Below are 57,671 nucleotides of genomic sequence, written 5' to 3'. Positions count from 1 at the left end.
TCCTAGACTAGCAAGTGTTCCAGAGTTTACAGGTGCGAACTCTTCTAATGCTTTGCCTTCTAGTGCTGCGTATAAGTTGTATCCAATTAACTCACCCATTTGCCAAGCAATTTGTGCAGTTGGTGGGTATGGACGTCCGTCTGGAGCGAAGACAACAGCGCTGTCTCCAGCAACGAATACGTCTTTGTGAGAAGTAGATTGTAGGTATGCATCAACTGTTGCACGTCCACGGTTAACTTCAAGACCTGATTCACCGATTAATGGGTTACCTTGTACGCCGCCCGTCCAAACGAATGTGTTAGCAACAAGTTTTTGACCGTCTTTTAAGTCGATTTCGTTGCCAGCAACGTTTGTTACAGGAAGACCAGTTAAGAATGTAACGCCGCGCGCTTCTAGGCTAGTAGTTGCACGTTCGATTAAGTGGTCTGGTAATACTGGAAGGATTTTTGGACCTGCTTCAACAAGAAGAAGTTTCACTTCTTTTGGATTTACGCCGTGGCTTTTTGCAAGTTTAGGCATAATGTCAGCAAGCTCACCAACTAGCTCAACGCCAGTTAATCCGCCACCACCGATTACGATTGTAGCATCAGCTTCGTTTTTCGTTTTCGCGTATTCACGAATACGGTCTTCAACGTGTTTGTAGATTTTATTTGCATCAGCAGCAGATTTTAATACCATGCTGTTTTCTTCTAGTCCTGGAATACCGAAGTAAGCAGTTTTACTTCCTAAAGCAACTACAAGTGCATCGTAAGATAAAGTAGTGCCGCCAGCTAATTTGATTTCTTTGCTATCAACTGAGAATGACTCAACTGTTGCAATTTTAAGGTCGATGTCTTGTCCTTTGAAAAGCTTTGTAAGTGGCATTGCAACTGCTTGCTCAGACACGTTACCAGCTGCAAGGCGGTGTAGTTCAGTGATGATTTGGTGTGTTGGGTATTGGTTAATCACTGTAACTTGTGCTTCTGATTTGCTGTAATATTTACGTACGTTTAAAGCGGCAAGAAGACCGCCATAACCAGCGCCTAAGATGACAATTTGTTTTGACATAGTATGATATCCCCCGTCTTTACTAATTGTTGTTATAAGTTAAATTATTTATTGTTACGTTCTGCACTAATTTGAAGATATGCGTTCACAAAGCGGAACATTTTTTGTGCTTGTGGATCTTTTAATAATTTTAAAAGACCGAATAGGCCGATAACTTCGTTGCTTTCGTCAGCACGATCTTTCGCTTCGATTGCAGTTGCAGCCATGCTTTTCACTGTATCTTTTACAGGTTCTACAAGCTCTGTAATTGCACCAACAGTGTCGCTTTTTAATACTTCATCAGTAGCAACAGTTTGAGCGAAGTCATAAGACTTAGTTAAAATGTTAACAAGCTCAGTTAATTTTGGAAGCTGTTCTACTAGTGTTGTTAATGATTCTTGTACCTCAGGTTTTAATAACTGATCAAGTACATCAAGTTGTCCTTGGCTAGCAGAAATTTGTACAGTTTCTTGTTCTGGCTTTGTTTGAGTCATAGTTTCTGGCATCTCCAATTCTCCTTTACGATAGCAATACTCTTATTTTTGATAAGTAAGATAGTAAACGGTTACGAAACTTTATACAAAGTTTCACAAAACACAATAAAATGCCTTTAAATTTATGACAGCAAGTAAGCTGCAAACATAAATCTAAAACCATAACGTCTTACTTATTATTTATGAACTGTCCGATACATGGCTTGTCCGCATAATGGAAAAGCTCCGTTACCGGAAAGTGTATATAATATATATCCTATATTATATACTATATACACCTATGTTAACATAAAAATGATTCCTAATTATTTGATATTGAGTGTATAACGTAGTGCTGACAAGGTATGAAAGCGTATAAAATATTTTGTTTCAGTTAGAAATGTACATATATATATAGAAAAAAAGGAAGAAACGAACAAATTCATGTTCGTTTTTTCCTTTTTCCTATTATTCACCTTCCGCAATTAGCATCGATGTGTTACCTTCTTTTTCAAGATGGCATTCGCCCCAAGAACAAAGAGAATCAAGAATGGATTCTAAAGACCAACCGTAATCAGTAAGAGAATATTCTACTTTTGGCGGGACTTGATTGTATACTTTTCTTTGAATAACGCCGTCGTCTTCTAATTCACGTAATTGCTGTGTTAACATTTTTTGTGTAATACCAGGCATGGAACGTTTTAATTCACTGGTTCTCTTTGTACCTTTCGTTAAGTGACAAAGAATAACAACTTTCCATTTGCCGCCGATAACTTCTAAAGTCGCCTCTACAGGAATATTGTATTTCTTCATATGAAATCCTCCCTTTGTGAGTAAAATAAGTTAAATCATACAAATGTTACTTTTTAGTACCTATAGCACTTTAAAGTACGTACTTTTTATCATGTTAAATATGTTTCATAATAGCACATGTAAGAGGCAAATGAGTAGTACGGTACCAAAAAGTGACTATGTTACTTTTTAGTGCCTATAGTACTTTAAAGTGCGTTCTTCAAAAAAAGAATGAAACCATTCATAATAGCATTTGTAGAGATTAAATATATTTTTTAGAAGATAAAAGGGCCTTTTTATCACACTATTATGATTGGATTTCTTGTAATAAGGAGGAATTCAATTGAGTTCATATACAGTACCATCTTCGGAAGTTCAGACAAATCGAAGAAGTATGTTTGCTTTATTAGCACTAGCAATTAGTGCGTTTGGGATTGGTACAACCGAGTTTATTAGTGTCGGTTTATTACCATCGATTTCAAAAGATTTAAATGTTTCTGTTACAACAGCTGGTTTAACTGTTTCCTTATATGCGTTAGGGGCGGCAGTAGGAGCTCCTGTCTTAACAGCGTTAACGGCTAGTATGTCGAGAAAGACATTATTAATGTGGATTATGGTTATTTTCATTATTGGTAATGGTATTGCGGCATTAGCAACAAGCTTCACTGTATTAATTATCGCAAGGATTGTAGCTGCGTTTGCACATGGTGTGTTTATGTCGATAGGATCTACAATTGCGGCTGCGATCGTACCAGAGAATAAACGCGCTAGCGCCATTGCGATTATGTTTACTGGATTAACAGTTGCGACTATTACAGGTGTGCCAATTGGAACGTTTATCGGTCAACAATTTGGCTGGAGAGCGTCATTTATGGCGATTGTCGTAATTGGAATTATTGCTTTTATCGCAAACAGCATACTAGTCCCATCTAATTTAAAAAATGGTGTACCTGTATCGTTTCGTGATCAATTCAAACTAATTAAAAATGGAAGACTATTACTTGTTTTCATTATTACTGCACTTGGATACGGCGGTACATTCGTAACATTTACGTATTTATCACCGCTATTACAAGAAGTAACAGGGTTTGAAGCGAGCACTGTCACTATCATTTTATTAGTGTATGGAATCGCCATTGCGATAGGGAATATGGTCGGCGGAAAATTATCGAATCATAATCCGATTCGAGCGCTATTTTACATGTTCCTTATTCAAGCAATTATATTATTTGTTTTAACATTTACAGCGCCATTTAAAGTAGCTGGATTAATCACAATTATTTTCATGGGACTATTCGCATTTATGAATGTTCCGGGGCTACAAGTATATGTAGTTATATTGGCAGAGCGCTTTGTTCCGAGTGCGGTTGATGTTGCTTCAGCAATTAATATTGCCGCATTTAACGGAGGAATCGCTTTAGGTTCTTATATAGGTGGCCTTGTAACGAATTCGTTAGGATTAATCCATACTGCTTGGGTAGGCGGTCTTATGGTAGTAGCCGCTGTTATTTTAACAGCGTGGAGCATGACATTAGAAAAAAGAGATCAAGTAAAATAAAAGGAGAGAAAATAAAATGAAAAACTTACAAAGTAAAACAGTATTAAGTAATGGTGTAGAAATGCCTTGGTTCGGTTTAGGTGTATTTAAAGTAGAAGAAGGACCAGAACTTGTAGAAGCAATTAAATCAGCAATTAAAGCAGGATACCGCAGCATCGATACAGCTGCAATTTACGGAAATGAAAAAGCTGTAGGTGAAGGAATTCGTGCAGGTATTGAAGCGACTGGTATTGCAAGAGAAGAATTATTTATTACTTCAAAAGTATGGAACGCAGATCAAGGGTATGAAACAACAATCGCTGCATACGAAGAGAGTCTAAAAAAATTAGGACTAGATTATTTAGATTTATATCTTGTTCACTGGCCTTCAGAAGGAAAATATAAAGATACATGGAGAGCGCTAGAAACACTTTATAAAGAAAAGCGCGTACGTGCAATTGGTGTAAGTAACTTCCAAATCCATCACTTACAAGATGTAATGAAAGATGCAGAAATTAAACCAATGATTAACCAAGTAGAATACCACCCTCGTTTAACACAAAAAGAACTACAAGCTTTCTGTAAAGAACAAGGTATTCAAATGGAAGCATGGTCACCACTAATGCAAGGTCAATTATTAGATAACGAAACATTACAAGAGATTGCTGAGAAACACGGTAAAACAACAGCTCAAGTTATTTTACGTTGGGATCTTCAAAATGGAGTAATCACAATTCCAAAATCAACGAAAGAACACCGTATTATTGCAAACGCTGATGTATTTAACTTCGAATTAACGAAAGAAGATATGGAAAAAATCGATGCGTTAAATCAAAATCACCGCGTTGGCCCAGATCCTGATAACTTCGATTTCTAAGATTACAGTAAGAAAAAAAGAGTGCTTTTCTGCACTCTTTTTTTGTGTATAAAAATAGTTTCTAAATAAATACTACTTAGTATTAAGTTTGTTATTAAGGGGCTGTAAACATGAATATAAAGCAATCGTTCAAACTTTTAGCTATGTTTTTAAGTGTTTTATTTGTGTTATTCCCACTTCAAAAAGCATTCGCAGAAGTGATGGACCATACAAAGTATCAAATGGATTGGAGTTATAGTAAGTCCAAGAAGAAGCCAATTCGAACAGAGCTTATTAAAACGGCAGATGGCAAAATTGCTTTTTGCTTAAATGTAGATTTGAAATCTCCAAGCGGTCAAGATTTACCGGAAATGGGGAAAGTGGATATTAATGTGTACCGTGTACTATTGAATGGATATCCACAAAAGAGTCCACAAGAATTAGGGGTATCTGATTGGAGAGAGGCGCATTACGCAACGCAGCTTGCAGTGTGGAATGCGTTAAAACAAATCGATATTAATGATTTAGATTTCCGTAATAAAAATGTAGAAAAGGTAACGAAAGATATCGTTGCAAAAGCAAATGCTAGTGAAGAGTTACAAGAAATTACGATGAGTGTAACTCCTACAGAAGAACAAGAAGCAGTATTAAAAAATGATTTCTTTGAAACAGGCTTATATACAGTAGAAACAAATGCAAAAAGCGGAACGTATAAAGTGCAAGCAACAGGTGCACCAGCGGGAGCGAAATTTGTAAATGAAAAAGGCGAAACAAAAACAGAATTTAATGTAGGGGAAAAGTTCCGCATTTTAATTCCGAAACAAACACCAGCTGGTGGATTTAGCTTTAAAGTATCAGGAAATTTAACGAAATTACAAGGGATTGCGCATAAAGGTACACCGACTATTCAAAATGCAGTAGTATTACTTGAGCGTAGTGAAGAAAAAACAAGTCCAGAGTTAGCGGTAAGTTGGAAGAAACCAGAAGGGCCACAGACGCCAAATAAACCGTATACTCCAAATGAGCCACATAAACCGAATCAAAAAAGATAATGAAAAAGCATTGGCGTGTGCCAATGCTTTTTCTATATGGATTCTTTAAAGATATACCAAGATAATAATCAATCAAGTGAAACACTATTCCAACGTTTTAAAAAGTATTTTAAAATAATAAGATATAACAAAATCTAAACGTTACAATCAACGGATTTTATTCACAAAATTGTAACATTATTCTAATTGGAGAGGCTATCAAACAAAGTGTAAAGCGTGTACAATTCAGTTGGAAAAACTACCTATAGATGGTCATATATGAAGAAAATGTAAGATTCTATTACTATTTTTATTTTTAGATGTATAGATGACAATACTAAAGTGTATCTTTTACTATTCTCTTTTTATGTACGAAGAGAACTCATCACAAATAGAGAGAAGTGAGGAGGGCATATTACATAAAAATTTTACAATGTAAGAAAGCGAATACATAGGGAGGAATGCGGTAGTAATTGATACAGGTGCGCGAGGTGTTAGTCTATTCATTAAATGTTTTTATAAAAATAATAGGATTTCTTATTAAATGGATATATAGAATAGTTTCTCTAAATAAAGGAACAGGGGACACAGATTATGTCGAAGAAAAAGACGAGTAGGGTATTAGTAGCTGGTGTTTGTTTAGCTACGTTATTAACGCCATATGGACTTGAATTACCTAAGGTGTATGCAGAGATGACGATTGAAGATAAAGAGAAACAGCAAGAAGAGCGAGTGTATCAATTACTGCCAAAAGGTGATGTAGAAGGGATGCGTGAGTTGCATCAGCGTCGAATGAGTTTTTCTCCTTATGAGCCAACGGGCATTTATGTAAAGTCAGGTGAAGAAGTAGTTATTCAAGTAGAAGGGACTCAACAGATTAAAGCTTATATTGGTACATATTCTTATGAAAAAGAAGAACCTAAACAATTCAATTTAAATCCTGGTGAGAATAAAATTTCTTCTTCAAATGGGGGACTATTATACTTTTACAATTATCACAACACAGCAGAAGTAGTCGCTAAAGTGAAAAAAGGTGGTACACCAAACCCTTTATTTATTTTAGGAAAGCATACGACAAAAGATTGGAAGCGTATGTTGGCAGAAAACCCTGATCCATATGCAATAGAAATGAAGGGAGAAAATAGTTTATTAACTATGCATCCTGAAACTGTGGCGGAACATTTGAAGCAAGAAGATCCAGCTGCGCTATTAAAGAAGCACGATGAAATAATTAATATAGAACATAAGATATCAGGTTTATCAAAAGATGGTGCGGGTGTTGCGAATCAAGGTAAACATTCCATTCATTTTGTTGAAGACTGGTATACAGACGATTATATGTATGCGACTTATTATCGAACAGCTTATAGTAAAGGCAATTTAGAGTCAGTACTAAATCTAGAAGAGTTAACCAATGATGGATGGGGGCCTTGGCATGAAGTTGGACATCAACATCAACAAGACACTTGGTTATGGGATGGACTTGGAGAAGTAACCGTTAATATTTATTCTTTGGCAGTTCAAACTACATTCGGGCATAAAACAAGGTTAGAGCAAGAGGGGCGCTATGAAGCTGCATTTGCTTATTTAGGTAAACCGGATGCACAAGAAAAGATGAATGAATTTGAGAAATTAGTTATGTTTTGGCAGTTGCATTTAGCCTATGGGGATCAATTCTATCCAAATTTACATCAAATGTATCGTTTGTTACATGATACAGAACTGCCTAAATCTGATGAAGAGAAAAAGCAGATGTTTATTTATATGACGTCAAAAGTGGCAGGACAAAATTTAATTCCTTTCTTTGATAAATGGGGATTAATTGCAAATGATGCTACAAGAGAAAAGATTGAAAAATTAGATTTACCAAAATTAGAAAAAGAAATATGGTTATCTACAGATAGCAATCCAATTCGTGAAAAACAAACTGAGTTATATGAAGTTCCATATGGCGAGCCAAATAATGAAAAAATACAAAATGTGGTAATCGGTACTACATATGATGAGGAAAAAGCAAAGGAACTTGTACAGAATTTAGGAGAAGGTGTAAAGACAACAGGTGTGATTATGCAAGATAAGCCTGAAGTTGGAGAAAAAACTGTAAAAGTAGAAATTATAGATGAAAAAGGAAATAGGAATTTAATTCCGGTTGTAGTGAATGTTGGATATGGGGATAGCCTACTTGTATATGGATTGAACTATACTAGGGAGGGAGACTTGAAGTCAACCGTAACTCTACATCATGGTACGAAAAAATTTAGTGCAACAAATACAAAAAATTTAATTCACGATTACTTTAAAGATGAAAAGTATTTTGAGTTCACACTGTACGATACAGAAGGAAGAGAGAAGAAAAATGTAGCGGTAAAAGGCTTGGAGAATACAGAAGTTCTTGCCAAGGAATTAAATGGATTAGCATTTGAATATGGAGATGTGGTGAAAGTATACCATGCAGAGTCTTCACGTTTACATTGGTATCAAAAAGGTTTATATGTGGGAGAAGGAAAAAATAAAGAAATAAAAGAATTATTCTTCAAAATTACTGAAAATGGATTTGAAAGAGTAAAATCATTTCAAGAAGTAGCAGCAAAGCCACAAACAGTAGTAGTCGGAACAGAAGTAGAAAAGCTAGAAGCGAAAAACTTTGTTGAAGTGAAAGAAGGAGAAGTAATTGGCTTTGTAGAAAAACCAACTACATCAAAAGTCGGAAAACAAACAGCAAAAGTAGAAACGAAAGATTGTTTTGGAAATAAGCAAGTAACGGAAGTGCCATTAGAAGTGGTTTATGGAGATAGTATTGCATATGTAGGATATGGCGATGATATTGCTTCAATTGTAACTTTAAAGCACGAAGAGAAGAGATTCCATGCAACTGATATGGATAGAGAAATTCATGAGTATTTTAATAAAGAGCTATACATGGGGATCACGTTATACGATGGAGAAGGAAAAGAGAAAAAACATGTAACAGCAGAGGGACAAGAAACTTCAAAGAACTTTGCGAAGCAAGTAAATGGTATGCAGTTCGAGTATGGGGATGTAGTGAAAGTATTCCATACAGAACCAAATCGCTTGAAATGGTATCAAAATAATAACTTTACTGGCCAAGGTGAAAAAAAAGGGACAAAAGAACTATTCTTCAAAGTGACAGATAAAGGTTTCGAGAGAATGGATATGTTGCAAGAAGTAACGCCAGTACCGCAAAAAGTAGTAATCGGGACAGATGCTGAAAAATTAAATGCAAAAGACTTTGTTCAAATGAAAGATGGAGAAGTAGTAGGTTTTGTAGAAAAAACGAATACAACGAAAATCGGTGAACAAAAAGTAAAAGTAGAAACGAAAGATCGCTTTGGTAATAAAAAAGTGACAGAAGTTCCTGTAGAAGTAATTTACGGAGATAGCATTATGTTCTTCGGTACATGGCACGGCGGAACGAATATTAAATCGATTGTTACATTAAATCATGAAGAAAAGAAATTTAGTATAACAGATTCAGAAGGTCCAATGCATACTTCATTTGCAGATGAGAAGTATATGGGGATGACTGTATATGATAAAGATGGAAAAGAGAAGAAAGCTTTATCGGTAAGAGCATCGGAGAATACGAAAGTATTTGCAGAACAATTTAATGGAATGGCCTTTGAATACGGCGATGTAGTAAAAGTATACCAAAGAGAATTTGATAGATTTAAAGTGTACAAAAAGAACGAACTGGTGGATACGGAGTATGGTGTTCATGATGTAGTCTTTAAAGTTACGGAGCAAGGTTTCGAGAGAATGGAAGCTATGCAAGAAGTAACGGCAGTACCACAAAAGGTGATAATTGGAACGAATGTTGAACAATTACAGGCAAAAGATTTTGTTCAATTAAAAGAGGGAGAAGTAATCGGGTTTGTAGAAAAACCGATTACAACAAAAATTGGTGAACAAAAAGTAAAAGTAGAAACAAGAGATCGTTTTGGAAATAAGCAAGTCACGGAAGTTCCCCTAGAAGTTACATATGGAGATAGCTTACTTGTATATGGGTTAAGCTATGGTGGTGACGATATGAAATCAATTGTAACGTTACATCATGATGCGAAAAAAATGAGTGCGACAGATACAAGTAATTTGATTCATGATTACTTTGAAGATGAAAAGTATTTTGAATTCACCCTGTACAACAGAGAGGGAAAAGAGAAGGAAAATATAGAGGTAAAAGGTCTGGAGAGTACAGAAGCTTTTGCTAAGGAAATAAACGGACTAGCGTTTGAATATGGAGATGTGGTGAAAGTGTATCATGCTGAATCTTCACGCTTACACTGGTACAAAAAAGGTGTATATGCGGGAGAAGGAAAGAATAAAGAGATAAAGGAACTAGTCTTCAAAATTACTGAAAACGGCTTTGAAAGAATGGAAGCTAAGCAAGAAATAACAACTGTACCGCAAAAAGTAGTAATCGGAACAAGCGCTGAAAAATTAGATGCAAAAAACTTTGTTCAAGTAAAAGACGGAGAAGTAATTGGATTTGTAGAAAAACCAAATACAACAAAAATTGGCGAACAAAAGGTAAAAGTAGAAACGAAGGATCGCTTTGGGAATAAGAAAGTGACAGAAGTACGAGTAGAAGTAACATATGGAGATAGCATTGTATATCAAGGGCTTAGTAATGTTGTTTGTTCTATTGTAACGTTAAATCATGATAATAAGAAACTACATGTAACGTCTACAAATGAACAAATTCATAGTTACTTTAACAATGAATTATATATGGGAATTACGTTATATGATCAAAACGGAACTGAGAAAAAGCATGTAACAGCAGAAGGGCAAGAGACTTCAAAGAATTTTGCAGAACAAGTAAATGGTATGATGTTCGAGTATGGTGATGTAGTAAAAGTGTATCATGCTGAATCAGATCGTTTAAGCTGGTACAAAAATAGTGAGTTCGTTGGAAAAGGAGATAAGAAAAAGTTTAAAGAAATTTCCTTTAAGGTTACTCCAAATGGTTTAGAACAAGTGTAATAATAAAAAAATCTCGTAAAACATAATGTTTTACGAGATTTTTTATTATTCAGCTTCAGAAACTACTGTGAAGCGTTCGTTTACGTGTTTTGGATTTTCGATTTCATCAAGTGCTGCAACTGCGAAGTCTTCGTAACTTACGTAGCTATCACCTTTTGCGTTCACAAGAAGATTGTCTTTGCCAGCTTTGTAAGAACCAGTACGTTTTCCTAATGCAAATAGTGCAGAAGGGCTGATGAATGTCCAAGTGATGTCATTTGTTTGTTGCAGAATTTCTAAGTTTTTACCTTGGTTTTGAGCTGTTGCAAGGTATTCTTTCGGGAAACCTGGTGTCTCAAATACACGTGTTGTTTTCTCTTCGTCTACAAATAAGCTTCCAGCGCCTCCAACTACAAGTAATTTTGTATTTGGTGCACCTTTCATCGCTTCAATAAGTACGTTTCCTGCATCTACGTGAAGGTGTTCTTGTCCTGCTGGAGCACCGAATGCATTTACAACTACGTCAAATGCCTGCAGGTCGTTAGATGTAAGAGAGAATACATCTTTCTCTAAAACTTTTACATTGTCTTCTGTAATTTTTGCAGCGTTTCTTACGATTGCAGTTACTTCATGTCCGCGATCCAATGCTTCTTTTAAAATACGACTTCCTGCTTTACCAGTTGCTCCGATAATTCCGATTTTCATAATAAATCCCTCCAAAGTGTTTTGTTAAAGTGTATATCTGAAAGTAAATGAATTTGTTGTAATTGGGTTTGTTACAACCTGTTGTAATCATTATAGTTACAGGTTGGTATTTTTGTCAATAGGGTTGTTTGTGAATTTATTTTTTGTTTTAGTATGCACAGTTAGAGGGAGGGTAGTCAGTCATAAAGATATTGTTACTGTGAACCTGGCTAATATTTGGAAATTGCAAATTGTCGAAAAATGTTGATTTTTGAATGTTTTTTAAATATAATTCGTTTTATGGAGAAAAGGAGGGGTTAATTGTATGAATATTTTAGAGCAATTTATTTCATCAACAAATACAATTCTTTGGTCATATATTCTTATTGCAATGTTAATTGGTTTAGGTCTTTATTTTTCTATTAAATTGAAATTCGTACAAATTACTCATTTAGGGGAAATGGTTCGACTAATGAGTGATGGATTAACTGGAAAGACGCGTAAAAAAGGTAGTGTATCTTCTTTCCAAGCGTTTTGTATGAGTTCAGCAGCTCGTATTGGTATCGGTAACTTAGCTGGTGTAGCATTAGCTATATCTATGGGAGGACCTGGAGCTGTATTTTGGATGTGGGTTATTGCGATTATCGGGGCTTCTTCAAGTTTCGTAGAAAGTACGCTTGCCCAAATTTATAAAGTAAAAGATGGCAGTGGCTTCCGTGGTGGTCCTGCTTATTATATGGAAAAAGGTTTAAATAAACGTTGGATGGGAATTTGGTTTTCTATCCTTATTACAGTTAGTTACGGTTTAATTTTTAACTCAGTACAAGCGAATACAGTAACATTAGCGTTTGAAAATGCATTTGGTTTAGAGCGTTATATTGTTGGTATTGTATTAGCTGCATTAGTTGCGGTTATTATTTTTGGTGGTGTAAAAAGTATTGCACGTATGTCGGAAATGATTGTTCCGCCAATGGCGCTTGTTTATATTGCGGTAGCTATTTTTGTTGTCATTAAAAACTTCTATTTAATACCAGATGTGTTTACGGAAATCTTTAAAGGTGCATTCGGTTTAGATTCAGCTGTAGGTGGCGGTATCGGTGCTGCGATGAAATATGGTATTCAGCGCGGATTATTTGCGAACGAAGCAGGTATGGGTAGTGCGCCGAACGCGGCAGCAACAGCTGATGTAACGCATCCAGCAAAACAAGGTTTTATTCAAACGATCGGCGTTTTAGTAGATACATTCTTAGTATGTACATCAACAGCATTTATCGTACTATGTTCTGGTGCATATAAAGCAACGAATTTAGAAGGTATTGAATTAACGCAAAATGCATTAAGCTCACAAATCGGCCCGTGGGCAAGTAGCTTCTTAGCGATTATTATTTTCTTATTTGCATTTAGTTCTCTTTTAGGAAACTACTATTATGGTGAAACAAATATTGAATTCATTAAACAAAGCAAAGCGTGGTTAACAATTTACCGTATTGCGGTAGTTGGAATGGTATTATTCGGTTCTGTTGCGACGCTTCAAGTTGTATGGAATATGGCAGACTTATTTATGGGTCTAATGGTAATCACGAACTTAATTGCGATTACACTTCTTGGCCGATTTGCGTACGCGGCATTAACAGACTATGTAAGGCAAAAGAAACAAGGGAAAGATCCAGTCTTCAGTGCAGATTCTATTCCTGGTTTAACGAATACAGAGTGCTGGGATAAGCCAGTGGTAACAGATAAAGAAAAAGCAGTGTAATTGAAAAGGCGAGCATCGAGGTAAATTCGATGCTCGCCTTTTTTGTTGTAGTAAATGATGAAAAGGGTGAGAGGTAATTATTAATATAACTTTTTTTGTTTGTTTCTCTCGTTATTTGTGGGGAACGTACTGTTTTAAAAGTATGGCTGGTCGAAGAGGATAAGTGATTGAGTATTGGATAAATGCATGTAATAGCTATATTTTTATGTAAAAAAACACGTGTGTTAAAAGAGTTAACGTACTCATGTCATGAAACCTCACATAAAGTTCTTGATTACTTAAAGTTTTTAGAATATAATTTTCTTATTGTTAGGAAGAGGGGGCAATGCAAATATGGATTTTTTAGCTAGGGTAATTGGGGATGTAAATAATATCCTTTGGTCATATGTCATTATTGCGATGTTAATTGGGTTAGGGCTCTATTTTTCATTTCGTGTGAAATTTGTCCAAGTTCGTTACTTCGGTGAAATGATTCGTTTGCTTGGGGATGGAGCAAGCTCGAAAACGAGGAAAGCGCAAAAAGAGAAGAGCGGTGTATCATCATTTCAAGCATTTTGTATGAGTACAGCTTCTCGTGTAGGTACTGGTAACTTAGCTGGTGTAGCTATTGCGATCTCAGCAGGTGGTCCAGGAGCAGTATTTTGGATGTGGTTAATCGCGGTAATTGGGGGTGCTTCTGCATTTGTAGAGAGCACATTAGCGCAAATTTATAAAGTAAAAGATGGGAATGCATTCCGTGGGGGCCCAGCGTATTATATGGAAAAGGGTTTAAAGAAACGCTGGTTAGGTGTTGTGTTCTCTGTTCTAATAACAGTAAGTTTCGGATTGATTTTTAACGCTGTACAGTCTAATACTGTAGCGGCTGCCTTTGATGGGGCGTTCAAAACAGATAGTAGATTAGTAGGTCTTGTTATGGCTGGTTTACTTGCAGTTATTATTTTCGGTGGAGTAAAACGAATTGCTCGCGCGGTTGAAATGATTGTTCCAGTAATGGCAATTATTTATGTAGCAGTGGCATTATTCGTTGTTGTAACAAACATTACGGCAATTCCATATGTATTTAAAGAAATTTTCTTACATGCTTTCGGAATTAAAGAAGTAGTAGGCGGAGGATTAGGAGCTGCGATTTTATTAGGGGTAAAACGTGGGTTATTCTCAAATGAAGCAGGTATGGGTAGTGCGCCGAACGCAGCAGCGACTGCAAACGTAACGCACCCAGTTAAACAAGGTTTCATTCAAACTTTAGGGGTATTTACTGATACATTATTAATTTGTAGTTGTACAGCATTTATTATTCTTTTATCAGATGTGCATAATGCAGCTGATTTAAATGGAATTCAATTAACGCAGCAGGCGTTAAGTCAACATATCGGTCCATGGGCTTCTATATTTGTAGCGGTTGCGATCTTCTTGTTTGCATTTAGTTCATTAGTAGGTAACTACTACTATGGTGAAACAAATATTGAGTTCTTAAATGGAAGTAAAGTGTTATTAAATGCATACCGCATTGCTGTACTTGGTATGGTTATGCTAGGATCTGTAGCGACAATTCAAATCGTTTGGGATTTAGCAGATTTATTTATGGGAATTATGGCTGTTATTAACTTAGTAGCAATTGTATTCCTTTCTAAGTATGCTTTCGCAGCGTTATCAGATTATATTAAGCAAAAGAAACAAGGGAAAGATCCAGTCTTTTATGCGGAGTCTATTCCAGGTTTGAACAATACAGAGTGTTGGGATGAGCCAGCAGTAGCTGATAAAGAAAAAGCGGTATAATGAAAAAGGCATCAAGTGAAACTTGATGCTCTTTTTTTGTTTTATTCAACTATTTGCAGATAGTAAAAGACGAACATTCATAGACGTTTTATAATAAAATGTAATTTTTTTAAGAAAAGTGCGGATATGATTTGTGATTTGTGTTAGAATGGAAAATGCCTTTGAAACAAGAGGTTTTATGATTTTTCCTATCCGATTGAAGATTTTGGAGGGGGAATGGAAAGTTCGGATTATTTCTTGTTTTGAGTAGTCAGACGTTCAACGTTAATGAAGAGTTAAATGGAGGATTTTATTAATGAAGTTTGTTATGTTTCTTGTAGGATTACTCGTTGTATTTGTACTCGGTTTTCTTATAAGTGCCGATCGAAAGAAGATTAAGTATAAACCAATCGCAATTATGCTTATTATTCAGCTAGCATTATCTTATTTCTTATTAAATACACAAGTTGGTTATATTTTAGTAAAAGGAATTTCAGATGGATTTGGTGCACTTCTTGGATATGCGGAAGCTGGAATCGTTTTCGTATTTGGTGGTCTTGTTAATAAAGGAGAGGTTTCATTCTTCTTAACAGCGTTATTACCAATCGTATTCTTTGCCGTTTTAATCGGAATTCTGCAACACTTTAAAATTTTACCAATATTTATTCGTGCTATTGGTACTTTGTTAAGTAAAGTAAATGGTTTAGGGAAATTAGAATCATATAACGCAGTAGCAGCTGCTATTGTTGGACAAGCAGAAGTATTTATTACAGTAAAAGATCAATTAAGTAAAATCCCAAAACATCGTTTATATACATTATGTGCATCTTCCATGTCGACAGTATCGATGTCAATTGTCGGTTCTTACATGAAAATGATCGAACCAAAATATGTAGTAACAGCACTTGTATTAAATTTATTTAGTGGTTTCATTATTATTCATATTATTAACCCGTACGATATTACAGAAGAAGAAGATACACTGAAATTAGAAAATAAGAAAAAACAATCATTCTTTGAAATGTTAAGTGAATATATTATGCTTGGTTTCACAATCGCGATAACAGTAGCAGCGATGTTACTTGGTTTCGTAGCATTAATTACAGCAATTAATAGCTTGTTTGATTCCATGTTCGGTATTACATTCCAAGCTATTTTAGGATATATTTTCTCACCATTAGCATTCGTAATGGGTATCCCGCAAGCTGAGATGGTAACAGCGGGACAAATTATGGCAACAAAATTAGTATCAAACGAGTTTGTTGCGATGCTTGATCTTGGAAAAGTAGCTGGTGATTTATCGGCTCGTACAGTTGGTATTCTTTCTGTATTCCTTGTATCATTTGCGAACTTCTCATCTATCGGAATTATCGCAGGTGCAACGAAAGGTATCGATGAAAATCAATCAAATGTTGTATCATCATTCGGTCTACGCCTTGTGTACGGTGCGACATTAGTAAGTATTCTATCAGCGATTATCGTTGGTGTTATGTTATAAAGTGAAACTTTAATCAGTGGGGGCTTTATTCCCGCTCATTATTAGCCCTCACCAATCGGGGTAAAAAGGATGGTCCTAGCTCATAGCTAGGGCTATTTTTATGGTAAATTTACATGAAAAAACCAATTAATTAGGAATATATTAACATATAAAAATCTTTTAAAATTTATATTGCATTTCATCTAGATAACGCTTACAATTTGATTTGTAGGTGGTATCAATTTCAGACTTTCAAGTATGGTAGGAGAGAAGAAGCTACCTTTTATAAATTGCAATTTATGTAAACGCTTACTGATTTTAGATGACAGTTGAATAGTTTTAGGGGTTTTAAATTTTTTAACAACAATGGTCAGACGTCATTCGTTATACGTTATACGACCAATAACTCGTGGGAGAAGTGGAGGATTCACATATGAAGTTCGTAATGTTTCTAGTCGGTTTACTTGTAGTGTTTGTACTAGGTTTCCTTATCAGTTCAGATCGTAAGAAAATTAAATATAAACCAATTGCACTTATGCTTGTCATTCAATTGGTACTTGCGTATTTCTTACTAAATACAAAGATCGGATTCGTATTAGTAAAAGGGATCGCAGATGGATTTGGCGCTATTTTAAAATTTGCGGAAGCTGGGGTTAATTTCGTATTTGGTGGTCTAGCAAACGATGGACAAGCACCATTCTTCTTAACAGTATTATTACCGATTATTTTCTTAGCAGTATTAATCGGGATCCTGCAACATATTAAAGTTTTACCGATTATCATTCGTGCAGTCGGTTTCCTATTAAGTAAAGTTAACGGTTTAGGAAAACTAGAATCATATAATGCGGTAGCAGCTGCAATCGTTGGTCAAGGGGAAGTATTCATTACAGTAAAAGATCAACTAAGCAAATTACCGAAAAATCGTTTATACACACTTTGTGCATCTTCAATGTCTACAGTATCGATGTCAATCGTCGGTTCTTATATGAAAATGATTGATCCAAAATATGTAGTAACAGCACTTGTATTAAACTTATTCAGTGGATTCATCATCGTTCATATCATTAATCCATATGAAGTAAAAGAAGAAGACGATATTTTAGAATTACAAGAAGACAAGAAACAAACATTCTTTGAAATGTTAGGCGAATATATTATGCTTGGTTTCTCAATCGCTGTAACAGTAGCGGCGATGTTAATCGGTTTCGTAGCATTAATTACAGCAATTAACGGTGTATTTGATTCAATTTTCGGAATCACATTCCAAAGCATTTTAGGATACATCTTCTCACCATTAGCATTTGTAATGGGTATTCCAACATCAGAGATGCTACAAGCAGGACAAATTATGGCAACAAAATTAGTAACGAACGAATTCGTTGCAATGCTTGATCTTGGTAAAGTAGCTGGTGATTTATCAGCTCGTACAGTAGGTATTTTATCTATCTTCCTTGTATCATTTGCGAACTTCTCATCTATCGGAATTATCGCAGGTGCAACGAAGAGTATCGATGGCAAACAAGCAAACGTTGTATCATCATTCGGTTTAAAACTTGTATACGGTGCAACGTTAGTAAGTATATTATCAGCGATTATCGTTGGGGTTATGCTTTAATAAATAATAAAGAAGTCGTTTATCTCTCGCTTAGAGGGATGAACGACTTTTTTGTTTTTGTATGATAAATAATATAGAGAGGAGGAATTAGGTTGAAAGAACAGGGTATTTTAAAGGAACTTGATGAGGTTATAGATAACATTAATCATTTAACTGGAGAAGATGCTAGAGCATTTTTGAAATTTACACATGGGTACTTAAACATAGTAGAAGAGGGAGAGGGTACTTTTACTCATAGTGATTTTGTTGAAAAGGTTGCAGGGCTTTATAAGAAGGATATGGCTAAGGTTATTGAGCTTAGAAAAGAACAAATTAAAAAATCACCTTAATCCATTCATTAAGGTGATTAAAAGTATTATTCAGCTGGAGGCGTAAATGTACGTTTCTCTAATTCAGCATCTAGCATAAACAGTGCGTTTGAATCGCTTGTAATACGTTTTAATTTTTGAATGATGCTATCGAATGAAGCTTCTTCTTCAACTTGTTCGTCAACGAACCATTTTAAGAATGTAATTGTTGCATGTTCACGCTCGTCCCAAGCGATATCAGATAAGTTATAAATACGTTTCGTTACTTCACGCTCGTGCTCAAGTGCGACTTCAAAAGCGTTTAATACAGATTCGTATTCGTTATTCGGATTATCAAATCCAGTAATAATAGCGCGCTCTCCGCGGTCATTAATATAGTTGTAAAGCTTCATTGCGTGGAAACGTTCTTCTTCAGCTTGTACAAGGAAAAAGTTAGCGAATCCATCATAGCTCTCAGCTGTACAGTAAGCAGCCATTGCCATATAAGCATGGGCAGAATAAAATTCAAAGTTCATTTGTTCATTTAATGCGTCGTGCAATTTTTTTGATAACATAAAATCCCCCTTAGTATTGTGACAAGAATATTATACCATAATTGATAATGTTCTCATTTAGATACTTCGAACCTTTTCGAAAGCTTTGTGACGTGTGCGTCCATAATGTCTTGTAAGTCTAAATCATATTTTTGCGAAAGAATAATAAGGTTAGATAGTACATCGCCAAGTTCTTCTTTTAGTTCTTGTTTTAGCTCTTCTTCTGTTTTCGCCTCTTCATCAGGGCGATCGCGGCCAATTTCAATAGCACGAACGACTCGTGAAACTTCCCCAACTTCCTCGGTTAAGAAATTTAAGCGAATAAAGGCATTATACTGTGACCAGCTTCGTTTTTCGTAAAATTCCTCAACCCATCTTTGAAATGCAACGATATCCATTTCTTCCTCATCTCCTCAATATGTTGTACAATGTTCATTGTATCATAACAATATATAGTATCGGGGTGTAGGAATGAGAAAGATTTGTGTGTTTGCAGGTTCTAATTTAGGGGAGAGACCAGAATTCAAAGAGCAGGCAATTCAGTTAGGTAAAATGTTTGTTGAGAACGACTATGAGCTCGTATACGGTGGTTCATGTGTCGGATTAATGGGAGAAGTAGCAAACGAAGTTCTTCGTTTAGGTGGACGTGTAACAGGTGTTATGCCGCGCGGTCTATTTCGAGGAGAAATTGTACATACAGGATTAACAGAATTAATTGAAGTAGAAACAATGCACGAACGTAAAGCGAAAATGGCAGAGCTTGCGGATGCTTTTATCGCGCTTCCAGGCGGATACGGAACGTTTGAAGAACTATTTGAAGTTGTATGTTGGTCACAAATTGGTATACATAATAAGCCGGTTGGTTTATTAAACATAAAAGGTTTTTACGGACCAATTTTGCAAATGGTTGAACGTGCAGCGGAAGAAGGATTTATGAATCCATCGAATAAAGAATTGATCGTTTCAGCTGAGACAGCAGATAAACTAATTCATGCAATCCAAAATTATGAGCGTCCTGTTTTGGGAACGAAGTGGAAGCAACTATCATAGCAAATACGGAAACACATGTCGTTTTAATGTAAGACGGCATGTGTTTTTAATTTGGTTAAATATGTTAATGTTTAGATGTAATGTTTTTGGGAAAGGAGAAATAGATGGAGGAATTCGTATATTTACGTCCGGTTTTTAAAAGTATTTTAGCAGCATCTATTCTTGTTATGCTAATTGTTTTGAGACAGAAGAAAGAGTTGATTAATGAATTTTCGCTTTGGTTTATCTCGGTATTGTGTATCGGTGTTTCCGGGATAACGTTGTTTATGTCCGGATTTATCGTTGATGATTATAATCTAGGTGGAGATCCACAATCGTTTTGTATGTTTATTGCGATTGGTTGTATTAGCGGTCTGAATTTCATTATTTATTACAGAAGGCAATAAAAGAGGCATTCCATATTACTTTGGAATGCCTTTATCATTTTGATTGCTTTGTTTTTTATACAGGTACCAGCCACCCCAGCCGCCACCAATTGCTGCGACAACGAGGAAAGCATAGTCCTTAACCTCGACACGTATATTGAAAATATTAGCTATAAGTAAGAGAATCCCAACTGTTATTAACGCAAAAAATGCTCTAATTAAGTAGTCTTTCAACTGAACCACTCCCGTCATTTAAGTAGTAAATGATGAATTTGGAAAAGCTAAAGGGTGTTTCCTATATTTTAACATAGATGAGATTGTAATATATTGATAAAAGTAGGGGAGAGGGGCGCTGATATTGTCGTGATTTGTCGGCAAATCGATATCCTTTGTCAAATCGTTGATATATTGCGGGTAATGATCGATATAATGAAAAAATCGTTGATATATTGCGAGTTATGATCGATATATTTGAAAAATCGTTGATATAATTTCGTGTACCGTTAAGTGCGACCATTACATAAAAAAGCGACTCTAAACGAGCCGCTTCTGCTTTAAAGTCTATTATTGATTCAAGAACGCACGTAGCATCCAAGCGTGTTTTTCTAGTTCTGTGTAGATGCCTAGTAGTAGGTCAGATGTCATTTCATCGTCAGAGTCTTGAGCGATTTCCATGCCTTTTTTCAGTTCGACTAGCATCATTTCGTAGTCTTTCATGATTGCTTCGACCATCCCTTCTGCAGTTTCTCCGTATGCTGCTTCTTGAATAGAAGATAGTTCTAAGTATTCTTTCATTGTTGCTACTGGTTTGCCGCCAATTGCTAAAATACGTTCTGCAATTTCATCGATGTGAGTAGCTGATTCTGTGTAAAGTTCTTCAAATTTCTCGTGTAATGTGAAGAATTGAGGTCCTTTTACGTACCAATGGAAGTTGTGAAGTTTTGTGAATAAAACGCTCCAGTCTGCTACTTGTTTGTTTAATACTTCGATTACTTGTTTGTTCATTATGATCAATCTCCTTTTGAGTTGTTATGTGATATCAATTACTAATTTATAATAATTATAATATAGTAATCTCTATAAATCAACCCTTTTGCTGGAATTAATTTGAACAAATTATGAACTCTTGTAAATAAAAGGCCCTATTACGGTGAAGTAATAGGGCCTTTGTTTGAGATATGGCTCTTGTTCTAAACGAGCCGCTTGTGCTTTTAGTGATATCCAGCTCCGGTGACTAGACCAGTCGGTCATTTCGCGCCTTCCTGTGAGGCAAAGAACGCCTCTTCGTCAGGAGCTCCAATGCCCTCCTGTTCTGAGCAAGTCACCTCCGCTTTTAATTAATATCCAGCTCCGGTGACTAGACCAGTCGGTTGTTTCACTCCTTCATTTGAGGCAAAAAGCGCCTCAAATGAAGGAGTTCCAACACCCTCCTGTTCTGAACGAGCCACTTCCGCTTTTATTTGTTAAACGGCTTTTTGTTTTTCTTCTACATCCTGCCCATCCCAGCACTCTGTATTCTTTAAGCCAGGGATAGAGTTTGCAACGAAGACAGGATCTTTTCCTTGTTCCTTTTGCTTCAAATAGTCTACTAATGCAGCGTAAGCAAATTTGCTAAGGAATGAGATGGCAATTAAGTTTGTGAATACCATTAGTCCCATGAATAAATCAGCTAAACTCCAAACTGTTTTAAGAGCAGCGATTGATCCGAAGAATACCATTCCGACAACTGCAACGCGATAAATCATTAGCCATGTTTTGCTTTCTTTAATGAATGCGATATTTGTTTCACCATAATAGTAGTTTCCTAGAAGTGAACTGAAAGCGAATAGGAAAATAATAATCGCTAAGAAAGTGCTTGCCCACGGTCCAATTTGTGAACTTAATGCGTTTTGTGTTAATTCGATACCTTCTAAATTTGATCCTTTGTAAAGCCCAGAACATAATACAATAAATGCTGTTGATGTACATACTAAGAATGTATCTACGAAAACGCCTAACGCTTGAACAAGCCCTTGTTTTACAGGGTGAGATACATCAGATGTTGCGGCTGCATTAGGAGAACTACCCATTCCCGCTTCTGTAGCGAATAAACCGCGCTGAATTCCGAACTTGATTGCTGCTCCAATACCACCAGCGATAGCTTGGTCTAAACCGAATGCACCGTTAAAGATTTCCATGAAAATGCTTGGTAACATACTGAAGTTGTTAATAACGACAAAAATAGCCACGCCGATATAAACGATTGCCATTGGCGGAACAATCATTTCTGTAATACGTGAAATGCTCTTAATGCCACCAAAAATAATAACTGCAACTAATAAGGCTAATAGAGCTCCTACGATTGTTCGCTCTAGTCCAAAAGCATTTTCAAACGCTATTGTTACTGTATTTGCTTGCACTGAATTGAAAATTAATCCGTACGCAACTGTAATAAGAAGTGAAAACCAGACGCCCATCCAGCGTTTGTTTAACCCTTTTTCCATGTAATATGCTGGTCCACCACGGAACCTACTTCCATCTTTTACTTTATAAATTTGCGCAAGTGTACATTCTACAAAACTAGTAGCTGCTCCGATAATTGCGATAAACCACATCCAAAATATTGCGCCAGGTCCACCCATTGAAATTGCTAATGCTACACCAGCTAAGTTTCCGATACCGATACGTGCTGCTGCACTTAAGCAAAATGCTTGGAATGGTGAGATGCTATCTTTCTTTTTTTCTTTTCGATTAAACCCTTTACTAATTAAGCTGACCATCTCACTGAAATGAGTAATTTGGACAAATTTTAATTTAAAAGAGAAGTAAAGACCGAAGCCGATTAGCATTGCAATAAGAATATATGACCATAAAATATTATTCGTTACCTCAAGGAATCTGCTAAAGATATCAACCATATAATACACTTCCTTTTTTTCGTAATAAGAAAATTATATGCAAAAAATATACGAGAATCAATTTTTCTAAAAAATTATGTTACTTAAATCTTTTTTGTGTTATGATTATGTTACATCGTAATATTTTTAGAATTATTTACATTTTAAAAAACTAAATTTAAAGCGAGAAGGTGGGGATAATTTGAAAGAAAATTCTTTATGGAAAGTAAGCCTTGAGAGTTTGAAAATGAGAAGTAATATATTTTTTATCATTACATCTTTAAGTATCTTTTTAGGGCTCACTTATTATTACAATAAAAGATTTCCAAATCACAAATATCCTGAGTGGTTAGAATTTCTAAAGTTGATTGGATGAATAAAAGACAGAAAAACAGAAAATTAAAATAAACAAGTTATGGAGGAGCTAAAAATGAATATTAGAGAAAGTGAACTTCCAGGTATTGGTTATAAGTTTCAAATCGTTACGAAAGGTAACGAAAAGATGGTAATTGTCATTCATGATGATGGTCGTAGAGAAATGTATCATTTTGATTCAGATCATGAAGAAAGCATCTCAAGTATTTCACTACGTGACTCAGAGGCGAGACAAATCGCTGCAATATTAGGTGGAATGGTATATAAGCCTAGGGCGTTAGAAAATGTTGAGATGGTTTTTGAAGGTTTAGCGATTGAGTGGTTCAAAGTGGAGAATACAGCTCCAGCAATCGGAAAAACAATTGGCGATCTTGAAATAAGAAAAACATATAGCGTAACCATAATCGCAGTTATGAAGAAGAACATGAAGAAGCTATTTAATCCAGGACCAGAAACAGTAATTGAAGAAGGAGATATGCTTGTAGTTTCAGGTGAGAGAGAAGAAATAAAAAAAATCATTAATGAATTACTTTCAAATAGGGGGGACTGATTAGATGGATACGTTAATTTTTGAAGTTGGTACAGCTTTAGTTTTAGTGGCAATTGCAGCAGTAATTGCTGGAAAATTTAAATTCTCAGTAATTCCTTTTCTAATCGTTCTTGGAATGTTAGTAGGACCGCATGCACCGACAATAGGTGTTATCGATCTCAAATTTATTGAAAGTGCAAGTGTAATTTCCTTCCTTGGACGGATTGGGGTTCTATTCCTTCTATTCTATCTAGGATTAGAATTTTCAATGAAAAAACTAATTAAATCTGGACGCTCTATTGCGATTGGCGGAACGATTTATATTTTAATTAACTTTTCACTTGGTTTGTTATACGGATTTATAATGGGATTCCCATTACTAGAAATCTTAATTATTGCGGGTATTATTACGATTTCTTCTAGCGCTATCGTTGCTAAAGTGTTAGTGGACTTAAGAAGAACTGGTAATAATGAAACCGAATTAATTTTAGGAATTATTATGTTTGAAGATATATTCCTTGCTGTATATTTATCAGTTGTTTCTGGTTTAGTACTTGGAGATCACGCTTCCTTCTTAGGTGCCCTTACTTCAATTGGAATTGCTTTAGGATATATGCTTCTATTCTTTATAGTAGCTAGAAAGGCTACGCCGTTATTAAATAAATTGCTCAATATTAGCTCAGATGAAATCTTTATTATTGTAGTATTTGCTTCTTTATTCTTCATTGCTGGTTTTTCAGAAACAATTCACGTTGCAGAAGCAATTGGAGCACTTCTTCTAGGATTAGTTTTCTCTGAGACAGAGCATAGTGACCGAATTGAACATCTTGTTGTTCCATTTAGAGACTTTTTCGGAGCTATTTTCTTCTTCAGCTTCGGGTTAAGTATTGATCCGTTCTCATTAGGCGGAGCGATATGGTTAACGTTAGGTGCTGTCCTTCTTACGATAATCGGTAACTTTGTAGCAGGAATGATCGCAGGAAGACAAGCTGGATTATCTCATAAAGCATCAACAAATATCGGATTAACAATCGTTTCAAGAGGAGAGTTCTCCATCATTATGGCTAATATCGGTATCGCCGGTGGCTTAATGTCAGTACTGAAACCATTCTCAGCACTATACGTGCTTATACTATCCATTTTAGGCCCACTTCTGACAAAAGAGTCGAAGAATGTATATAAATTCTTAAATAAAATCTTTAAGTGGGATACGAAGACTAACTAAATTGAAAAAAATAAAAGTACAAGATATTTCCTGCTTGTACTTTTATTTTTGTAATGAAAACAGTAAAGAGAGGTAAATGATGTTAGGAGAGTTGATTCATTCGGTTTTAGTTTTTTTAGAAGGACTTGGTTATTGGGGAATTATGCTTGGATTAATGCTAGAGGTTATTCCAAGTGAAATCGTATTGTCTTATGCAGGTTATTTAGTATCAACAGGAAGCATTACATTTTGGGGCGCTGTCGCGTTCGGTACAATTGGTGGTGTAATTGCACAACTATTCATTTATTGGATTGGTCGATATGGAGGAAGACCTGTTCTTGAGCGATATGGAAAATATATTTTAATTCAGAAGAAACATATTGATTATGCTGAAGATTGGTTTAATCGTTATGGAATTGGCGTTATCTTTACCGCACGTTTTATTCCGGTTGTGCGTCATGCTATTTCGATACCAGCGGGTATTGCGAAAATGTCACATGCTAAGTTTATTACGCTAACTACATTAGCTGTTATTCCGTGGTCAATTGTGTTTGTATATTTAGGTTTTAAATTAGGAACAGAGTGGGAAAGTATTAATAAAGTTGCGGGGCCATATGTGAAATACTTTGCACTTGCTGCTATTGTTTGTGCACTTGGTTATTTTGTATTAAAAAAAATGATGAAAAAAAAGTGATTACAGAAAAGGAATCTATGTCGACGTAGATTCCTTTTTTATTGGCATTTTTTCAAGGATGAAAGAATACGTTTAATATTTACCATATTGTGGCATACATATAGAAAAAGGGTGCTTGGAAAGGGGAATAAAGAGAAATGGAACTCCAGTTTCAAAATGTATATCAACAGGTAGAGAATTGGTATGTGTTGGATTCGGAGCTTCCTTGGGATGTCAAAAAGTTGAGAGAGGATTTGTTTTCTCTTATTGAAGTATGTAAAACGCCCGTTATTTTTTGTGATACGTGTGATGCAAATGATGTGCTTCTATCATTAGGGGAAGAGGAAGAAGAGTTCCTATTCCCGGTAGGTGGTTTTTATCATAAAGAAAAGCAATTAATTTTCGTTTGTATGTGGGAAGAGTATGAGCAAGTTCTCAAAACGCTACTGCATGAATTCCGCCATGCGATGCAGCATAAGAGAGATATATTGTATGTGGGAAGTGAACGGTACGAAGAGCGGTGGATTGAAAAAGATGCGAGGAAGTTCGCGGAGAGGAAATTAGATGAATATAAGAGTAGAAAGTTAATGTAAAGCATAGTGGAGAAATAGCGCTGTGCTTTTTATGCTTATTAAAAATAAGTATTTGACTTTTATTAAGTTTAGTTCTAAACTAATGATATGAAACGAGCGAGGTGATGAAATGAAAACAGAAGATAGACTAGGGCTACTATTATGGTTTCGTTTGTCACGCTTTTATAATAAGAGTATTCGTGAGACGAATCAGCATTTGAAAAAATGGAATATATCTGCCGCCCAGTTTGATGTGTTAGCTCAAGTTGGAGGACATAATCGTTTAACGCAGCAAGAACTTGGGAATAAGCTATTTGTTACGAAAGGAAATGTGACGCAGCTTTTAAATAAAATGGAGCAGCTTGAGTGGATTCATCGTGAGCAAGAGGGTACTACGAAATATATTTCGTTAACAGAAAAGGGCAGAGCTTTATATGAGGAAATTGTTCCACCTCAAGAAACGTTCCAAGCAGAGAAGTTTCATAATTTAAATATAGAAGAACAAAATCAATTATTAACACTACTAAAAAAGTTACAGTAAGAAAAAAATTTTAAAATAAATCTCGAATTCGAGATAGTATGAGGTGAAGGATATGTTTAGAAAAGTTGATCATAAAAATATGGGCAGAGCAAATCATGGTTGGTTAAATACACATTTTCATTTTTCTTTTGCCAATTACTACAATCCAAATAACATGAGCTTCGGATCGTTACGTGTTATTAATGATGATCTAGTAGCGGCACAAACTGGTTTTGATATGCATCCGCACCGTGATATGGAGATTATTTCTTACGTTGTAGATGGTGCTTTAACACATGAAGACAGCATGGGAAATCGCGGAACGATTGAGCGTGGACATGTTCAATATATGAGTGCTGGCACGGGTGTATTTCATAGCGAGCATAATTTAGGCGATGAAACGCTGCGTTTATTACAAATTTGGATTTTACCAGACCGCGCAGATCATAAACCAAACTATGGTGAGTTTAAATTTGATTGGAGCAAGCGTAAAAATGAATGGTTCCATATGGTATCTTCAGTAGAAGGAAATGCACCAATTCAAATTCACCAAGATGCGAATTTATATTCTTTATCATTAGAGGCTGGAAAAGAAATTCATTTTCCAGTGAAAGAAGGCCGTCAATTGTACCTTGTACAAATTGAAGGAAGCAGTGTAATAAATGGTGAAACGTTTGTTATGCGGGATGCAGCAGAAGCGGTAGAAGAAGATATTCACATTCAAGCGAAAGAGCAATCACACTATTTAGCAATTGAATTGAAAAAACAATAAAAGGTTTATAGAAAAGAGGACATCCGATAGATGTCTTCTTTTTTTGATTGGAATTATCTGAAAAATGTTTCTCAAATTTTTGGTAGAGGTATCGGCTGGGAAAATAAGAATTGTATAAAAGTGTCAAAAATCTTTATGGGAATGGGGAATGTTATAGTGAAAAAGCAAGTCATTTCATCAGCATTAGCGTTAACTGTTATCGCCGGGGGATTTGGAGCGTTTGGGGCAACGACAACGAAAGCGGAAGAACAAAAAATTCAATATCATCAAGAATTTAAAACACCTGCATACATAGGTGAAGAATGGAAAGCACCGGAAGGACTAGATAAAAAAGAGACAGTCTTTCAATACTTAGAGAGTAAGAAAGATATGTTTAAATTAGCAGGAAATATTGAAAAGCATTTTAATATCGTTGGGGAAGAAAAAGACGCTGAATCTGATACGACACATGTGAAGCTAGTTGAGAAACATAATAACATTCCTGTGTACGGTTCTGATCAAACTGTTACACTTGATAAAGAGAATAATGTAAAAGCATTCTTCGGACAAGTTATTCCGAATTTAGATGATAAAAATATTCCTGCAGCTGCAAGCATTACTGCGGAACAAGCAGAAACAATTGCAAAGGCAGATATTGAGAAAGAAATTGGTAAAGTAAAGAGTTATGACGGTGTGAAAAAAGATTTATTTGTATATGAAAAGGACGGTAATTACTACCTTGCATACTTAGTTAAGGCATCGATTTCAAAACCAGCTCCAGGATATTGGCATTATTTTGTTGATGCAACGAATGGAAATGTTATTGAGAAATATAACGCTGTAGATAACATTACTGGATTTGGTTACGGAGTATTAGGTGCTAGACAATCATTTGAAATTGCTCAAGATACGAAAACAGGACAATTCAACTTGTTTGATGGTAAACGAGGACAAGGTGTTCATACATTTGATGCAGAAAATATGGACGAGAACTGGTTTAATTTATTCTCACAATGGCTTGGATATACAGGAGAAGAAGTTGAAAGTAAATCTAAGTTCTTCGAAGATAAAGCTGCAGTTGATGCGCATGTAAATGCAGGAAAAGTATATGATTACTACAAAAAGACATTTAATCGTAACTCTTTCGATGATAAAGGTGCGAAGCTTATTTCAACTGTTCACGTAGGTACAGCTTGGAATAACGCAGCTTGGAATGGTGTGCAAATGATGTACGGTGATGGCGATGGAAAAACGTTCATTCCATTATCTGCTGGACTTGATGTTATCGGTCACGAATTAACGCATGCTGTAACTGAACATACAGCAAACCTTGTTTACAAAAATGAGTCAGGGGCGTTAAATGAATCGTTATCTGATATTATGGGTGTTATGGTTGAGAAGAAGAGCTGGGATTTAGGTGCTGATATTTATACACCTGATAAACCTGGTGATGCACTTCGCTCTCTTAAAGACCCAGCGTCTATTCCAAATCCATTAAAACCAAGTGAAGGTTACCCAGATCACTATAGTAAACGTTATACTGGAACAGCTGATAATGGTGGTGTTCATATTAACAGCAGTATTAACAATAAAGCTGCATATTTAGTATCTGAAGGCGGAGATCATTACGGCGTGAAAGTAACTGGAGTGGGCCGTGAAGCGACAGAAAAAATTTACTACCGTGCTCTTACGAAATATTTAACTGCAAACTCTGACTTCAAAATGATGCGTCAAGCTGCTCTTCAGTCAGCTGAAGATTTATATGGTAAAAACTCTAAAGCTGTACAAGCTGTAACGAAAGCTTATGATGCAGTAGGTGTAAAATAATAAGAGAAAAGACCTGACATCCTAGTCAGGTCTTTTCTTTATCCCGCTATCCGCAAATGATGAAATTTCCACTTTATTTAGTCGCGAATACCTAATGCGATTTTCGCCATACGTGACATACGTTCTTTCGACCACGGTGGATTCCAAACGACATTTACTTCTATTTCATTAACTTCAGGTACGTTTGTTGATAATACTTTTTTAACGTCTGATACGATTTGCCCAGCCATTGGACAACCGATAGAAGTCATAGTCATCGTAATGACAGCATTATTATTTTCATCTGCTGTAACATCATAAACTAATCCAAGATTAACGATATCAACACCTAGTTCAGGGTCAATAACAGCCTCTAAATTGGCAAGTAATTTATTTTCAAATGCTTCTTGTGACATAAGCAGCCCCTCCTACACTTTAATGATATCGATTCTCATTATAACGGAAATGAGCATAATGTGCAGGAAATGAGCTCAAAAAAATATCCCTCTTTCAAAGAAGGGATATTTTTTGAACATCTATTCTGTTTTAAAATGAGATACGAGTTGATCTAACTCTTCAACTGTTTGTTTCATTTTTCTAGCAGTTACTGTCATTTCATTCATAACAATAACTTTCTGTTCAGCAGATTGTGCCGTTGCGGCAGTTTCGCTCGATACTTCAGTAGAGATAGAAGCGATGTTATTAAGTGAAGCATTCATTTCTTCAGCACTTGCAGCCATTTCTTCAGCAGTTGCTGATATATCTTGCATTTGAGTAGATACTTTATTTACTTGTTCCACAATTGTTGTGAAAGAAGTACCAGCTTCACGAATAACATTGATACCTTCAAATGCTTCAGAACGGCCTTGAGACATCATAGAGCTAGCAGTTTCTGTATCATTTTGAATTTGATGTAGTAATTGATTAATGTCTGTTGCAGCTGTTTTAGATTGTTCAGCAAGCTTTCGAACTTCGTCAGCTACGACAGCAAATCCTTTTCCTTGCTCCCCAGCACGAGCTGCCTCAATAGAAGCATTTAAAGCAAGTAAGTTTGTTTGCTCAGCAATATTAGAAATAGATTGTACAGCAGTATCAATATATTTTGTATGAGTGATTAGACGTTCAACCACTTCTGACGTAGCATTTACAGCTTCGTGTATTGTTGTCATTTGTGAAACAGATTTTTGGATAACGGTACTTCCATCGCTAGCATGTTCAGATGTGGCAACAGCAAGTTCCGCTACAGATGAAGCAGATTCAGCAATGCGCTGAACACTTACTGCCATATCATCCATTGCAGTTGAACTTTCTTCCATACTAGAAGTTTGTGATTGAATACTTGCATTTAAGTTGGACATCGAGCTTTGGACTCTTAATGTCGCCTCACGTGATGTATTCGTTTTTTCTAGCATATTTTCAGAAGCGGTTTGTACTTCCACTGATGTTTTTTGAACACGATTAATAATATGTTGTAGGTTTTCTAACATTTTATTAAATGATGTTGCGATAGCACCTATTTCATCGTTGCTATTTACTTGTAGACGTGCCGTTAAGTCACCTTCTTGAGAGGCTAATTCTTTTAGTTTTGTATCAATTTGTTGAATTGGTTTCACAAGTTTACCAGAGAACCACCATGCAAGAATAATTGCAACGACAATACAAATAACAAGTGATAGAAAGACTGCATATTCAATTCCTAGTGAAGATTGATCAATTTGTTCAATAGATTGTTCACGTAATTTAGCTTGTTCATTACTGTAATTTGTGAAGTCACCAATTACTTTATAGACCGTTCCGTTTTCTGAAGAAGCTACTTGTAAAGCTTCTTCCCATTTTTGTTCTTTTGCAAGAGTGAATACTTTTTCTTCAACGAACTTTCTCCAAGTAGACCCTAATTCCATTGTGCTTTTTACGGACGAAGAAAGATTTGGATTAGAAAGAAGTTTATCTTTTGAATCCTCAAGACGTTTACTCATCTCATTAAACTTGTCTAATTCGACTTGATCATGTTGTAGTAAATAACCTCTTAAAGCAGATAGCTGTACTTGATAAGCATCTCCACGCTCTTTCAATTCTGTTGCCAGTGGAGAAATTTCTTTTTGTAATGTTTCAGCTTTACGAGATTGGTCAATAGCAAAAAATAAAATAAATGCTAAGGCGATACCAAATAAAGCGCAAATCGTTCCCATCATGAACATAAGTTTTTTTCTGATACTTACAAAATTCATATGATTAAAAGCCTCCTTTGTGAAATCTTAGTATTAGAATTAATAAATGTAAAAAATTGAAAGAAAGCTTTACTCCAGTTGGAATAAAGCTTTCTTATTTCCTTTAGGAATTATAGCAGACGGAATGAGAGATAGAAAGAGATATTTTAAAGTGAAAAAAGAGAGCCTGTAAAACTTTCATTCCTATACCTTTGAGCTCGTGTCATTTTCACTTTAAGCGTTTGTTTTGAAATGAGAGACGAGAACTTCAAGTTCTTGTACGATTGTTTTCATTTCAGATGATTTTTTAGCCACGATACTCATTTTGTTTACTTGATCACCAGCCGAATGCGCTGTTTGTGATGTTTCTGCAGCAACTTCGTTTGAAATAGAAGCGATATTATTTAAAGCTGCGTTCATTTCTTCAGAGCTTGCAGCCATCTCTTCAGCAGTTGCAGACATTTCTTGCATTTGTGTAGAGACTTTGTTAATGTGGTTAACAATTTCTGAGAATGAAGATCCGGCGGTACGAATAACCGTAATTCCTTCAGAAGCTTCTGTTTGACCTTGTGTCATCATGTCATTTGCTATTTTTGTATCAGCTTGAATTTGATGAAGTAAATGGTTAATGTCAGTTGCGGCTAGTTGAGATTGTTCAGCAAGTTTTCGAACTTCATCGGCAACAACAGCGAATCCCTTTCCATGTTCACCAGCACGAGCTGCTTCAATAGAAGCATTTAAAGCGAGTAAATTTGTTTGGTCGGCGATATTCGAAATAGATTGAAGTGCAGTATCTATATGATTTGTATGTGTAATGAGTCGCTCAACTACTTGTGATGTAGCGTTAACAGCTTCGTTAATTGTATGCATTTGTGTAATAGATTTCTCAATGACTTTATTCCCATCATCTGCTTTTTCTGAAGTTGTGACAGCTAAACTAGTAACAGAAGAGGCGGACTCAGCGATACGCTGAACACTCGTTGCCATGTCATCCATTGCGGTTGAACTTTCTTCAATGCTAGAAACTTGTGAACGAATATTGTGTTCAAGAGCATTCATAGTTTCTTGGGTTCTTGCGGTATTTTCCATAGAAGCGGTTGTTTCGATAAATACATTTTCGGAAGCTTCTTTTACACTTGTTGATGTTTGTTGAACTTGTTTTATTATATGCTGTAAGTTAGTGAGCATTTGATTAAAGGAATTTGCAATGTCACCAATTTCATCTTTACTTGTTACGTGTAATCTAGCCGTTAAATCTCCATCTTGAGAAGCTAATTCTTTTAACTTCTCATCAATTTGTCGAATTGGTTTAACGAGTTTACCAGAGAACCACCATGCTAATAAGATAGACGTTAATGTACATGTAATGAGTGAGAAGAAAATAATATATTGAATAAGTGATGAAGAAGACTCGACATCAGCAATTAATGCGTCACGTTTCTCATTCTCTTCATTTGTATATTTATTAAAACGACCTAAAAGATCATTTACATAATCTGTTTGTGCTAAAGCAATTTTGGATGCTTCGTCCCATTTTCCTTCACGCGCAAGAGGTAGTACCTCATTATCTATGACGCTACGCCATTTTCCCCCCATTAAAATAGCTTCTTTCATTCCTTCTGGGAGCTTCTTGTCACTTGTTACTTTCTCTCTAGTATCAGCTAATTTTTTCCCTTCTCGATTGAACTTATCTAATCCTTTTTGATCATGTGATAGCAAATATTCTTGTAAACCAGCAACTTGTGCTTGGAACCAATCGCCACGTTCTTTTAAAATCGTCGCTCTTTTTGATACATCATTTTTTAACGTTTTGATTTCACTTGCTTGATTCATGGCGAATGAAAGAATAACAATAAGAGCAATGCTAAATAAAGAAGAAATGCTTAAGAGTGTGAACAGTAGTTTTTTTCGAATACTAACATATTTCATCGTTACCCCTACCCTCATTTAAACTATTTATTATGATTTATAGATATTTAAAACAAAATTAATAAAAACATTATTATGAAGTTATTAATCTGTTCAATGAAAATTATAGCAGATAATGGAAGGAGTCAGATTGATATTAGAAAAAGTTCTTAAAATGTATACATTTGCATATCATAAAATTCATAAATAAATATTAGAAATGCTATTGAAATTTGAAATGACATCATGTATACTTCTAATTAGTTGATAACGATTATCAGTATCAACCGGAAACATTACTCTTCGTTATGTTGGTCATACCCCTTTTTGACGACGTAAGTCAGAGACGAAATGTTGAAATATCTTGTGTCCTATTCTACAGAATTATGGTAATCTCCAACCTCAACTTATATGCGTGAGCATGCAAAAAGGATCCTATCCGTGAAGGGATCCTTTTTTGCATGCTGTCGCAATTATTGTATATAGACCAGGGATACGTTCTTCGATTCCTTCTGGTGCAGTAGAAGGAAAGACCCATCTTTGATGAGATCCATGTTCTTCAACTAGTTTTTCGATTTTAAAATGTTCTTCCGCAAGTGTTGTAATAATTTCTCCTAGCGTCCAGCGACGGATGGTTGTTTTAGGTAGCGATTCTTTCTGTGCTTCTGTAAGAAGGATGCTATAAGCAACATCATCTTCAATCAATTCTTCATCAAAATAATTTCCATTGGCCTGAAATGATGGGTGGTCGACTCCTAATAATTTCGTGTAAACAGGATGATAGTCACGAAGGATAAGCATTCCATCTCGCTTAAGTAAAGGAGCAATTTTTTGAAAGAGTGGTTTTAAATCTAGAAAGTAATGGAGTACACCAAGTTCCAGCAATACGATATCAAATGATTCGGAGAGCTGCACATTTAATACATCAGAAACGACATACTGGATAGAGACACCTGCTGCGTCCGCAAGTTCATTTGCATATTTTGCATTACTTGCTGAAATATCAACAACTGTTACGTCAGAGCCTAAAAGAGCGAGAGCAACAGCTTTATTTCCTTTTGAGCCGAGTAAATTAATAATACATTTTCCTTTTGGAGATTGTATGTAAGGTAAATAATGTGCTACTTCGCGTGTGGGATCTTCCATGATTTTTTTCGCATAATCCTCCGGTGCCCCATGGCGATTCGTCCAAGCTTCATAAGCAGCTGTATTCCAGCTTTTTTCATTTATAGTGCTTAGTTGTTTTTGGTTCAATGTTATCACTCCTTTTGTGAACGTATAGGTATTCGGCGGGAGGATGGGATTTCCTTTTCGTTCTGGATAAAAGTTTGATTTTTCTGTGATTAAGTCGTAAAATACTTGTTATACGTAAAAGCGTTGAAAAGGAAAAGTAGGATGAACACATTCTTTCCAGAGAGCTTCGGTAGCTGAGAAGAAGCAAGAATATTCATTTGAACAATGGCCTTTGAGCTTCGTCCTGAACTTATCAAATGATAATAGTAGGCGGCGACGAGAGTTGGTACTCGTTATCAAAACCACAGTATAAGAGCACATAGCTCCGTACTTGTTAAGGCTAATTATGTGAGTAATTGGCGAAATAAGGTGGTACCGCGACTGTTTATACAGCCCCGCCCTTATCTTTTTTAAGATAAGGGCGGGGCTTTTTATATTTAAAAGGAGGAATGTAAGATGAGTATTTTTATTGGAGGCGCTTGGCCGTATGCAAATGGTTCGTTACACCTTGGCCATATTGCGAGTTTGTTACCTGGAGATATTTTAGCGCGTTATTACAGGGCAAAAGGTGAGAATGTGCTGTATGTTTCAGGGAGTGATTGTAATGGAACACCTATTGCAATTAGAGCAAAACAAGAAGGTGTGACAGCGAAAGAAATTGCTGATAAGTATCATGAAGAGTTCCAGCGATGTTTTCGTAGCCTTGGTTTTACTTATGATTGCTATACACGTACAGATAGTGAGCACCATCATGAAACAGTTCAAAATGTTTTTTTACGTTTATTAGGAGAAGGACATATTTATAAAAAAACAGTGGAACAAGCGTATTGTGAAACGTGTACGCAGTTTTTACCGGATCGTTATGTAGAAGGAATATGTCCACATTGCCATGAAGCAGCAAGAGGAGATCAATGCGATGCTTGTTCTGCTATTTTAGATCCTCTCGATTTGTTAGAAAAGAAATGTAAGTTATGTGGTAGTACGCCATCTGTAGAGGAAACAGAGCATTTCTATTTTGCATTGCATACATTTCAGCAGCAAATTAAAAGGGCTGTAGAAATTGCCAAACAAACAGGGACATGGCGCGACAATGCGATTCAACTAACAGAGAGATATGTAAAGGAAGGATTACTAGATAGGGCCGTATCACGTGATTTACCAATTGGAGTACCAATTCCAGTAGAAGGGTATGAAGATAAGAAAATTTACGTATGGATTGAAGCAGTGACAGGCTATTATTCAGCGAGTAAACATTGGGCTGAAGAAACAGGGAAAGATGATCAAGAGTTTTGGGATAGAGAAGCGAAAACATATTATGTGCACGGAAAGGATAATATTCCGTTTCATTCCGTCATTTGGCCAGCGGTATTACTTGGAATAGGGGAGGAAGCAATCCCGCGTCATATCGTTTCGAATGAATATTTAACAGTTGAAAAAAGAAAATTATCTACAAGTAAAAATTGGGCAGTATGGGTGCCTGACATATTAGAACGCTATGATCCAGATTCTATTCGTTACTTTTTAACCGTCAACGCACCAGAAAATCGCGATACTGATTTTTCATGGCGGGAATTTATTTACAGTCATAATAGTGAATTGTTAGGTGCATACGGGAACTTTGTGAACCGGACATTAAAGTTTATTGAAAAATATTATGGTGGTATCGTGCCGAAGGGAAGTATTGAGGTAGAGCTGAAAGATAAAGTAGAAGGATTATATAAACATGTAGGAGAGGCGATTGAGCAAACTAAATTTAAGGTGGCGTTAGAAACAATATTTGATGCAGTACGTTTTGCAAATAAATATTTTGATGAAAAGCAGCCTTGGAAACAAAGAGAAGATGATCCAGTTTCATGTGAAGAAACGATTTATAACTGTGTGTATCTTATCGCTAATTTTGCCCATCTCCTTGAACCATTTTTACCATTTTCAAGTGAAAGAGTTCGAAACACATTGTCGATTGTGGAACGAAATTGGGCACCTCAAAATACGTTGCCAAGTAGAATTGATGGTGTGCAGCCACTATTTGAGCGAATCGATGTAAAACAAATTGAGCATGAGATAGAGAAGCTGTATGGAGCGGTAAAATGAGATAGAGAAAAAGACCTTTCAAGTAAATGAAAGGTCTTTTGTTATGCAGTATGATTCTCTTTCTTATCTTTCAAAAAGAAAAGTACAGCAAGGATTACAAGAATAATAGCTGCAATATCATACGTTATTTTAAATGTAGTATTAAAGTTTAAGTACTCTACGAAAGGAGTTTTCACTGCTCCTGCATATATACAAACGGGAATGAGAAGTAAATCGTAAAATTTCTTTTCTTTCATATATCTTATTAGGAAGAAGATACACATAATAGCAAAAAATACGATGCTTAAAATAGTCATTTATACCTCCAGATAAATTTACTTATTTTAATTGCAGTTATATCTTTTATATAAATTCTGTATTTTTTCAAGCGCTATGCACGCGATTTTGTTTCCTTTCTTTCCTAGCCGTAAGCAGCTGAGGAGTGAAGATCCCAACCAATATGAAAATAATTCCAATCCACTGCATGAACGTTACGACTTCATGTACAAGTGTAATAGAAGCAATAATAGCAGTTGGTAATTCAGCTGCACCTAATATCGTACCAAGCCCTGTTCCAACCTTTGGTACACCGATTGAAAAACAAATGACAGGTACAACAACGCCGAATAATCCGAGGAAGAAAGCATATTTCCATAGACCGGCTTGCAAAGCACCGTCTGTTAAAAAGGTTGGCGGAAAGAATAGGCATACGATAAGAGTAGCGCTTGTTGTCATAAGGAAGCTTTTCGTATAAGGCGGAACATCCGTAGCGACGCGCCCGCTTGCAAAAACATAGAATGAAAAAGAGACTGCAGCTAATAGTCCAAAGATAATCCCTTTCGTAGAAAAACTTTGTCCGAGGCCTTCAAATACACCACCTGCAAACAATGTACCAGCAAATAAAATAAGGATAGATATGATCTTATCGCGGCTTGGAAATGTTCGATTTGCAATTGCTTCGATAATGACACCAATCCAAGTGAACTGAAAGAGTAGGACGACAGCGATAGATGCGGGTAGTTCTTCTACAGAAATAGCGTAAAAAATCCCGGTCATACTCATTGTTGTTCCGACGGTTAGTAAGGAAAAGAATTGTTTTTTTGTTACTTTATGACGTGAAAAGAAAAGAACAAGTAGAAATAGTCCAATCCATCCGAAGACATATTGTCCCCCTAAGAGTTGATGTGCTGAAAATCCATTTATGAATCCGAGTTTGAAAATAGTTGAAAGTATGCCATAGCTGCAAGCACCGAATAAAACGAGCAATGAATATTTAAACTTTTCCATAAAAAATCCTCCTTTTAAGTAATAAAAAACGCCCGCTATCCAAATAAGGATAACGGGCGAACGAAACAGAGTAAGACACTCTACAAAATTCCGCCAATCACACATGAAGTATGAGTTTGGGGTATGTAATTATAGTGAATGTTACATTGCTTTTGGGAATACAATGGAGCATTTTACACCTTGAGCTGTGTTTTGTATCCCGTAAGGAAACTGATGTTTATCTAATATTTGTTTCACGATATATAATCCAAGACCACTACCTTGTACTAAACCGTGTTTATCAGGGTTTGCGCGATAGAACGGTTCAAATAAATGAGCAAGTTTATCTTCATCAATTTGTGAACCTGTATTTAATACTTCTAATGCGTAACCATTTGGTTTTTCATAAAGCTTTATATATACGTGCTGATGGTCAATTGTATAATGAATTGCATTTGAAATAATGTTAAAAATAGCAGTTTGAATAAATTTAGGATCAGCTAAAATTTGTACGTCGTGTTTAATATTAGATTGTACATTTAATTGTTTTACAGATACAAAGTAATCTACTTTCTTCATAACATCCTCAATAATATTAGATAAAGAAATGACTTCTAAATTCGGTTTAAATTGAGGGTTTTGTATTTTGGATAATTCCGACATTTTTTCCGTTAATATGTTAATGTCTTGCATCATCTCGTAGGAACGTTTCAAATACTTATCTCTATCTTTATAAGCTCCAATTCCGTGAATCATGCCATCTAGTTGTCCCATAACGGCTGCGATTGGTGTTTTTAATTCATGGGATACCATAGACATAAATTCTTTACGAGATTGTTCTAATTGTTGTTCCTTCTTGAGCTCGTTTCTTAAATCTTGATTGCTTGCATGTAAATTCTTCACAATATTTGGTACTTGTGAAGCAGCTACTTGCAAATTAAAATCTGTTTGATCTGCATTTTTGTTAAGTAGCTTTTTATCTGAGAAATCAAGATTCATAATATCTTTTAAAGCATCACTCATATATTGAAAAGGTTTGGCAATTAGTTTTGTATAAATTAATGATCCGAGTAGTGATAATGCAAGCATTGTCGCGCCAATATGTGGAGCTAATTGTTGCAACGCATCTGCTAACTTTGGATTATCATTTGTATCATTTGTTTTACTTGCTGCATTTTGTGTATGTAAGGCATCATTATTAGCGGCTTTCTTTTCTGCTTCTGTAGGCGGATTAGAAGTGCTATTTTTCCCCGAAAGATTTTGTGTATGTTCTTTTGCCTTTACAGTTTGGCTAGGCTGCAAAAGGTGATTGATAGCTGTAGAAAGAGATTTATAATCTATAATAGAAGATTGGAAATTAGAAATGCTCCCCTCTGACACAGCTTTATTTTGCTTCGTTTTACTTCCGTCGTTTTGCTTATCTGAATCGGCCTGTTCTGTAGTCGGCGTTCCATTTTCTTTCGCAAAACGTTCTTTATCGTAGTTTGAAGCTAGAAAGTAAATAATTTGATAAAGGCAAAGTGATAAAAGAATACAAAATAATAAGGTTTTGATGAAAATATTTTTGGTGATGTTGTCTTTGCTACGATTCGATTTTGTAGCCAATGCCTTTCACCGTTTTGATATAAGGAATTCCTAATTTTTTTCTTAAGTTTTTAATATGTGTATCTATAACTCTTACATCACCATAATGTTCATAGCCCCATACCTTATTCAACAAATCACTTCTTGATAATACTTTTCCTCGATTTTGCAGTAAAGTATAAATAATTTCAAATTCTTTTGTTGTCAATTCAATTTGATTACCATGAACATAAGCTGCATATGCTGTAGAGTTTAACATCAACTCATGGAATTGTAGTATAGTTGCAGCTTCTGCTTCCTTCGTTGCTGCCCTTCTTAATACAGCCTCTACACGCTTAATAAATACAGTGTAATGGAACGGTTTCGTAATATAGTCATCAATACCTAACTCAAATCCTTTAATTTCACTTTCTTCATTATGTAAGCCTGTTAACATAATGATTGGTACATCAGATTGTCCTCGCATAATTTTACAAATACTATAGCCATCTATATCTGGTAACATTACATCGAGGAGGACAAGATCGTATGAATTTTTTTGGAAAAGAAGAATACCTTCTGTTCCAGCACCAACTACATCAACTGTAAAGTTTTGTGCCATTAGAAATTCACGAATAAGTTCTTGTATATCTGGGTTGTCTTCAATCACCAGTATATGCGTCATAGTAACACCTCCTAAATAACGCTTTTTACTGCAATATTCGAATTCATCATTTTTCGAGTGACTCAGATTGTTTATACATATAATAAGCCCCCGCTATAAAATAATCATGAAGGTAGCAAGGGGAATAGTTTAGTGTTACTGAATGGTTCAGAATTACAGTAGTTCTATTATAGTATGTATTATAAAATTTATAAAACATTATAACTGTATAATTTTAATATCTACGTTTATCAATGTTTAAATATTAGCTAATCAAATCTATTCCTATTATATATGTAAATACAGTTGTTTTGCTACTGTAAATGAATAAATAAAATAAGCCAAGACATAAAATTCTTGGCTACACATAAATCTTGTTTTTAGGCTATTTTACAGTGACAGTAGCTTGCTGCTGAACGCGCTCAAATAACCAGTGTATATCATTGTTATACATACGAATACAACCAAGTGTTGTCCATTTGCCGATTGCTTGATTATTGTTAGTTCCGTGAATCGCATAAGTTGTTCCGTAAGTTCCTGCCATATTTAATCCGAGCCAACGGTCACCAAGTGGATTACGTGGATCGCCGCCTTTAATTTTGCCTGTATAATAAGGGCGATTTTTAATTTTATTTACGATTTGAAAAGTGCCTTTAGGTGTAGGTGTTGTAGCTTTTCCAGTAGCGACAGTAAAACTTTTTATAAATTTTCCATCCTGATAATAATCCATTTTATTTAACTGAGTGTCTACGATTAATTGATCTTTCGTTGTAGCTGCCTCTGCGCTAGCGAATGGAAGAGTTAAAAATCCTAATGATAATAGTGCGCTTAATAATAATTTTTTCATTGTTATTCTCCTTTTACTATCGTAAGAGTCTTACATACAATGAAGTTGTAATCCTCGTAATGCTTTATTTACATTTTCATCTAATGTTTCAAAGAATGTAGTGATTTTGCTATTGTGTTTGTTGTTGTTATCAATAAGTAATCTTTCATTTAATAAAAGCTCACCACGTAGTCCAAAACTTTGAACTTGAATATTTAGCTCATCTTCATTTTCAGAGATGATTGGTAAGAAATAATGAAAAGCTTTTGTTGGAATGATGTAGCTTTTGCCAATCATGCTTTCTTGATTTGAATTAATCCATTTTTTCGTGACAATTTTAATATTCTTTTTTGAAACGATAAAAGATAGTGTTGTAGATTTTGTTAAACTTACGTCAAATTCACTTGTTTCACATATTTGTAAATTAAAAACGGTTTCATTTTGATGAGATTCAACATTTGTATTAATAAAATCGTGCATTTTATATGCTTCCATTTCGTATTCACCCTTTTTTCAATTTCGAAAAACGACTTATATTTATTCAAATTAATGCTTAGTCATATATTGGTTAAATTTTTCAACAAATTCCGATATAATCTTACAATACGTATATGAAGCTAATATGAAGTTAGCATGAGTTTGTGATGGTTTTTTATTGAGAACAAAATAAGAGAGGTTTTTTAGTGCTAAAAAATGGATAAAATCTGCATGTTATTAATGCGCCTTTTCGCTATTTCGACCTGAAAAATGATTTTTACTATTTAACAAAGAACGAAAATCATTAGTGTGACCCTTACAAAAATGTAATAAAAATGTAAGCTATTGTGATAGTTATTTCGACAATTTTTTTATACAATAATAGTAAGAAGTTGTACGTGATTGAAAGGAGAGATGACATGGAATGGATTCATGAATTATTTCAGCAATACGGGTACTATGTTGTACTTGTCGGCTTGCTGTTAGAATATATTGCACTTCCGTTTCCGGGAGAGCCAACGTTAGCATATGCGGGATTTTTAGCACATAAGGGTGATTTAAGTTTACCGATTTTAATTATTCTATCTTTTATTGGGACAAGTGTAGGAATGACGATTCAATACTTTTTAGGAAATAAATTAGGTATGCCTTTCATTCAAAAGTATGGGAAATACGTATTTTTAACGCAAAGAAAAATCGACTTAACGAGAATGTGGTTTGATAAGTATGGGTACTTCCTGATTTTTATTGGTTTCTTTATTCCTGGTGTACGTCATTTCACAGGATACTTTGCAGGAATTATTAATTTACCATTCCGTCGTTTTGCCATTACAATTTATTCAGGCGCTCTATTTTGGGTATCATTCTTCTTAATCGGTGGTTACTGGTTAGGTGGAAACTTACATGATATCTTTGGAGTGCTAGAAGGTCATATCGGTAAAATCATTTTTGGAGTTATTGTGATTGTAGCGGTTACGTTAGGTATTCGTTTCCGTAAGCAGTTAAAACGAGTATTACTACAAAACGCAAGTTAATATGAAATCCATTCTATGTCAGAATTTAGGAAGTCAGTGCAAAAGCACTGACTTTTTTATTTTTAAGACTATGTTTAATGCACATTTTACATTCTTTATAGGAATTTGATACAGGATAAGAAATAAGTATCTTGTCAATTATTATAGTCGTAATGACAATTATAATTGACAAAGATAAGGATATTATTTACAATTTTAATTAAATAAATGAAAAAGAGGGAAGACATGAAGCTTCAAAATCGAGTGAGGGAATTGCGAGCAAAGCATCGTTTATCACAAGGGGATTTAGGGAAAGCGATTGGATCATCACGGCAAACGATTAGTTTAATTGAGCGCGGGGATTATGCACCATCTATCGTATTGTCGTTAAAAATCGCACAAATTTTCAATGTACCGGTGGAGGAAATATTTACGTTAGTAGAGGGGGAAGAGGACGATGAAGAGTAAACGAAAAAAACAATTTGATTCTGTGGGGAAAATAGCATTAAGTATGGTAGGAGGATTTTTAACGTCTTATATAGCTTTAAATTTACTCTCGGATGAACCGAGAAAATTATCATCCAATACATTTATAGGTATATGTACTATTTTTGGAATCTTAATGATGTACTATACTTGGAAGAATACACGTATGTTAGCAGAGGCACGCGATGAAGAAGAGAGCGTACAAGGCAGAAAATTAGGCATTATAAGTATATATTTACGTGTAGGCGATATAGTTACGCAGGCATGGTTTGTATATGCAGTTATTACATGTAGACGTGCACTGTTGCAGGATACAAATGTTTCATTTGCGGTGTGGAATTTAGTAGCTTCTATTGTTTGTTTAACTACTGTAGTAATTATCGGACTTATAACAAAAAATCGTTATAATAAGCTATATCCTGAACAAGGTGTAACGTATATGGAATCTATGAAAATGTGGACGAAAAACGCAGATGAAGGATTAAAGCACATTGTGCATGAGGCTGGATATAAAGCGTATGAATTTACGAATACAATATTGGCATATGTATGGTGGGCTGCCGTTATATATACAGCTGCTAGTGATATCGATTTTGTATTAATTGGCTTAATCTCATTTATTTGGATATTGCATCTCGGGAAGTTCATGTACGAAATGCAAAGAAAAATGATTTATTAAGGGGAGAAAAAGGTGGATATTTTAAGAAGGCCAGCTGGCTCAATGACAGTGGCGCTAATTCTGTCCATTTTATACGGAGTAATCCGAACTGGGAAATTAGAAGTAATTTTGAACCTATGGGCAATAGTTGGAATTTTATTGTTAGTGTTAGCCATTCATGAGCTAGGACATGTAGTGTTTGGTTTAATAGGTGGTTTACATTTTAAATTTATGACAGTAGGGCCGATTACTTTTCAAAAAGAGAAGGGGAAAGTACGCATTCGAGAAAATAAATTATGGGCGTACTTTGGGGGCGTGGCGATGTTAGTGCCTCCTTCTATAGAGACACCGAACCTTTCAAAAAAATGGGCGTGGCTCACTTTAGGTGGACCGATTACGAGTTTACTATTTGGTATTACTTTCGGTTACATATATATGGTCAGTTATTATCAATATCTTTTATATTTTTCTGTATTACACTTTGTGATTTTTGCAGCTACAATCGTGCCGATAAAAGGAACGCTTATGAGTGATGGGATGCAATTTCTTATTTTAATTAAAGATGATGAAAGAGCTAGAAATCATTTATATGAGATTCAAATATCGAGTGAGTTATTTAGTTATAAAAGACCGAAAGATTGGGATGAAAGATTAGTAGAATTGAGTGAGGAGAAAATAAAAGAGAATAAAGGGATAAGAGAGATAATGAGTAGACTTATGCTTGTCTTTTTTGCTCGTGCAGATCAAGAGGGAATGGAAAGAGCGATACCGTATATAGAAAGAATTGTTCAACTACCTGTAACGAAAGAAAATAAGTTTTTCGTTAGTAGTTTTCATAGTTGGTATCTTTTATATAAAGCCCTTTATGAGATGGATAGTCTTTCTTTGCAAGAAGCAAAGGAACATGCAAAGGCTATTACAAAAATGGACTTAAACGGATATTATCGTACACAAGGAATTATCAAATATTTAGAGAATGATCTAGAAGCTTCCCATACTTATATGAAGAAAGCTGATAAAGAATTGGAGAGCGCCGAGAAGAGTGAGATGGGATATTTACAATTAGAAAGAAAATGGTTTGAGCAGCTGAAAGAGAGGGTATCTTACGATGGGTGAGGTATCCTCTTTTTTCTATGTCATCTTATGCCGTTCCATAAACAGCCTAGGACGAGTAAAATGAGATAAGAAGAGCAAAGCTTGGAGGAATTCTAGATGGAAATTTTAACGATTATTTTAATCGTCTTGCTCATTTATGTTGTTTTTAAAGTGGCATATGTAGCATTAAAGATACTCGCGATCTTATTAATTATCTTTTTAATCGTAGAGTTCGGCAGTAAGTTGCTTGGTGGATAGGGTATGTTGTGCGTTTTGAGTGTCGAAGGTTGTCGGTAAATCGATATCTTGTGTCGAACCGTCGATATAATGAAAAAATCGTTGATATAAGTGGAGAAACGATCGATATATTTGAAAAATCGTTGATATATTTTAGTGAATACGAAGTGGGGTATATGGAAAAGAAGTTGCCGTGAGGGCAACTTCTTTTTATCGTGATGCGGGGTATGCAAACCAACATAAAAAAGCTGGAAGAGTATCTTCCAGCTTAAGAGTTACTTTCAATTTGGCGACCGCTATCTTCTTCATTGTCTTGTAATAGGTTGAATACGTCTGCTAAGCAGAATGCAATGAACCAAGTCCATAGACCGTGGAAGAAAGCTGAGCTTAATTGAAGTGGTAATGTATAGTTTGTCATTGAGTAGGAAATACATCCACCAACGATTCCGATCATTGTTAATAACATTGTTTTTTGAGCGTTTTCTTCTGGATTGAAGAGGAAGTAAATGTATCCGCCTAAAATTGAAGCGCTTACAAGTGTTTCGATTCCATTAAAGATGATATTCTCTCCAAGCTGAGTGTTTGTCCAGAAGCAGATTGTTCCGCCGATAATAGCAAACAGGACAGCTATTGTATAGCGTATATATTGATTCATATGTTCATCTCCTTATGTAATAAGATGATTTGGAAGTCAAAAAGGTAGGTATAGTATATTGAAGTGAGTTTTAATTGTACGTATCTTTTTATAAAAAGATCATTGAAGAGTAACTAAGATGATCGGTTGTTTAAACCGTTACGTGTATGGTGTCTGAAATATACCCGACTGCTCGTTTCTTTTTGCTTGTAAAATAAGAGAAACTTCCAAGTCTATATACTCTTTTTTTGTGAGTCTGCTTTCATTATAACACATTTAGGGACATAATAATAGAATTATCTGATTTTGTAATAAGTGTAAAAAATAAAAAGCGCAAGGAAATACCATTAACGGTGCAGTTTAGTGGAAGAAGGATTTTAATTTATTATGATGAAATATGTAATCAAGGTGAGATCTAAGAATGAGGCCTAAATACTATAAAAAATGTTTTATAGCATGAATGTAAGGGAGGAGAGCTAACTTGGAGTTCACAACAGAAAGATTAATAATTAGACCTTTTAAGAGTACTGATTTACAGGATGTATTTGCTATTTATAATAGTGATGATACATGTAAGTTCCTATTACATAACAAGTGGACTCATGAAGACATGCAGAAAAGATTTAATAAGAAGATAGCAAATCATGTACTTACTAAAGAAACAATATTAAGTTTGGCAGTTATATACAAAAATAAAGTAGTTGGTGATTTATCCGTATGGTACACAAATATGAAAGACACTGTTGAGATTGGTTATAGTTTTTCAAATGAAGTAGCTGGGAGAGGTTTGGCGACAGAAGCAGTAAGTAGTTTGGTATTGAAATTATTTAATGAATTCAATGTACATCGTATACAGGCTAATCTTGATGCACGTAATACAGCTTCACAAAAATTGTGTGAACGAATAGGCATGAGAAAGGAAGCCCATTTCATACAAGATTTTTGGAATAAAGATGAATGGACAGACAGTATTGTATATGGAATGCTATCCTCCGATTTGTAGTAATAAACTTAGTGATTTTATTATGCTAAAAGGTACGTTAGTTGAATAACAAAGGGCATAACATATATATATGACTAATATGTTATGCCCTTTAATTTATTAACCTTTTTATATGCGTTTGAAACGGCCGACAATTTCAACTGTTTCAGTAATGTTCATAAATGCTTTGTTATCCACTTGACGGATAATACGTTTCATTTCGCCTAACTCATAGCGAGTCACGACAGTGTAAATCATTTTTTTCTTATGGTTTGTATAGCCGCCGACAGCGTCTACCATTGTCACCCCGCGTATGCCGTGATATAGTAGTGCGCTTTTTATTTCCTCGCCTTTTTCTGTAATAGTCATTATCGTTAATTTAATATGTTTCGTATGCACAGCATCGATAACTTTGCTGACTACAAATCGACTAATTAACGTATAAAGTGTAATATCCCATCCGAAAATAAAACCTGCTGCTACAAGTAAGATTAAGTTGAATACAAATATGATTGCTCCAATTGAAACATCTCGATATTTCGCTACAATCAATCCAACAACATCAAAACCACCTGTTGAAGAAGCAAATCGGAATATAATTCCTGAAGCTGCTCCGCAGATAACACCACCAAATACAGAAGAAAGTAAAATATCGTCTGAAACTTGGTGTACCGGGATAATGTTCATCGCTAACGATGACACAGCTACAAAGTAAGCTGTTAAAAAGGTTGTCTTCTTGCCTAAGTAAAAGTGACTTAAAATAAGAAGAGGAATGTTTAGTAAAAAGATAAGTGCACCGATATTGTAGTGCATTAAATAACCGATAATCATCCCTACACCAGCGAATCCACCGCTAATCATATTATGCGGGATAAAAAACATATTCATAGAAATTGCATACAAAATAGAAGCTATAAAAATAACAACCAACTGTATCATAAATTCTAAGTGAAATGTTTTAGCTGCTGGGAAGGATAAAAAGGCGGTGTCGGGAACGTAATCGGCGTCTCCTAGTTGACCCATAGTATGTTTCATCTCCATATTCATTTTTGATTACAAGAAGAGAATAAAGGTTTTTTCAAAAACTGGCAATAGTTTTATTATAATGCAAAAATTTTATAAATTTCTAATAAATCAAGCCTATTCATTGATGTGTGTGAATATACTAAAGAAAGCGAATACAACGTTTCTTAATTATTGTTTTCTTGAGAAAATATGCAAAATACTTTTTTTGAAAATAAAAGGAAATAGAGAATATTTGCCCGATGTGCTAAAATGACCTTATTAAGGATGTGAAGCGATGGAATTTTTATTGCAGGATGCAATTCTATATATATCGTTTGTAACGACGGCACTTTGTTTATTAGAAGTTTTCTTCCTTGCTAATGTTTCTCGCTTTGTGCGTCAACAAGCATCAAGCGGTAGACAAAGAGCTTTTGCGTTAGTTGATACATGTGAAGATAGTGCGGGAAATGTACCGCTATTTTCTATTTTTTATAAATATGGAATGATTCGTTCTGTACGCAGACAAGAATCAAGTGAAGAGAATGACGAGGTCGGTCCGTATACGCCAATGTTTCGCTAAATAATTACGAAACATTGGAGGAATGAACATGTTAAAATCATACCGAGCTGTGCTCGTTAGTTTATCATTATTATTTGTTTTTGTTTTATCTGGTTGCAGTAATGCGGCCCCAATTGATGCACATAGTACTGGGATTTGGGATCATTATTTTGTATATCCAATCTCGTTTATGATTCAATTTGTTGCTCATCATATACCTGGAGCTAGCTTTGGGATTGCTATCATTATTATGACGCTCGTTATTCGTTCAGCGATGATTCCATTAGCTGTTTCGCAATATCGCAGCCAAGCGAAAATGAAGAAAATGCAACCTGAATTGCAGAAGCTAAAGAAAAAGTACGGTGATGTAAGCAAAGACCTTGAAAAACAAAAGCAGTATCAAAAAGAAATGTCAGAACTAATGAAATCAGGCGGTTGGAATCCACTTGCTGGTTGCTGGCCAATTTTTATACAAATGCCGATTTTCTCTGCTTTGTATTATGCGATTAGCAGAACTGAAGAGATTCGCACATCTTCGTTTTTATGGGTGAACCTAGGACATGCAGATCCATATCATATATTACCGATTATTGCAGCGTTAACGACATTTATTCAGATGAAAGTTTTCCAATCGAATATTACACCTGGAGAACAAGTACAGATGCTGAAAATGCAGCAAATTATGATGCCAGCAATGATTCTATTTATGGGGTTTGCGGCGCCATCAGGACTTGTGTTGTATTGGATAACAGGTAACTTATTTACAATGACACAAACAATTGTATTAAGAAAAATAATGGAACGTGAAGAATTACAATTACAAAAGGCTTAGTGAAACACCGCTCATTACGAGCGGTGTTTTTTTTTGTTAAGTCGTTAAGGAAATGTTAAGAAACCGACATTACTATAGGCATTGTATACGAAAGTGTACATGCATTAGAAATATGAAGGAGGAAATTTCCTATGAAGAAGAAAACAGTTGGGTATTTAGCGATTGCAGGTGCGTTATCATTCGGAATCATTGGAGGAGTCGGCATTCCGGCATTCGCGGCAACGAATACTCCAACAGCTGAGCAAGCGACAAAAACAGCGAAAAAAGATTTAGATGCCGCTACAAAACAAAAAGTAAAAACGATTATGGACGATACAAAGAAACAGTTACAGGAGCTAGGTGTAAAGCTTCCAGAAAAAGAAAAACGTAAAGAAATGTTTGCGGGATTAGATGAACAGGCGAAAGAAAAAGCGAAGTCAATTTTAGAGCAAGAGAAGTCTGGTAAATTAACACGAGAACAAGCAAAAGAAGAATTAACAAAATTAGGCGTGAAGTTCCCGGAAAAGGGTAAGCGCAAAGAAATGTTTGCGGGATTAGATGAACAGGCGAAAGAAAAAGCGAAATCCATTTTAGGGCAAGAAAAGTCCGGGAAATTAACACGAGAACAAGCAAAAGAGGAATTAACAAAGCTAGGCGTGAAAATGCCGGAGAAAGGTAAGCATGGAGATATGTTTGCTAACTTAGATGAACAGACAAAAGAGAAAGCAAAGTCAATTTTAGAGCAAAAGAAATCCGGAAAATTAACGCATGAGCAAGCAAAAGAAGAATTAACAAAATTAGGTGTGAAACTTCCAGAGAAAGAGAAGCATGAAGACATCTTTGCTGGATTAGATGAAGCAACAAAAACAAAAGCAAAAGCGATTTTAGACAACGAAAAGAAACAATTAGAGGCATTGAATGTTGATTTACCGCACCATAAGTTTTTTATGAAAAAAGAAGATAAATAATTGATTTATGTATCTTTCGTGTGGGCAACCGGAAGGTACGTGCGAGGACCGATTTCTGTCAGCAGAAATCGGTCCCTTTTAATGATTCAATAAAATTCTTTTCATTGTTAGTATGTATCCGAAGATGCAGTAGAAGATTGCAAAACTGATAAACACTTCCGTATATTGATATTTACCCAATACGTAGAAGGAAACAGCTGGTATAATAGCTACCGCTAAAATGCTATAACCAGGATACTTGTGCCGATGCATGATAGCGAATAGAATAGAGAGAAACGTAGCAATGATACAAAAGACAGCAATCATTATTGGTGCACCTCCTAAACGGATTATACCATTTTTAGGGAAATGGAGAAGTGTCGTACCTTCTGTTATAATATAAGAAGAGAAATATTTCCTATGTTATATAAAAAATATATTGATTTTTTCTAACAATTCAATATAATGAACAATAACTACAAAATTCGACATCAAGAAGTGATGATGAGGACACGATCAATTTTTTACGATTTTCAGAGAGGGAAGCCTTTGGCTGTGAGCTTCCTAATACGGAAAAATGGATTACCACCTCTGAACTGCAGCAGTGAACGAGCATCTAGTAATTGCTTGCCGGCAAAAACCGTTATTTAGACTTGAGAAATTGGTGAAGTGTGTTACTTTACGAATTGAAACAAGGGTGGAACCACGAATACAACACTCGTCCCTTTTTTAGGGAGGAGTGTTTTTTTATTTCATTTTTGCATCACACTAGGATTGGAAGGAGGATACGCAGCATGCATCATGATGAGAAGAACAAAATTGGTTTAACAGTAGCACTTTCTATCGTAGTAGGAACGATTATTGGATCTGGTGTGTTTATGAAACCAGGGAGCGTATTAGATTACTCGGGGAGTTCTAATATGGCCATTCTTGCTTGGGTAATTGGTGGTCTGTTGACGCTAGCAAGTGGTTTAACAGTAGCTGAAATTGGAGCGCAAATCCCGAAAAATGGTGGGTTGTATACGTATTTAGAGGAGATTTACGGAAGTTTTTGGGGATATTTATCAGGTTGGATGCAAACAATTGTTTATGGACCTGCTATTATCGGAACATTAGGTTTATACTTTAGTTCTTTAATGATTAATTTTTTCTATTTAGATAAAGTGTGGAATTTACCAATCGCAATTGGAACGGTTGTGTTCCTTGGCGTTGTAAATAGTATGGGAACAAAATACGGAGGTATCGTTCAAACAATCACGACAATTGGGAAGATGATTCCGATTGTGTTAATTGTTGTGCTAGGTTTCTGGAAAGGGAATAGCGATATCTTTAACGTAGTTGTGCCAATATCGGAAAATCAAAGTATCGGTATGGCAATTTTAGCAACGTTATTTGCTTATGACGGCTGGATTTTACTTGCTTCGATTGGTGGAGAAATGAAGAATCCAACAAAGTTATTACCGAAAGCAATGACAGTAGGGATTTTAATCGTAACGGCTGCTTACGTATTAATTAACTTGGCGTTATTAAATGTATTACCAGCAGCGAAAATTGTAGACCTTGGAGAAAATGCAACAGCAACAGCTGCAGGCATGTTACTTGGAGAATATGGCGGAAAAATTATTAGTATCGGTATTATCGTTTCCATTTTCGGCTGTTTAAATGGAAAGATTTTAACGTTCCCACGTATCCCAATGTCTATGGCAGAGCGTGGACAACTTCCATTTTCTAAGTTTATTGCAAAGGAAAGTCCGAGATTTAAAACACCAGCAAATGCGATTACTGTTGAAATCATTTTAGGAATTATTTTAATGATTATTAGTGATCCAAATAAGCTATCTGAGATTTCCGTATTCATTATTTATATTTTCTATGTAATGACGTTTATTGGTGTCTTCATTTTAAGAAAACGTAATAAGAATAAAGAGCGTGCATATAGTGTGCCGTTATTTCCAATCGTACCAATCGTAGCGATTTTAGGTTCGCTCTTTGTAATTGGTAGTGCAATTATCAATGATCCGGTAAGTTGTTTCTTATCAATTGGAATTGTCTTTACGGGACTTCCGGTGTATTGGTATTTAAATAAGAAGAAAGAAACAGAATGATGGAAGGGTAGGCGTATAATACGCCTACCTTTTTTACTGTAAAAAAATTATACTTGCGTCCACTTTCTATTTTGGTTACTATAGTCGTAGTAACCAAAATAGAAAGCGTGGGGAAAGACTTGAATTTTCGTGTTTATATTTTAGCTATCGCGGCTTTCGTAGTCGGAACGGTTGAGTTAATTATAGGAGGAACGCTCGATTTAGTTGCCAATGATTTAGGAGTATCTATTAGCGCAGCTGGTCAGCTTATAACAATATTTTCGGTAGTATTTGCTTTGTCAGGTCCAGTTTTATTAGCTGTGACAGGGAAGTTTGAAAGAAAAACATTGTATGTTGGAGCATTATCGATTTTCTTAATCGGAAATATTATTTCGGCATTTAGTGTGAATTACGGAATGCTAATGTTCTCAAGGGTTATTTGTGCGGCGAGTGGTTCATTAATTATTGCACTATCGGTAACACTTGCTTCTAGTGTAGTAGAACCGCATTTTCGTGCGCGTGCAATTGGAATCATTTTTATGGGAATTAGTGGATCACTCGTACTTGGAGTACCGCTCGGTCTTGTACTCGGAAATGCATACGGATGGCGTGCACCATTTGTATTAATTTCTGTATTAACAGTTATGGCAATAGCTTGTATTTCATTGTTCTTAACGAAAGTACCACCGACATCGGTATTATCAATAAAAGAACAACTTGCTACTTTAAAAGATAAAAAAATTGTAAGTGCACAGTTAACATCATTTTTGTTTTTAACGGGGCATTTAACATTGTATGCATATTTAACACCGTTTTTAAAAGATGTCATGCATGTTGAAGCAAACTGGATTAGTGTGTTTTACTTTATTTTCGGAATCGCAGCAGTAATCGGCGGCGGATTCGGTGGCTGGCTTGCTGATAAATGGGGATCGAAGAAAAGTATTATCTCGATTATTATCGTATTTGCATGTGCAATCTTCATACTGCCAATAATGACATTCTCATTCCCGCTCTTCATCATTATGATGGGACTTTGGAGTATGCTGAGCTGGGCGATTTCACCAGCACAGCAAAATTATTTAATTGAAATTGCACCGGAATCAGCTGGTATTCAGCAAGGTTTAAATAACTCTGCGCTTCATTTAGGAATTGCACTCGGTTCAACAGTAGGCGGAGTTGTTATTGAAAAATCATCTGTTATATATAATGCTTGGGTAGGCGGTGGCTTTATTATATTAGCACTGCTTTGCGCGATTTTCTCAATTACGAGAGGACGCTCTACTCAGTTCGTGAAAGAAGAATCTATCGTTTGATAGGTTCTTTTTTTATTTGTAAAAAATTGCAGGTTTTAGTAGGTAAATGGAGAAAAGGGTATATAGCGAGGTGATAGTATATGGATTATTCAATTATTGGTTTTATATTCACAGTATTGCCGTTATTTGTAGTTATCATTGTTTTTAGATGGATTCGTTTCATCTATCAAAATTCAGAGAAACAGGTAGAGCAAAATGAGAAAATCATTGAGCTGTTGATGGAGATAAAGGAACAAAATAAAAAGGAGTCTAAGTGAAAAACTAGACTCCTTTTTATTATTTAATTAGTACCTCAATTTCATCAACAAACTCTTAATTTCCTCATCTTCCATAAAGAGATCGTGGTGCTTCTGGGTAATCTTTGCAAGTGCAACGTCGTGATAGAAAAATTCTGTAAAGAACTTTACGAAAGGTTGTGACATTGTTTTCATCGCTTGCCATGACTCTTGTTCTACGCCAGCAAATAAAATTTCACGATCGTCAACGATGAGTAGCAAGTAGCGCTCTAATGCATTAGGTTCTTCAGCTGGGATTAGAAAATGCATGTTTTCTAAGTCTGTTTCTACTTCTCCAACAATAAGGGACTCAATTTGAACACCTTGTTTTGCTTTTTGTTCTAGTAAAGGAAGATATTCTAAAAGAGTATCATTCCAAGCGGAAATACGGATTGATTCTTTTGCACTTTCAATGAGTTCTTTACTTTGAACTCGAATAGAAGATTGCATCTTTAAGCTCCACACACGGTCATCTGTAAATGATTTTTTTGATATATTTGTTTCCAGTTCTTTAATATTTGATTGGAATTCTGTCGTTAATTTTTCAATTGCTAGCTTTAGTGGTAATGCTGTATACAATTTTTTCTTTTCTGAAACAGAATCCATTACCATTCCTTTATCGATTAGGCGTGCTAGCACTTCATATATTTTTGCTTTTGGAACACCTGAATGCTTCACAATTGTTGTAGCATCTAATGGTTCATTGCTTGATACGACAACTTCATAAGCCTGGCTTTCATATTGTGAGAAACCGAATTTTTGTAACATAGTTCCCTCCGAACGAATGAGATTATATTTTAAGGATAATGAACTATTTGTTTTTGCACAAGTGGTAGTCCGTTTTCTAATTGTATTAAGGTGAGAATTAATTTCAATTTTTTAATTTTATCTATTATACTTAATATAGTGATTAATAAGATTTTAATTTAATGCGAAGGGGATGCTGGGGGGAAGATGTTAAAAAGTTTACGTTTAAAAATTGCGGTAGTGTTTTCAGTACTTATTTCTATGATGTTCGTAATATTGGGTACAGCTGTGTATCAATTACAGAAAGAAAAGGAAGTGCGTTCCTTAGACGAGTATTCTCAAAATGCGATGGATCTTGTGACAGAGCAACTTACGACATTTGTTCAAAGAACGGATGAAGATATGGGGTATTACGCGAACAGTGAGATGATTCGTAATATACTTCAAGGTGGGGTTACTCCAGAAGAGGAAGCGTTTTTAACGAAAGAGTTTGCGGAGTATAAAAAGAATCATCCTGGTATTTTAGATTTATATATTGGTACGAAAGATAAAAAAACATTAAGTGCCAATCTTGCTGAAGGTGGGCAAGTGCCAGAAGGATATGATCCAACGACAAGACCATGGTATAAAGATTCAGAGGCTGATGTAAAAAAGGTCCATTGGGGACAACCTTCTTATGAAATTGCAACAGGAAAGTTAAGTGTAGGTGTTTCTAAAGCAATTACAGCTCAAGATGGGTCTGTATTAGGCGTTGTTGCGATGGATGTATCGCTTGGTACGATTCAGAAGTTGCTTCACAATATTCAATACAATAATGACGGAGAAATGTTTATTATAAATGATAAAAATATGGCTCTTGTTTATCCAGAAAAGATAGGGAAAGATGTTTCTAAAGAGCCACTTATAAAGAGCTTAAATAAAGAGGTAACAAAATATGCGGTCACTACAATAAAAGGTGAAGATGTAGTTGTTTATAGTCAATCATTTGACACGATGAAATGGACGATAGGAATCTTTTATCCGAAAGAAACGATCGATGGGCTATTAAATAGTACGAGAAATACAGTTATTATAATGGCATGTATTAGTTTATTAGTTGGAATCGTAGCTTCCTACTTGTTCTCAAGAAGATTAGCAAGACCACTGCAACTATTAAAGAATCACGTGCAAAAAGTAGCAGAAGGCGATTTAACGCTGCGAATGAAAGTGACAAGTAAAGATGAAGTTGGAGAGTTGACTAAGCACTTTAATGATATGGTTGAACAAATGAATGAAATGGTAAGTAAAATTAAAAACAGCGTATCAACGGTGCAACAATCAACGAATAGTTTACATTATTTAACGAACGAAACAGTAGCGGCTAGTAGAGAAGTTTCAGGAGCGATGGATGATGTGAGCGGAGGAGCTTCTACTCTTGCGAATAGTGTGGATGAAGTTTCAGCTCAGCTCGAGAATATGGCGGAGTCAGTAGAACAAATGAATAGCTCCGTTGGTGAAATAAAAGGAGTGGCTGGCAAAGCGGAAGAGGCATCTAAGCAAGGATTAAATACAATGAGGAATTTAATCCGTACGAGGGGACAATCATCTTCGATTGTTGTTCATACAGAAGAAGCATCGGATAAGTTAGAACAAAGAGTTGGATCGATTCAAAATGTTGTTGAGCTTATAAAAGGTATTTCGGATCAAACAAATTTACTTGCTTTAAATGCATCGATTGAAGCTGCACGTGCAGGTGAGCAAGGTAAGGGATTTGCGGTTGTTGCTGAAGAGGTTCGGAAATTAGCGGAACAATCAAAAGAGGCAACCGGAGAAATCACAATGATGATTGGTGATGTACAATTAGAAGTAAAAAGGGTTGTAGAAGTTGTAAGTAAATTGAAAGACATTGCAGATGTGCAAAATAAAGTGACGACAGAGGCGGAAATGGAGTTCCGTACAATTATGTCAGTTGTAAATACGATTAGTACTTCAGTTGAAAAAATTGTAGAAGAGGTACATAACATAGGTTATGAGCAAGGGGAAATTACAGCGGTAATGCATACAATTGCTGGTACGAGTCAAGAAAGTGCAGCTGTTTCTGAAGAGGTACATGCTGCAACGGAATCACAGGTGAATCATTTAGAAAAGGTAGCTCACACGATGGAAAGTTTGACAGAACATATGAGAGATTTAGAAAGATTAGTCGAGCAGTTTAAAGTGGAAGAGTAACATATTAGTAAAATGATGAGGATTTCGGTAAAATAGACAATGGATATATAAGAAACGATTATAGGAGGAAGACTACTATGGCAATTGTTGATGTATCGATTATTCCAGTAGGAACAGGTAATCCAAGTGTTAGTGAATATGTAGCAGAAGTACAAAAGGTGCTAGAGAAAAATGCAGATCGCGTGAAGTATCAATTAACACCGATGAATACAATTATTGAAGGAGATCTTCCTGTCATTCTAGAAGTAATTCAACAAATGCATGAAGTTCCATATACGAAAGGTGCACAGCGTGTTGCAACAACTATTCGTATTGATGATCGTCGTGATAAAGTAAGCACAATGGAGAAAAAATTAAACTCTGTTCGATCAAAATTATAAGAAAAAGCAGCGATCTTCGCTGCTTTTTTCATATAGGAGGTAAATAAGATGAGTGAAAAGTTTAATGAACAATTTGACGGGTTGTTAGAGAAATACACGGAATTATTACTTGGAGAGAGCAATGAAGAGAGAAAAGAACAGGTACAGAAGTGGGCACTGTATTCTTACATAGCTAAGACGATGCCAGCTTTAGTAAAGCATTGGAATGAAACTTATCCAGATGCGAAAGAAGAGATGGTACAGTTAATTACAGATATTAAAAGGCTGAATGAAGAGAAGCGAAATGAGCAATAAAAAAACTTGAGGTAAATATAATCGCAAGTTTTCTGTATTAATATCCTTATATAATTTACATGGAATATAAAGGATTTTATAGGCATGTCGAATATTTTCGACATGCCTATTTTATGCCTATTAAACTCCATTTTTCTAAATGTCGAAAAATATTTCAGGTATATTTATAAGCAGAAATATAG

Annotated in this window: 57 protein-coding genes and 2 other annotated features (1 of these 59 running past the window's edge); of the genes, 34 read left to right on the top strand and 23 right to left on the bottom strand. The window is 35.4% G+C overall.

The window, feature by feature from the left end:
* The 3 genes from GBN91_RS14515 to GBN91_RS14505 form a co-directional block, all read right to left on the bottom strand.
* Window positions 1-1,047, bottom strand: the 5' portion of a protein-coding gene (locus GBN91_RS14515; RefSeq protein WP_006918768.1) for an NAD(P)/FAD-dependent oxidoreductase. 132 nt of this gene lie to the left of the window's left edge; 1,047 of the gene's 1,179 nt are visible here — the first part of the coding sequence; it begins with the start codon at window positions 1,045-1,047; its stop codon lies beyond the left edge, outside the window.
* A gap of 44 nt (window positions 1,048-1,091) precedes the next feature.
* Complete coding sequence (locus GBN91_RS14510; protein ID WP_001115309.1) at window positions 1,092-1,532, bottom strand: DUF1641 domain-containing protein; 441 nt, start codon at window positions 1,530-1,532, stop codon at window positions 1,092-1,094.
* A gap of 435 nt (window positions 1,533-1,967) precedes the next feature.
* Complete coding sequence (locus GBN91_RS14505) at window positions 1,968-2,312, bottom strand: winged helix-turn-helix transcriptional regulator (protein ID WP_000760481.1); 345 nt, start codon at window positions 2,310-2,312, stop codon at window positions 1,968-1,970.
* Window positions 2,313-2,685: 373 nt separating this feature from the next.
* Here GBN91_RS14505 and GBN91_RS14500 point away from each other — a divergent pair, with 373 nt between their 5' ends.
* From GBN91_RS14500 to GBN91_RS14485, 4 genes are all read left to right on the top strand, one after another.
* Window positions 2,686-3,849, top strand: coding sequence for an MFS transporter (locus tag GBN91_RS14500; protein ID WP_176328012.1), 1,164 nt, complete (start codon window positions 2,686-2,688; stop codon window positions 3,847-3,849).
* Window positions 3,850-3,865: 16 nt separating this feature from the next.
* Complete coding sequence (locus tag GBN91_RS14495) at window positions 3,866-4,705, top strand: aldo/keto reductase (protein WP_000793568.1); 840 nt, start codon at window positions 3,866-3,868, stop codon at window positions 4,703-4,705.
* Window positions 4,706-4,815: 110 nt separating this feature from the next.
* Window positions 4,816-5,736 (top strand): thioester domain-containing protein, encoded by a 921-nt coding sequence (locus GBN91_RS14490; protein WP_152121651.1) that lies wholly within the window; start codon window positions 4,816-4,818, stop codon window positions 5,734-5,736.
* 573 nt (window positions 5,737-6,309) lie between these two features.
* Window positions 6,310-10,719 (top strand): putative mucin/carbohydrate-binding domain-containing protein, encoded by a 4,410-nt coding sequence (locus GBN91_RS14485; RefSeq protein WP_152121649.1) that lies wholly within the window; start codon window positions 6,310-6,312, stop codon window positions 10,717-10,719.
* 45 nt (window positions 10,720-10,764) lie between these two features.
* On the opposite strand, the gene GBN91_RS14480 is transcribed toward GBN91_RS14485, so the two are convergent.
* Window positions 10,765-11,403: an NAD(P)-dependent oxidoreductase gene (locus GBN91_RS14480; protein WP_152121647.1), complete on the bottom strand. Its 639-nt coding sequence runs from the start codon at window positions 11,401-11,403 to the stop codon at window positions 10,765-10,767.
* A 304-nt stretch (window positions 11,404-11,707) separates the two neighbouring features.
* Between GBN91_RS14480 and GBN91_RS14475 the strand changes: the two genes are divergently transcribed.
* From GBN91_RS14475 to GBN91_RS14455, 5 genes are all read left to right on the top strand, one after another.
* Window positions 11,708-13,138 carry an alanine/glycine:cation symporter family protein gene (locus tag GBN91_RS14475; protein ID WP_006918775.1) on the top strand — a complete coding sequence of 477 codons (1,431 nt, stop codon included), beginning with the start codon at window positions 11,708-11,710 and terminating at the stop codon, window positions 13,136-13,138.
* Between the two features lie 333 nt (window positions 13,139-13,471).
* Entirely contained in the window at window positions 13,472-14,914 is a 1,443-nt protein-coding gene (locus tag GBN91_RS14470) for an alanine/glycine:cation symporter family protein (RefSeq protein ID WP_000346408.1), read from the top strand.
* A gap of 295 nt (window positions 14,915-15,209) precedes the next feature.
* Window positions 15,210-16,391, top strand: a complete 1,182-nt coding sequence (locus GBN91_RS14465; RefSeq protein WP_000673839.1) for a NupC/NupG family nucleoside CNT transporter — start codon at window positions 15,210-15,212, stop codon at window positions 16,389-16,391.
* 412 nt (window positions 16,392-16,803) lie between these two features.
* On the top strand, window positions 16,804-17,985 hold the full coding sequence (locus tag GBN91_RS14460) for a NupC/NupG family nucleoside CNT transporter (protein ID WP_086385550.1): 1,182 nt from the start codon (window positions 16,804-16,806) through the stop codon (window positions 17,983-17,985).
* A 92-nt stretch (window positions 17,986-18,077) separates the two neighbouring features.
* Entirely contained in the window at window positions 18,078-18,314 is a 237-nt protein-coding gene (locus GBN91_RS14455) for a hypothetical protein (RefSeq protein ID WP_000662911.1), read from the top strand.
* 26 nt (window positions 18,315-18,340) lie between these two features.
* Here GBN91_RS14455 and GBN91_RS14450 read toward each other — a convergent pair whose 3' ends face one another.
* Together GBN91_RS14450 and GBN91_RS14445 are read right to left on the bottom strand one after the other, a co-directional pair.
* Window positions 18,341-18,847 carry a ferritin gene (locus GBN91_RS14450; RefSeq protein WP_000949403.1) on the bottom strand — a complete coding sequence of 169 codons (507 nt, stop codon included), beginning with the start codon at window positions 18,845-18,847 and terminating at the stop codon, window positions 18,341-18,343.
* A gap of 53 nt (window positions 18,848-18,900) precedes the next feature.
* The gene (locus GBN91_RS14445; RefSeq protein ID WP_000355758.1) at window positions 18,901-19,224 is read right to left on the bottom strand and encodes a MazG nucleotide pyrophosphohydrolase domain-containing protein; all 324 of its coding nucleotides are present in this window, start codon (window positions 19,222-19,224) and stop codon (window positions 18,901-18,903) included.
* Between the two features lie 73 nt (window positions 19,225-19,297).
* On the opposite strand from GBN91_RS14445, the gene GBN91_RS14440 reads away from it, so the two are divergent.
* Both GBN91_RS14440 and GBN91_RS14430 read left to right on the top strand, forming a co-directional pair.
* A complete protein-coding gene (locus GBN91_RS14440; protein WP_001225751.1) occupies window positions 19,298-19,876 on the top strand; it encodes an LOG family protein in 579 nt (192 codons plus the stop codon).
* A 104-nt stretch (window positions 19,877-19,980) separates the two neighbouring features.
* The gene (locus tag GBN91_RS14430; RefSeq protein ID WP_152121646.1) at window positions 19,981-20,262 is read left to right on the top strand and encodes a hypothetical protein; all 282 of its coding nucleotides are present in this window, start codon (window positions 19,981-19,983) and stop codon (window positions 20,260-20,262) included.
* A gap of 15 nt (window positions 20,263-20,277) precedes the next feature.
* Here the strand turns inward: GBN91_RS14430 and GBN91_RS14425 are convergent, their stop codons facing one another.
* From GBN91_RS14425 to GBN91_RS14410, 3 genes are all read right to left on the bottom strand, one after another.
* Entirely contained in the window at window positions 20,278-20,475 is a 198-nt protein-coding gene (locus tag GBN91_RS14425) for a hypothetical protein (RefSeq protein WP_086388925.1), read from the bottom strand.
* Window positions 20,476-20,805: 330 nt separating this feature from the next.
* Window positions 20,806-21,246 carry a Dps family protein gene (locus GBN91_RS14415; protein WP_001041895.1) on the bottom strand — a complete coding sequence of 147 codons (441 nt, stop codon included), beginning with the start codon at window positions 21,244-21,246 and terminating at the stop codon, window positions 20,806-20,808.
* Between the two features lie 458 nt (window positions 21,247-21,704).
* Entirely contained in the window at window positions 21,705-23,138 is a 1,434-nt protein-coding gene (locus tag GBN91_RS14410) for an alanine/glycine:cation symporter family protein (RefSeq protein WP_152121644.1), read from the bottom strand.
* A 409-nt stretch (window positions 23,139-23,547) separates the two neighbouring features.
* On the opposite strand from GBN91_RS14410, the gene GBN91_RS14405 reads away from it, so the two are divergent.
* The 7 genes from GBN91_RS14405 to GBN91_RS14375 all read left to right on the top strand — a co-directional run bounded on the left by GBN91_RS14405 (window position 23,548) and on the right by GBN91_RS14375 (window position 29,568).
* Window positions 23,548-24,042, top strand: coding sequence for a cation:proton antiporter regulatory subunit (locus GBN91_RS14405; protein WP_001026075.1), 495 nt, complete (start codon window positions 23,548-23,550; stop codon window positions 24,040-24,042).
* 4 nt (window positions 24,043-24,046) lie between these two features.
* Complete coding sequence (locus GBN91_RS14400; protein WP_000380223.1) at window positions 24,047-25,246, top strand: cation:proton antiporter; 1,200 nt, start codon at window positions 24,047-24,049, stop codon at window positions 25,244-25,246.
* Between the two features lie 79 nt (window positions 25,247-25,325).
* Window positions 25,326-25,919, top strand: coding sequence for an undecaprenyl phosphate transporter UptA (gene uptA / locus GBN91_RS14395; protein WP_152121643.1), 594 nt, complete (start codon window positions 25,326-25,328; stop codon window positions 25,917-25,919).
* 137 nt (window positions 25,920-26,056) lie between these two features.
* Entirely contained in the window at window positions 26,057-26,491 is a 435-nt protein-coding gene (locus GBN91_RS14390; protein ID WP_000422801.1) for a DUF3920 family protein, read from the top strand.
* A 109-nt stretch (window positions 26,492-26,600) separates the two neighbouring features.
* On the top strand, window positions 26,601-27,011 hold the full coding sequence (locus GBN91_RS14385) for a MarR family winged helix-turn-helix transcriptional regulator (RefSeq protein WP_000845466.1): 411 nt from the start codon (window positions 26,601-26,603) through the stop codon (window positions 27,009-27,011).
* Between the two features lie 52 nt (window positions 27,012-27,063).
* Window positions 27,064-27,762 (top strand): pirin family protein, encoded by a 699-nt coding sequence (locus GBN91_RS14380; protein WP_000488964.1) that lies wholly within the window; start codon window positions 27,064-27,066, stop codon window positions 27,760-27,762.
* Between the two features lie 156 nt (window positions 27,763-27,918).
* Window positions 27,919-29,568 (top strand): M4 family metallopeptidase, encoded by a 1,650-nt coding sequence (locus tag GBN91_RS14375; protein ID WP_033685825.1) that lies wholly within the window; start codon window positions 27,919-27,921, stop codon window positions 29,566-29,568.
* Between the two features lie 77 nt (window positions 29,569-29,645).
* On the opposite strand, the gene GBN91_RS14370 is transcribed toward GBN91_RS14375, so the two are convergent.
* The 4 genes from GBN91_RS14370 to GBN91_RS14355 all read right to left on the bottom strand — a co-directional run bounded on the left by GBN91_RS14370 (window position 29,646) and on the right by GBN91_RS14355 (window position 34,916).
* Window positions 29,646-29,963 (bottom strand): metal-sulfur cluster assembly factor, encoded by a 318-nt coding sequence (locus GBN91_RS14370; protein WP_000076422.1) that lies wholly within the window; start codon window positions 29,961-29,963, stop codon window positions 29,646-29,648.
* A gap of 120 nt (window positions 29,964-30,083) precedes the next feature.
* Window positions 30,084-31,775, bottom strand: a complete 1,692-nt coding sequence (locus GBN91_RS14365; protein ID WP_016110910.1) for a methyl-accepting chemotaxis protein — start codon at window positions 31,773-31,775, stop codon at window positions 30,084-30,086.
* 213 nt (window positions 31,776-31,988) lie between these two features.
* Window positions 31,989-33,683, bottom strand: coding sequence for a methyl-accepting chemotaxis protein (locus tag GBN91_RS14360; RefSeq protein WP_149150021.1), 1,695 nt, complete (start codon window positions 33,681-33,683; stop codon window positions 31,989-31,991).
* 414 nt (window positions 33,684-34,097) lie between these two features.
* A complete protein-coding gene (locus tag GBN91_RS14355; RefSeq protein WP_149150020.1) occupies window positions 34,098-34,916 on the bottom strand; it encodes a class I SAM-dependent methyltransferase in 819 nt (272 codons plus the stop codon).
* Between the two features lie 114 nt (window positions 34,917-35,030).
* Window positions 35,031-35,301, top strand: a binding site (T-box leader).
* 50 nt (window positions 35,302-35,351) lie between these two features.
* Between GBN91_RS14355 and metG the strand changes: the two genes are divergently transcribed.
* Window positions 35,352-36,986 carry a methionine--tRNA ligase gene (gene metG / locus GBN91_RS14350; protein ID WP_149150019.1) on the top strand — a complete coding sequence of 545 codons (1,635 nt, stop codon included), beginning with the start codon at window positions 35,352-35,354 and terminating at the stop codon, window positions 36,984-36,986.
* Window positions 36,987-37,027: 41 nt separating this feature from the next.
* Here metG and GBN91_RS14345 read toward each other — a convergent pair whose 3' ends face one another.
* The 6 genes from GBN91_RS14345 to GBN91_RS14320 all read right to left on the bottom strand — a co-directional run bounded on the left by GBN91_RS14345 (window position 37,028) and on the right by GBN91_RS14320 (window position 41,779).
* Window positions 37,028-37,282 (bottom strand): hypothetical protein, encoded by a 255-nt coding sequence (locus GBN91_RS14345; RefSeq protein WP_000154129.1) that lies wholly within the window; start codon window positions 37,280-37,282, stop codon window positions 37,028-37,030.
* Window positions 37,283-37,349: 67 nt separating this feature from the next.
* Window positions 37,350-38,252: an EamA family transporter gene (locus GBN91_RS14340; protein ID WP_000410484.1), complete on the bottom strand. Its 903-nt coding sequence runs from the start codon at window positions 38,250-38,252 to the stop codon at window positions 37,350-37,352.
* Window positions 38,253-38,393: 141 nt separating this feature from the next.
* Window positions 38,394-39,836, bottom strand: a complete 1,443-nt coding sequence (locus GBN91_RS14335; protein ID WP_086388928.1) for a sensor histidine kinase — start codon at window positions 39,834-39,836, stop codon at window positions 38,394-38,396.
* Entirely contained in the window at window positions 39,814-40,479 is a 666-nt protein-coding gene (locus tag GBN91_RS14330) for a response regulator transcription factor (protein ID WP_000148833.1), read from the bottom strand. Before GBN91_RS14330 ends, GBN91_RS14335 begins: the two co-directional genes overlap by 23 nt.
* A 364-nt stretch (window positions 40,480-40,843) precedes the next feature.
* Window positions 40,844-41,305, bottom strand: a complete 462-nt coding sequence (locus tag GBN91_RS14325) for a L,D-transpeptidase (RefSeq protein ID WP_000735059.1) — start codon at window positions 41,303-41,305, stop codon at window positions 40,844-40,846.
* A gap of 30 nt (window positions 41,306-41,335) precedes the next feature.
* The gene (locus GBN91_RS14320; protein ID WP_000388769.1) at window positions 41,336-41,779 is read right to left on the bottom strand and encodes a DUF3978 family protein; all 444 of its coding nucleotides are present in this window, start codon (window positions 41,777-41,779) and stop codon (window positions 41,336-41,338) included.
* A gap of 401 nt (window positions 41,780-42,180) precedes the next feature.
* Between GBN91_RS14320 and GBN91_RS14315 the strand changes: the two genes are divergently transcribed.
* From GBN91_RS14315 to GBN91_RS14295, 5 genes are all read left to right on the top strand, one after another.
* Complete coding sequence (locus tag GBN91_RS14315; RefSeq protein ID WP_000454754.1) at window positions 42,181-42,795, top strand: DedA family protein; 615 nt, start codon at window positions 42,181-42,183, stop codon at window positions 42,793-42,795.
* Between the two features lie 225 nt (window positions 42,796-43,020).
* Window positions 43,021-43,242, top strand: coding sequence for a helix-turn-helix transcriptional regulator (locus GBN91_RS14310; protein WP_000776168.1), 222 nt, complete (start codon window positions 43,021-43,023; stop codon window positions 43,240-43,242).
* Window positions 43,232-43,939, top strand: coding sequence for a DUF3169 family protein (locus tag GBN91_RS14305; protein ID WP_000837720.1), 708 nt, complete (start codon window positions 43,232-43,234; stop codon window positions 43,937-43,939). Before GBN91_RS14310 ends, GBN91_RS14305 begins: the two co-directional genes overlap by 11 nt.
* Before the next feature lie 42 nt (window positions 43,940-43,981).
* Complete coding sequence (locus tag GBN91_RS14300; protein ID WP_152121784.1) at window positions 43,982-45,034, top strand: M50 family metallopeptidase; 1,053 nt, start codon at window positions 43,982-43,984, stop codon at window positions 45,032-45,034.
* Between the two features lie 96 nt (window positions 45,035-45,130).
* Window positions 45,131-45,271 (top strand): DUF3985 family protein, encoded by a 141-nt coding sequence (locus GBN91_RS14295; RefSeq protein ID WP_000404784.1) that lies wholly within the window; start codon window positions 45,131-45,133, stop codon window positions 45,269-45,271.
* A gap of 247 nt (window positions 45,272-45,518) precedes the next feature.
* Here the strand turns inward: GBN91_RS14295 and GBN91_RS14285 are convergent, their stop codons facing one another.
* Window positions 45,519-45,905: a DUF3938 domain-containing protein gene (locus tag GBN91_RS14285; RefSeq protein WP_001077773.1), complete on the bottom strand. Its 387-nt coding sequence runs from the start codon at window positions 45,903-45,905 to the stop codon at window positions 45,519-45,521.
* 460 nt (window positions 45,906-46,365) lie between these two features.
* Here GBN91_RS14285 and GBN91_RS14280 point away from each other — a divergent pair, with 460 nt between their 5' ends.
* Window positions 46,366-46,887, top strand: a complete 522-nt coding sequence (locus tag GBN91_RS14280) for a GNAT family N-acetyltransferase (protein ID WP_006918810.1) — start codon at window positions 46,366-46,368, stop codon at window positions 46,885-46,887.
* A gap of 108 nt (window positions 46,888-46,995) precedes the next feature.
* On the opposite strand, the gene GBN91_RS14275 is transcribed toward GBN91_RS14280, so the two are convergent.
* Window positions 46,996-47,889, bottom strand: coding sequence for a YitT family protein (locus tag GBN91_RS14275; protein WP_152121642.1), 894 nt, complete (start codon window positions 47,887-47,889; stop codon window positions 46,996-46,998).
* A gap of 277 nt (window positions 47,890-48,166) precedes the next feature.
* On the opposite strand from GBN91_RS14275, the gene GBN91_RS14270 reads away from it, so the two are divergent.
* From GBN91_RS14270 to GBN91_RS14260, 3 genes are all read left to right on the top strand, one after another.
* Window positions 48,167-48,451 (top strand): hypothetical protein, encoded by a 285-nt coding sequence (locus tag GBN91_RS14270; protein ID WP_000394930.1) that lies wholly within the window; start codon window positions 48,167-48,169, stop codon window positions 48,449-48,451.
* Window positions 48,452-48,479: 28 nt separating this feature from the next.
* Entirely contained in the window at window positions 48,480-49,262 is a 783-nt protein-coding gene (gene yidC, locus GBN91_RS14265) for a membrane protein insertase YidC (protein ID WP_000920522.1), read from the top strand.
* Window positions 49,263-49,393: 131 nt separating this feature from the next.
* Window positions 49,394-50,209 (top strand): hypothetical protein, encoded by an 816-nt coding sequence (locus tag GBN91_RS14260; RefSeq protein ID WP_152121641.1) that lies wholly within the window; start codon window positions 49,394-49,396, stop codon window positions 50,207-50,209.
* A gap of 78 nt (window positions 50,210-50,287) precedes the next feature.
* Here GBN91_RS14260 and GBN91_RS14255 read toward each other — a convergent pair whose 3' ends face one another.
* Window positions 50,288-50,515 carry a hypothetical protein gene (locus GBN91_RS14255; protein WP_025709833.1) on the bottom strand — a complete coding sequence of 76 codons (228 nt, stop codon included), beginning with the start codon at window positions 50,513-50,515 and terminating at the stop codon, window positions 50,288-50,290.
* Window positions 50,516-50,680: 165 nt separating this feature from the next.
* Window positions 50,681-50,917 (top strand) — a binding site (T-box leader).
* Window positions 50,918-50,982: 65 nt separating this feature from the next.
* Between GBN91_RS14255 and GBN91_RS14250 the strand changes: the two genes are divergently transcribed.
* The 3 genes from GBN91_RS14250 to GBN91_RS28885 all read left to right on the top strand — a co-directional run bounded on the left by GBN91_RS14250 (window position 50,983) and on the right by GBN91_RS28885 (window position 53,842).
* Entirely contained in the window at window positions 50,983-52,293 is a 1,311-nt protein-coding gene (locus GBN91_RS14250) for an APC family permease (protein ID WP_000546312.1), read from the top strand.
* 107 nt (window positions 52,294-52,400) lie between these two features.
* Window positions 52,401-53,585, top strand: coding sequence for an MFS transporter (locus GBN91_RS14245; protein WP_002025014.1), 1,185 nt, complete (start codon window positions 52,401-52,403; stop codon window positions 53,583-53,585).
* Between the two features lie 80 nt (window positions 53,586-53,665).
* The gene (locus tag GBN91_RS28885) at window positions 53,666-53,842 is read left to right on the top strand and encodes a hypothetical protein (RefSeq protein WP_000386584.1); all 177 of its coding nucleotides are present in this window, start codon (window positions 53,666-53,668) and stop codon (window positions 53,840-53,842) included.
* Window positions 53,843-53,869: 27 nt separating this feature from the next.
* On the opposite strand, the gene GBN91_RS14240 is transcribed toward GBN91_RS28885, so the two are convergent.
* On the bottom strand, window positions 53,870-54,628 hold the full coding sequence (locus tag GBN91_RS14240; RefSeq protein ID WP_000939479.1) for a TrmB family transcriptional regulator: 759 nt from the start codon (window positions 54,626-54,628) through the stop codon (window positions 53,870-53,872).
* A 186-nt stretch (window positions 54,629-54,814) separates the two neighbouring features.
* Between GBN91_RS14240 and GBN91_RS14235 the strand changes: the two genes are divergently transcribed.
* The 3 genes from GBN91_RS14235 (at window position 54,815) to GBN91_RS14225 (ending at window position 57,489) form a co-directional block, all read left to right on the top strand.
* Window positions 54,815-56,815 carry a methyl-accepting chemotaxis protein gene (locus GBN91_RS14235; RefSeq protein ID WP_152121640.1) on the top strand — a complete coding sequence of 667 codons (2,001 nt, stop codon included), beginning with the start codon at window positions 54,815-54,817 and terminating at the stop codon, window positions 56,813-56,815.
* A 77-nt stretch (window positions 56,816-56,892) separates the two neighbouring features.
* The gene (locus GBN91_RS14230) at window positions 56,893-57,195 is read left to right on the top strand and encodes an MTH1187 family thiamine-binding protein (RefSeq protein WP_001018860.1); all 303 of its coding nucleotides are present in this window, start codon (window positions 56,893-56,895) and stop codon (window positions 57,193-57,195) included.
* Window positions 57,196-57,243: 48 nt separating this feature from the next.
* On the top strand, window positions 57,244-57,489 hold the full coding sequence (locus GBN91_RS14225; protein WP_001290594.1) for a YusU family protein: 246 nt from the start codon (window positions 57,244-57,246) through the stop codon (window positions 57,487-57,489).
* Window positions 57,490-57,671: the final 182 nt, after the last annotated feature.

Source organism: Bacillus sp. B1-WWTP-T-0.5-Post-4, from assembly GCF_009183795.1.
GTDB lineage: Bacteria > Bacillota > Bacilli > Bacillales > Bacillaceae_G > Bacillus_A > Bacillus_A cereus.
Note: the sequence above shows the minus strand (reverse complement) of the source record. Positions and strands in the feature narration are given on the sequence as shown.

What these genes read in the sequence shown, in the direction of transcription:
- GBN91_RS14510 (WP_001115309.1), bottom strand. Translation starts at nt 1,532, where the DNA reads ATGCCAGAAACTATGACTCAAACAAAGCCAGAACAAGAAACTGTACAA.
- GBN91_RS14505 (WP_000760481.1), bottom strand. Translation starts at nt 2,312, where the DNA reads ATGAAGAAATACAATATTCCTGTAGAGGCGACTTTAGAAGTTATCGGC.
- GBN91_RS14500 (WP_176328012.1), top strand. Translation starts at nt 2,686, where the DNA reads ATGTTTGCTTTATTAGCACTAGCAATTAGTGCGTTTGGGATTGGTACA.
- GBN91_RS14495 (WP_000793568.1), top strand. Translation starts at nt 3,866, where the DNA reads ATGAAAAACTTACAAAGTAAAACAGTATTAAGTAATGGTGTAGAAATG.
- GBN91_RS14490 (WP_152121651.1), top strand. Translation starts at nt 4,816, where the DNA reads ATGAATATAAAGCAATCGTTCAAACTTTTAGCTATGTTTTTAAGTGTT.
- GBN91_RS14485 (WP_152121649.1), top strand. Translation starts at nt 6,310, where the DNA reads ATGTCGAAGAAAAAGACGAGTAGGGTATTAGTAGCTGGTGTTTGTTTA.
- GBN91_RS14480 (WP_152121647.1), bottom strand. Translation starts at nt 11,403, where the DNA reads ATGAAAATCGGAATTATCGGAGCAACTGGTAAAGCAGGAAGTCGTATT.
- GBN91_RS14475 (WP_006918775.1), top strand. Translation starts at nt 11,708, where the DNA reads ATGAATATTTTAGAGCAATTTATTTCATCAACAAATACAATTCTTTGG.
- GBN91_RS14470 (WP_000346408.1), top strand. Translation starts at nt 13,472, where the DNA reads ATGGATTTTTTAGCTAGGGTAATTGGGGATGTAAATAATATCCTTTGG.
- GBN91_RS14465 (WP_000673839.1), top strand. Translation starts at nt 15,210, where the DNA reads ATGAAGTTTGTTATGTTTCTTGTAGGATTACTCGTTGTATTTGTACTC.
- GBN91_RS14460 (WP_086385550.1), top strand. Translation starts at nt 16,804, where the DNA reads ATGAAGTTCGTAATGTTTCTAGTCGGTTTACTTGTAGTGTTTGTACTA.
- GBN91_RS14450 (WP_000949403.1), bottom strand. Translation starts at nt 18,847, where the DNA reads ATGTTATCAAAAAAATTGCACGACGCATTAAATGAACAAATGAACTTT.
- GBN91_RS14445 (WP_000355758.1), bottom strand. Translation starts at nt 19,224, where the DNA reads ATGGATATCGTTGCATTTCAAAGATGGGTTGAGGAATTTTACGAAAAA.
- GBN91_RS14440 (WP_001225751.1), top strand. Translation starts at nt 19,298, where the DNA reads ATGAGAAAGATTTGTGTGTTTGCAGGTTCTAATTTAGGGGAGAGACCA.
- GBN91_RS14430 (WP_152121646.1), top strand. Translation starts at nt 19,981, where the DNA reads ATGGAGGAATTCGTATATTTACGTCCGGTTTTTAAAAGTATTTTAGCA.
- GBN91_RS14415 (WP_001041895.1), bottom strand. Translation starts at nt 21,246, where the DNA reads ATGAACAAACAAGTAATCGAAGTATTAAACAAACAAGTAGCAGACTGG.
- GBN91_RS14410 (WP_152121644.1), bottom strand. Translation starts at nt 23,138, where the DNA reads ATGGTTGATATCTTTAGCAGATTCCTTGAGGTAACGAATAATATTTTA.
- GBN91_RS14405 (WP_001026075.1), top strand. Translation starts at nt 23,548, where the DNA reads ATGAATATTAGAGAAAGTGAACTTCCAGGTATTGGTTATAAGTTTCAA.
- GBN91_RS14400 (WP_000380223.1), top strand. Translation starts at nt 24,047, where the DNA reads ATGGATACGTTAATTTTTGAAGTTGGTACAGCTTTAGTTTTAGTGGCA.
- uptA (WP_152121643.1), top strand. Translation starts at nt 25,326, where the DNA reads ATGTTAGGAGAGTTGATTCATTCGGTTTTAGTTTTTTTAGAAGGACTT.
- GBN91_RS14390 (WP_000422801.1), top strand. Translation starts at nt 26,057, where the DNA reads ATGGAACTCCAGTTTCAAAATGTATATCAACAGGTAGAGAATTGGTAT.
- GBN91_RS14385 (WP_000845466.1), top strand. Translation starts at nt 26,601, where the DNA reads ATGAAAACAGAAGATAGACTAGGGCTACTATTATGGTTTCGTTTGTCA.
- GBN91_RS14380 (WP_000488964.1), top strand. Translation starts at nt 27,064, where the DNA reads ATGTTTAGAAAAGTTGATCATAAAAATATGGGCAGAGCAAATCATGGT.
- GBN91_RS14370 (WP_000076422.1), bottom strand. Translation starts at nt 29,963, where the DNA reads ATGTCACAAGAAGCATTTGAAAATAAATTACTTGCCAATTTAGAGGCT.
- GBN91_RS14365 (WP_016110910.1), bottom strand. Translation starts at nt 31,775, where the DNA reads ATGAATTTTGTAAGTATCAGAAAAAAACTTATGTTCATGATGGGAACG.
- GBN91_RS14360 (WP_149150021.1), bottom strand. Translation starts at nt 33,683, where the DNA reads ATGAAATATGTTAGTATTCGAAAAAAACTACTGTTCACACTCTTAAGC.
- metG (WP_149150019.1), top strand. Translation starts at nt 35,352, where the DNA reads ATGAGTATTTTTATTGGAGGCGCTTGGCCGTATGCAAATGGTTCGTTA.
- GBN91_RS14345 (WP_000154129.1), bottom strand. Translation starts at nt 37,282, where the DNA reads ATGACTATTTTAAGCATCGTATTTTTTGCTATTATGTGTATCTTCTTC.
- GBN91_RS14340 (WP_000410484.1), bottom strand. Translation starts at nt 38,252, where the DNA reads ATGGAAAAGTTTAAATATTCATTGCTCGTTTTATTCGGTGCTTGCAGC.
- GBN91_RS14330 (WP_000148833.1), bottom strand. Translation starts at nt 40,479, where the DNA reads ATGACGCATATACTGGTGATTGAAGACAACCCAGATATACAAGAACTT.
- GBN91_RS14325 (WP_000735059.1), bottom strand. Translation starts at nt 41,305, where the DNA reads ATGAAAAAATTATTATTAAGCGCACTATTATCATTAGGATTTTTAACT.
- GBN91_RS14320 (WP_000388769.1), bottom strand. Translation starts at nt 41,779, where the DNA reads ATGGAAGCATATAAAATGCACGATTTTATTAATACAAATGTTGAATCT.
- GBN91_RS14315 (WP_000454754.1), top strand. Translation starts at nt 42,181, where the DNA reads ATGGAATGGATTCATGAATTATTTCAGCAATACGGGTACTATGTTGTA.
- GBN91_RS14310 (WP_000776168.1), top strand. Translation starts at nt 43,021, where the DNA reads ATGAAGCTTCAAAATCGAGTGAGGGAATTGCGAGCAAAGCATCGTTTA.
- GBN91_RS14305 (WP_000837720.1), top strand. Translation starts at nt 43,232, where the DNA reads ATGAAGAGTAAACGAAAAAAACAATTTGATTCTGTGGGGAAAATAGCA.
- GBN91_RS14300 (WP_152121784.1), top strand. Translation starts at nt 43,982, where the DNA reads ATGACAGTGGCGCTAATTCTGTCCATTTTATACGGAGTAATCCGAACT.
- GBN91_RS14295 (WP_000404784.1), top strand. Translation starts at nt 45,131, where the DNA reads ATGGAAATTTTAACGATTATTTTAATCGTCTTGCTCATTTATGTTGTT.
- GBN91_RS14285 (WP_001077773.1), bottom strand. Translation starts at nt 45,905, where the DNA reads ATGAATCAATATATACGCTATACAATAGCTGTCCTGTTTGCTATTATC.
- GBN91_RS14275 (WP_152121642.1), bottom strand. Translation starts at nt 47,889, where the DNA reads ATGGGTCAACTAGGAGACGCCGATTACGTTCCCGACACCGCCTTTTTA.
- GBN91_RS14270 (WP_000394930.1), top strand. Translation starts at nt 48,167, where the DNA reads ATGGAATTTTTATTGCAGGATGCAATTCTATATATATCGTTTGTAACG.
- yidC (WP_000920522.1), top strand. Translation starts at nt 48,480, where the DNA reads ATGTTAAAATCATACCGAGCTGTGCTCGTTAGTTTATCATTATTATTT.
- GBN91_RS14260 (WP_152121641.1), top strand. Translation starts at nt 49,394, where the DNA reads ATGAAGAAGAAAACAGTTGGGTATTTAGCGATTGCAGGTGCGTTATCA.
- GBN91_RS14255 (WP_025709833.1), bottom strand. Translation starts at nt 50,515, where the DNA reads ATGATTGCTGTCTTTTGTATCATTGCTACGTTTCTCTCTATTCTATTC.
- GBN91_RS14250 (WP_000546312.1), top strand. Translation starts at nt 50,983, where the DNA reads ATGCATCATGATGAGAAGAACAAAATTGGTTTAACAGTAGCACTTTCT.
- GBN91_RS28885 (WP_000386584.1), top strand. Translation starts at nt 53,666, where the DNA reads ATGGATTATTCAATTATTGGTTTTATATTCACAGTATTGCCGTTATTT.
- GBN91_RS14240 (WP_000939479.1), bottom strand. Translation starts at nt 54,628, where the DNA reads ATGTTACAAAAATTCGGTTTCTCACAATATGAAAGCCAGGCTTATGAA.
- GBN91_RS14235 (WP_152121640.1), top strand. Translation starts at nt 54,815, where the DNA reads ATGTTAAAAAGTTTACGTTTAAAAATTGCGGTAGTGTTTTCAGTACTT.
- GBN91_RS14230 (WP_001018860.1), top strand. Translation starts at nt 56,893, where the DNA reads ATGGCAATTGTTGATGTATCGATTATTCCAGTAGGAACAGGTAATCCA.
- GBN91_RS14225 (WP_001290594.1), top strand. Translation starts at nt 57,244, where the DNA reads ATGAGTGAAAAGTTTAATGAACAATTTGACGGGTTGTTAGAGAAATAC.